The sequence below is a fragment of the Pseudoxanthomonas spadix genome (assembly GCF_003703395.1).
Lineage (GTDB): Bacteria > Pseudomonadota > Gammaproteobacteria > Xanthomonadales > Xanthomonadaceae > Pseudoxanthomonas_A > Pseudoxanthomonas_A spadix.
The window spans coordinates 56,038-113,363 of record NZ_RDQN01000002.1 but is presented as its reverse complement, the minus strand read 5'-3'; the positions used below and the strand labels follow the sequence as shown (position 1 = coordinate 113,363).

At 65.7% G+C, this 57,326-nt stretch carries 48 protein-coding genes and 2 pseudogenes (2 of these 50 only partly in view); 34 read left to right on the top strand and 16 right to left on the bottom strand.

Translation table 11 applies throughout. The annotated features are described in order from the left end of the window. The 8 genes from D9R12_RS03135 to D9R12_RS03105 form a co-directional block, all read left to right on the top strand. Positions 1 to 1,505: the 3' portion of a hypothetical protein gene (locus D9R12_RS03135; protein WP_122227932.1), read on the top strand. It extends 712 nt beyond the left edge of the window; the window shows 1,505 of its 2,217 coding nt (coding positions 713-2,217); the start codon falls outside the window, past its left edge; it ends in the stop codon at positions 1,503 to 1,505. Between the two features lie 277 nt (positions 1,506 to 1,782). Then, positions 1,783 to 3,162 carry a S8 family peptidase gene (locus tag D9R12_RS03130; RefSeq protein ID WP_014161636.1) on the top strand — a complete coding sequence of 460 codons (1,380 nt, stop codon included), beginning with the start codon at positions 1,783 to 1,785 and terminating at the stop codon, positions 3,160 to 3,162. 102 nt (positions 3,163 to 3,264) lie between these two features. Continuing rightward, on the top strand, positions 3,265 to 4,254 hold the full coding sequence (gene lipA, locus D9R12_RS03125; RefSeq protein WP_014161635.1) for a lipoyl synthase: 990 nt from the start codon (positions 3,265 to 3,267) through the stop codon (positions 4,252 to 4,254). 222 nt (positions 4,255 to 4,476) lie between these two features. Beyond that, on the top strand, positions 4,477 to 6,684 hold the full coding sequence (locus D9R12_RS03120) for a carboxy terminal-processing peptidase (protein ID WP_122227929.1): 2,208 nt from the start codon (positions 4,477 to 4,479) through the stop codon (positions 6,682 to 6,684). Between the two features lie 172 nt (positions 6,685 to 6,856). Then, the gene (gene yedA / locus D9R12_RS03115) at positions 6,857 to 7,756 is read left to right on the top strand and encodes a drug/metabolite exporter YedA (protein ID WP_122227926.1); all 900 of its coding nucleotides are present in this window, start codon (positions 6,857 to 6,859) and stop codon (positions 7,754 to 7,756) included. A gap of 14 nt (positions 7,757 to 7,770) precedes the next feature. Continuing rightward, complete coding sequence (locus D9R12_RS16110; protein ID WP_280518423.1) at positions 7,771 to 7,896, top strand: hypothetical protein; 126 nt, start codon at positions 7,771 to 7,773, stop codon at positions 7,894 to 7,896. Positions 7,897 to 7,920: 24 nt separating this feature from the next. Further along, positions 7,921 to 8,919, top strand: coding sequence for an XdhC family protein (locus D9R12_RS03110; RefSeq protein WP_122227923.1), 999 nt, complete (start codon positions 7,921 to 7,923; stop codon positions 8,917 to 8,919). Further along, complete coding sequence (locus D9R12_RS03105; RefSeq protein ID WP_244919621.1) at positions 8,916 to 9,530, top strand: nucleotidyltransferase family protein; 615 nt, start codon at positions 8,916 to 8,918, stop codon at positions 9,528 to 9,530. Before D9R12_RS03110 ends, D9R12_RS03105 begins: the two co-directional genes overlap by 4 nt. 4 nt (positions 9,531 to 9,534) lie before the next feature. On the opposite strand, the gene D9R12_RS03100 is transcribed toward D9R12_RS03105, so the two are convergent. From D9R12_RS03100 to D9R12_RS03080, 5 genes are all read right to left on the bottom strand, one after another. Beyond that, entirely contained in the window at positions 9,535 to 10,647 is a 1,113-nt protein-coding gene (locus tag D9R12_RS03100) for an alpha/beta hydrolase (protein ID WP_122227917.1), read from the bottom strand. Positions 10,648 to 10,788: 141 nt separating this feature from the next. After that, the gene (locus D9R12_RS03095) at positions 10,789 to 12,096 is read right to left on the bottom strand and encodes an ABC transporter permease (RefSeq protein ID WP_122227914.1); all 1,308 of its coding nucleotides are present in this window, start codon (positions 12,094 to 12,096) and stop codon (positions 10,789 to 10,791) included. 12 nt (positions 12,097 to 12,108) lie between these two features. Next, on the bottom strand, positions 12,109 to 13,269 hold the full coding sequence (locus tag D9R12_RS03090; protein WP_122227911.1) for an ABC transporter permease: 1,161 nt from the start codon (positions 13,267 to 13,269) through the stop codon (positions 12,109 to 12,111). A gap of 11 nt (positions 13,270 to 13,280) precedes the next feature. Next, entirely contained in the window at positions 13,281 to 13,970 is a 690-nt protein-coding gene (locus tag D9R12_RS03085; protein ID WP_122227908.1) for an ABC transporter ATP-binding protein, read from the bottom strand. 102 nt (positions 13,971 to 14,072) lie between these two features. Continuing rightward, positions 14,073 to 15,314 (bottom strand): efflux RND transporter periplasmic adaptor subunit, encoded by a 1,242-nt coding sequence (locus tag D9R12_RS03080; RefSeq protein ID WP_122227904.1) that lies wholly within the window; start codon positions 15,312 to 15,314, stop codon positions 14,073 to 14,075. A 357-nt stretch (positions 15,315 to 15,671) separates the two neighbouring features. Between D9R12_RS03080 and D9R12_RS03075 the strand changes: the two genes are divergently transcribed. The 3 genes from D9R12_RS03075 (at position 15,672) to D9R12_RS03065 (ending at position 19,316) form a co-directional block, all read left to right on the top strand. Then, positions 15,672 to 16,859: a sensor histidine kinase gene (locus D9R12_RS03075; RefSeq protein WP_122227902.1), complete on the top strand. Its 1,188-nt coding sequence runs from the start codon at positions 15,672 to 15,674 to the stop codon at positions 16,857 to 16,859. A 28-nt stretch (positions 16,860 to 16,887) separates the two neighbouring features. Further along, entirely contained in the window at positions 16,888 to 17,490 is a 603-nt protein-coding gene (locus D9R12_RS03070) for a response regulator transcription factor (protein WP_122228769.1), read from the top strand. A gap of 98 nt (positions 17,491 to 17,588) precedes the next feature. Continuing rightward, complete coding sequence (locus D9R12_RS03065) at positions 17,589 to 19,316, top strand: sensor domain-containing diguanylate cyclase (protein WP_122227899.1); 1,728 nt, start codon at positions 17,589 to 17,591, stop codon at positions 19,314 to 19,316. Here D9R12_RS03065 and D9R12_RS03060 read toward each other — a convergent pair. From D9R12_RS03060 to D9R12_RS03025, 7 genes are all read right to left on the bottom strand, one after another. Continuing rightward, entirely contained in the window at positions 19,304 to 20,677 is a 1,374-nt protein-coding gene (locus D9R12_RS03060; protein WP_122227896.1) for a leucyl aminopeptidase family protein, read from the bottom strand. The two genes, D9R12_RS03065 and D9R12_RS03060, sit on opposite strands and share 13 nt — an antisense overlap. Then, a complete protein-coding gene (locus D9R12_RS03055) occupies positions 20,674 to 21,393 on the bottom strand; it encodes an HAD family hydrolase (RefSeq protein WP_122227893.1) in 720 nt (239 codons plus the stop codon). The genes D9R12_RS03060 and D9R12_RS03055 overlap by 4 nt, the downstream gene beginning before the upstream one ends. A gap of 800 nt (positions 21,394 to 22,193) precedes the next feature. Continuing rightward, the gene (locus D9R12_RS03045; protein WP_122227887.1) at positions 22,194 to 23,294 is read right to left on the bottom strand and encodes an AI-2E family transporter; all 1,101 of its coding nucleotides are present in this window, start codon (positions 23,292 to 23,294) and stop codon (positions 22,194 to 22,196) included. Between the two features lie 12 nt (positions 23,295 to 23,306). Beyond that, positions 23,307 to 23,885 carry a hypothetical protein gene (locus D9R12_RS15865; RefSeq protein WP_210538923.1) on the bottom strand — a complete coding sequence of 193 codons (579 nt, stop codon included), beginning with the start codon at positions 23,883 to 23,885 and terminating at the stop codon, positions 23,307 to 23,309. Then, entirely contained in the window at positions 23,882 to 24,376 is a 495-nt protein-coding gene (locus D9R12_RS03035; RefSeq protein ID WP_122227884.1) for a phage holin family protein, read from the bottom strand. The genes D9R12_RS15865 and D9R12_RS03035 overlap by 4 nt, the downstream gene beginning before the upstream one ends. A 24-nt stretch (positions 24,377 to 24,400) precedes the next feature. Then, positions 24,401 to 24,766, bottom strand: a complete 366-nt coding sequence (locus D9R12_RS03030) for an ElaB/YgaM/YqjD family protein (protein WP_122227881.1) — start codon at positions 24,764 to 24,766, stop codon at positions 24,401 to 24,403. 102 nt (positions 24,767 to 24,868) lie between these two features. Continuing rightward, positions 24,869 to 26,347: a Do family serine endopeptidase gene (locus D9R12_RS03025; RefSeq protein WP_122228767.1), complete on the bottom strand. Its 1,479-nt coding sequence runs from the start codon at positions 26,345 to 26,347 to the stop codon at positions 24,869 to 24,871. Positions 26,348 to 26,865: 518 nt separating this feature from the next. On the opposite strand from D9R12_RS03025, the gene D9R12_RS03020 reads away from it, so the two are divergent. From D9R12_RS03020 to D9R12_RS03010, 3 genes are all read left to right on the top strand, one after another. Next, positions 26,866 to 29,019 carry an adenosylcobalamin-dependent ribonucleoside-diphosphate reductase gene (locus D9R12_RS03020; protein WP_014161610.1) on the top strand — a complete coding sequence of 718 codons (2,154 nt, stop codon included), beginning with the start codon at positions 26,866 to 26,868 and terminating at the stop codon, positions 29,017 to 29,019. Between the two features lie 64 nt (positions 29,020 to 29,083). Continuing rightward, entirely contained in the window at positions 29,084 to 29,953 is an 870-nt protein-coding gene (locus tag D9R12_RS03015) for a TSCPD domain-containing protein (protein ID WP_122227878.1), read from the top strand. Between the two features lie 83 nt (positions 29,954 to 30,036). After that, positions 30,037 to 31,107, top strand: coding sequence for a ParA family protein (locus D9R12_RS03010; protein WP_122227876.1), 1,071 nt, complete (start codon positions 30,037 to 30,039; stop codon positions 31,105 to 31,107). 287 nt (positions 31,108 to 31,394) lie between these two features. Here the strand turns inward: D9R12_RS03010 and D9R12_RS15675 are convergent, their stop codons facing one another. Beyond that, positions 31,395 to 32,174 carry an SDR family NAD(P)-dependent oxidoreductase gene (locus D9R12_RS15675; RefSeq protein WP_170159119.1) on the bottom strand — a complete coding sequence of 260 codons (780 nt, stop codon included), beginning with the start codon at positions 32,172 to 32,174 and terminating at the stop codon, positions 31,395 to 31,397. 909 nt (positions 32,175 to 33,083) lie between these two features. Here D9R12_RS15675 and D9R12_RS03000 point away from each other — a divergent pair. The 13 genes from D9R12_RS03000 (at position 33,084) to D9R12_RS02940 (ending at position 47,152) form a co-directional block, all read left to right on the top strand. After that, entirely contained in the window at positions 33,084 to 34,358 is a 1,275-nt protein-coding gene (locus D9R12_RS03000) for an aromatic ring-hydroxylating oxygenase subunit alpha (RefSeq protein WP_043290670.1), read from the top strand. 43 nt (positions 34,359 to 34,401) lie between these two features. After that, positions 34,402 to 34,917, top strand: a complete 516-nt coding sequence (locus tag D9R12_RS02995) for an aromatic-ring-hydroxylating dioxygenase subunit beta (RefSeq protein WP_014161605.1) — start codon at positions 34,402 to 34,404, stop codon at positions 34,915 to 34,917. A gap of 84 nt (positions 34,918 to 35,001) precedes the next feature. Next, on the top strand, positions 35,002 to 36,183 hold the full coding sequence (locus D9R12_RS02990) for a thiolase family protein (protein WP_014161604.1): 1,182 nt from the start codon (positions 35,002 to 35,004) through the stop codon (positions 36,181 to 36,183). A 24-nt stretch (positions 36,184 to 36,207) separates the two neighbouring features. Continuing rightward, a complete protein-coding gene (locus tag D9R12_RS02985; protein WP_122227870.1) occupies positions 36,208 to 36,576 on the top strand; it encodes a Zn-ribbon domain-containing OB-fold protein in 369 nt (122 codons plus the stop codon). Positions 36,577 to 36,645: 69 nt separating this feature from the next. Next, the gene (locus D9R12_RS02980; RefSeq protein WP_122227867.1) at positions 36,646 to 38,226 is read left to right on the top strand and encodes a class I adenylate-forming enzyme family protein; all 1,581 of its coding nucleotides are present in this window, start codon (positions 36,646 to 36,648) and stop codon (positions 38,224 to 38,226) included. 19 nt (positions 38,227 to 38,245) lie between these two features. Next, positions 38,246 to 38,644 carry a PaaI family thioesterase gene (locus D9R12_RS02975; protein ID WP_043290668.1) on the top strand — a complete coding sequence of 133 codons (399 nt, stop codon included), beginning with the start codon at positions 38,246 to 38,248 and terminating at the stop codon, positions 38,642 to 38,644. 123 nt (positions 38,645 to 38,767) lie between these two features. Further along, positions 38,768 to 39,949 (top strand): ABC transporter substrate-binding protein, encoded by a 1,182-nt coding sequence (locus D9R12_RS02970; protein ID WP_122227864.1) that lies wholly within the window; start codon positions 38,768 to 38,770, stop codon positions 39,947 to 39,949. Positions 39,950 to 40,511: 562 nt separating this feature from the next. Further along, positions 40,512 to 41,696 (top strand): ABC transporter substrate-binding protein, encoded by a 1,185-nt coding sequence (locus tag D9R12_RS02965; protein ID WP_052299810.1) that lies wholly within the window; start codon positions 40,512 to 40,514, stop codon positions 41,694 to 41,696. Positions 41,697 to 41,805: 109 nt separating this feature from the next. Further along, a complete protein-coding gene (locus D9R12_RS15990) occupies positions 41,806 to 43,032 on the top strand; it encodes a DcaP family trimeric outer membrane transporter (RefSeq protein ID WP_244671925.1) in 1,227 nt (408 codons plus the stop codon). Between the two features lie 137 nt (positions 43,033 to 43,169). Continuing rightward, positions 43,170 to 44,048 (top strand): branched-chain amino acid ABC transporter permease, encoded by an 879-nt coding sequence (locus D9R12_RS02955; RefSeq protein ID WP_122227860.1) that lies wholly within the window; start codon positions 43,170 to 43,172, stop codon positions 44,046 to 44,048. Further along, positions 44,048 to 45,061, top strand: coding sequence for a branched-chain amino acid ABC transporter permease (locus tag D9R12_RS02950; protein ID WP_210538921.1), 1,014 nt, complete (start codon positions 44,048 to 44,050; stop codon positions 45,059 to 45,061). The genes D9R12_RS02955 and D9R12_RS02950 overlap by 1 nt, the downstream gene beginning before the upstream one ends. Beyond that, complete coding sequence (locus D9R12_RS02945) at positions 45,058 to 45,819, top strand: ABC transporter ATP-binding protein (protein WP_043290666.1); 762 nt, start codon at positions 45,058 to 45,060, stop codon at positions 45,817 to 45,819. The genes D9R12_RS02950 and D9R12_RS02945 overlap by 4 nt, the downstream gene beginning before the upstream one ends. A 31-nt stretch (positions 45,820 to 45,850) precedes the next feature. Further along, a complete protein-coding gene (locus tag D9R12_RS02940) occupies positions 45,851 to 47,152 on the top strand; it encodes an ATP-binding cassette domain-containing protein (protein ID WP_122228765.1) in 1,302 nt (433 codons plus the stop codon). A 211-nt stretch (positions 47,153 to 47,363) separates the two neighbouring features. On the opposite strand, the gene D9R12_RS02935 is transcribed toward D9R12_RS02940, so the two are convergent. Together D9R12_RS02935 and D9R12_RS02930 are read right to left on the bottom strand one after the other, a co-directional pair. Further along, entirely contained in the window at positions 47,364 to 47,879 is a 516-nt protein-coding gene (locus D9R12_RS02935) for a catalase family protein (protein ID WP_122227854.1), read from the bottom strand. A 66-nt stretch (positions 47,880 to 47,945) separates the two neighbouring features. Then, positions 47,946 to 48,458 carry a catalase family protein gene (locus D9R12_RS02930; protein ID WP_147475042.1) on the bottom strand — a complete coding sequence of 171 codons (513 nt, stop codon included), beginning with the start codon at positions 48,456 to 48,458 and terminating at the stop codon, positions 47,946 to 47,948. Positions 48,459 to 48,595: 137 nt separating this feature from the next. On the opposite strand from D9R12_RS02930, the pseudogene xth reads away from it, so the two are divergent. The 7 genes and pseudogenes from xth to D9R12_RS02895 all read left to right on the top strand — a co-directional run. Further along, positions 48,596 to 49,384: pseudogene (gene xth / locus D9R12_RS02925) on the top strand (exodeoxyribonuclease III); the annotation flags it as partial. A 133-nt stretch (positions 49,385 to 49,517) separates the two neighbouring features. Further along, complete coding sequence (locus tag D9R12_RS02920) at positions 49,518 to 50,384, top strand: SDR family oxidoreductase (RefSeq protein ID WP_122227846.1); 867 nt, start codon at positions 49,518 to 49,520, stop codon at positions 50,382 to 50,384. Positions 50,385 to 50,411: 27 nt separating this feature from the next. Further along, positions 50,412 to 52,709 carry an FdhF/YdeP family oxidoreductase gene (locus D9R12_RS02915; RefSeq protein WP_122227843.1) on the top strand — a complete coding sequence of 766 codons (2,298 nt, stop codon included), beginning with the start codon at positions 50,412 to 50,414 and terminating at the stop codon, positions 52,707 to 52,709. Positions 52,710 to 52,806: 97 nt separating this feature from the next. Next, positions 52,807 to 53,097 (top strand): hypothetical protein, encoded by a 291-nt coding sequence (locus D9R12_RS02910; RefSeq protein WP_014161586.1) that lies wholly within the window; start codon positions 52,807 to 52,809, stop codon positions 53,095 to 53,097. 119 nt (positions 53,098 to 53,216) lie between these two features. Beyond that, positions 53,217 to 53,744 (top strand): annotated as a pseudogene (locus D9R12_RS02905) (2Fe-2S iron-sulfur cluster-binding protein); the annotation flags it as partial. Next, positions 53,741 to 54,727 carry an FAD binding domain-containing protein gene (locus D9R12_RS02900; protein WP_122227837.1) on the top strand — a complete coding sequence of 329 codons (987 nt, stop codon included), beginning with the start codon at positions 53,741 to 53,743 and terminating at the stop codon, positions 54,725 to 54,727. The pseudogene D9R12_RS02905 and the gene D9R12_RS02900, both read left to right, overlap by 4 nt. Further along, complete coding sequence (locus D9R12_RS02895; protein WP_122227834.1) at positions 54,724 to 57,018, top strand: xanthine dehydrogenase family protein molybdopterin-binding subunit; 2,295 nt, start codon at positions 54,724 to 54,726, stop codon at positions 57,016 to 57,018. Before D9R12_RS02900 ends, D9R12_RS02895 begins: the two co-directional genes overlap by 4 nt. 43 nt (positions 57,019 to 57,061) lie before the next feature. On the opposite strand, the gene D9R12_RS02890 is transcribed toward D9R12_RS02895, so the two are convergent. After that, positions 57,062 to 57,326, bottom strand: the 3' portion of a protein-coding gene (locus tag D9R12_RS02890; RefSeq protein ID WP_122227831.1) for an acyltransferase family protein. 851 nt of this gene lie beyond the right edge of the window; only the last 265 of its 1,116 coding nucleotides appear in the window; the start codon falls outside the window, past its right edge — the gene reads right to left on this strand; its stop codon occupies positions 57,062 to 57,064.

Sequence of the window (57,326 nt, the reverse complement as noted above, 5' to 3'; positions counted from 1 at the left end):
TGCGCATCGGCGTTACCGTTGACGGTGACACGCCCGCGCTGTCGGCACGCCAGGATGATTCTGGCGAGCTGCAGCTGCACCTGCAGCCCGGCCAGGGGCATGTGCAGGGCACGCTGGCGATGGAGCGCGCGGCACTGAAGTCCGGCGGCGCGCTGTCGTGGCGGATGCCGGTGACCATCACCGATCGCGGTGGCCAGCTCCACCGCAGCACGCTGGCCGCGCAGCTCGCGGTCGACCAGGATCTGCATCTGAAGGCGGACATGCCGGCCCAGGTCGGGGGGGTGCTGGCGCTGAGCGCCGACGTGCACGCAGACGGCACCGGGATCCCGTTGAAGAACATGCGCTCGCTGTTGCCCCGCACCTCAGGCCGGGTGGCTGGGCAGTGGCAGTTCTCGTCGCTGAAATGGGTCACGGCGCTGTTCGTGCATGTGCCCTGGCTGACCCTGGACGGGTCCGGCCGGGTGGAGGGCGACATCACCCTGGACCACGGCGTGCTGCAACCGGGCAGTCGCCTGGCTGTGCCGCGGGTGCAGGCCCGGGCCGATGTCCTGGGCCAGCGCGTGACCGGCAGCGGCAGGGCCCACGCCCAGCTGGAAGCGGACAAGGCCGGGCGCGCACGTTCGCGGGTGGACGTGGCCCTGAGCCAATACAGCGTGGCCGCACTGGACGATCTCAAGCGTCCCTACATCCGCGGCAACGACCTGCGCCTGTACACCAGGACCGACCCGGACCTGGCCAAGGCCCGGATGTCGCTGCAGGCCCAGGCCGAGTTCACCGACGCCCAGGTGCCGGACCTGCGCGCCTACAACCGCTTCCTGCCCAACGATCATCTGCGCTTCGACGGCGGCGCCGGCACGTTGTCCGGGCAACTTGCGCTGGACGCGGCAGGCAACGCGGGCAATGGCCGGGTGCGCATCGCCGGCCGCGGGGCGCAGGTGCATGCTGCGAGCCTGGCCCTGCGCAGCGATGTGGACATCGACCTGAAACTGCAGCGCGCCGACCTGCAGCGCCAGCGCTTTCACATCGGTGGCAGCAAGCTGGCGCTGAGCAATGTCAGTTTTGCCCAGCCCGGCAATGCCGGCAGCGGCTGGTGGGCCCGGGCAAGCCTGCCGCGCGCGCAGCTGGACGTGACCGACCAGCGCCTGGCGGTGGACGGCCGGGTCAGCACCCGGATGAAGGACGTGGGTTTTCTGCTGGACCTGTTTTCCCAGGACAGCGACTACCCGCAGTGGATGGTCAAGCTGGTGGACGTGGGCACCGTGCAGGCCTCGGCCCGGGTGCGCTGGCAGCGCAAGGACCTGGTAGTGGAAGACATCGACGCCAGCAACGACCGCTTCGACCTGGTCGGGCGCTTCCGGTTGCGTGGCGATGACAAGGCCCAAGGTGACCTGTATGCCCGTTGGGGTGTGCTGGGCGCGGCGGTGGAATTGCGCCAGGGCGAGCATCAGTTCCACCTGCTGGGCGCCAAGCGCTGGTACCAGGCCCAGCCGCCGTATCTGGAGTGAGGCCTGTCCGGCTTGCCAGCGCGGCTTTTTGCAGTGCAGCGTGCAAAGCCGAAAAAGCAGGCGCAAGATCGCCCTGCATCCCGACGTGGGGGAGGGAGCAGGGCCCGTAACTGGCGCAAGCCGTTACGGGCTTTTTAGTGTCTGGGGGTGGGAGCCCTGGCCTGTCGCGTGACGCGGTTGCGGACAGCGCTTGCGACGACGGTGACGGTGGAATAGGCTCGCCGAGTGTGATGTTCAGCCCATATTTATCCCGTCATCCTTCATGAGATCCCCCGTCATGCAGAAGATTTCCCTGGCCATCGCCGTGGCCATGTCCCTGGCAACCGCCGCCACTGCGCACGCGACGAGTTACGTGGTGACCGCAAAGAGCAAGACCTTCGACAGCAAGTTCGAGCACAGGCTCCAGGCGGCCGGCGCCACCATCACCGCGCGCCTGCCGCAGATCGGGGTGGCCATCGTCGAGGCCGACGCCGATTTCGGCAGCCGCGCCTCCAGGCTCAGCGGGGTGCGTTCGGCAGTGCCGGATGTGGTGATCCAGTTCGATCTGGAGGGTGGCCGCGAGGAACTCGACGCCGACTACGCCAATCCTCCCTATTCCGGCGATGACGACGCCTTCTTCGACCTGCAATGGGGCCATGCGGCCATCGACGCGGCCGGCGCCTGGAATGCCGGGTACCGAGGGGCCGGCGCCACCGTGGCGGTGCTGGACTCGGGCATCTATTGCCAGCACCTGGACATCACCCCCAACCTGCTGGCGCCACTGTCAGCCTCCTTCGTCCCCGGCGAGGCCTACTGCAACACCTCCGGCAGCAGCCATGGCACCCACACCTCGGGCACCGTGCTGGCCGCCGACAACGGCATCGGCACCATTGGCGTGGCCCCGGAAGCCAAGCTGATCGCGGTCAAGGTGCTCAGCGCGGCCAGCGGCAGCGGCAGCTTCGGCGGCATCATCCAGGGCATCGTCTACGCGGCCGACGCCGGCGCCGATGTCATCAACATGAGCCTGGGCGTGGGCGGTGGGCTGCCGGTGGGCGGCAAGGAGGTGGCCGAACTGATCAACGCCACCGCCCGCGCCACCCGCTATGCCTATGCCAAGGACGTCACCGTGGTGGCCTCGGCCGGCAACGACGGCCGCGACCTGGACCACGACAGCGGCAAGGTCTGCGATACCGACGGGGTCTGCACCACCGACAACCTGCGCGCGTTCCCGGCGCAGCTGCCGGGGGTGCTCGCGGTCAGTGCGCTTGGCCCGGTGGGCTGGCTGAAGGATCCGGCCAACCCGGATTTCGACATCCTTGCCAGCTACAGCAATTATGGGCAGTCGGCGATCGACTTCGCCGCGCCGGGCGGAAATTTCGACTACCCGGGCGAGGAGAACTGCACGCTGAAGGGCATCACCCGCCCGTGCTGGGTGTTCGACATGGTGATCAGCTCAACCTCCGGTATCGCCAGCTATGGCTGGTCGGCAGGTACCAGCATGGCCGCGCCGCACGTGTCCGGCGTGGCCGCGCTGATCATCGGCAAGCACGGCGGCTCCCTGGCCCCGAGCGAGGTGGAGCGCATCCTGCGTGCCTCCGCCGACGACCTGGGCAAGCCGGGCAACGACGATGCCTACGGCGCCGGTCGGGTGAACGCGGCGCGTGCCGTGCAGTACTGAGCGTCCCACCGCTGCAACCAAGGCCGCCTGTTCACCGGCGGCCTTTTTTGTCTTCCCTGGCCAGGCACGCAGCAGGTGCCGGGCAGGCGGTAGAATGGGACCATGCCTGATTCCCGCGCCATCCAGATCCAAGTCGTGAGCTCTGCGCCGCAGCCCGGTGCCAAGCAGCTGGGCAATGACAAGATTGCTCGTTCCCCGGTCCAGTTCGCCAAGGCGCCCGTGTTGCGCAAGCCGTCCTGGATCCGGGTGCGCATTCCGTCCGGCAACGCGGTGGCCAACCTCAAGGCCAAGCTGCGCGAGAACCGCCTGGTCACGGTATGCGAGGAAGCCAGCTGCCCGAACATCCACGAATGCTTCGGCCACGGCACGGCGACCTTCATGATCCTGGGCGAGGTGTGCACGCGGCGCTGCTCGTTCTGTGACGTGGCCCATGGCCGGCCCAAGCCGCCCGAGCCTGGCGAGCCGCTGAGCCTGGCCACCACCGTGGCCGAGATGGGCCTGAAATACGTGGTGGTGACCAGCGTGGACCGCGACGACCTGCGCGACGGCGGCGCCCAGCATTTCGCCGATTGCATCAGCGCCATCCGCAGCCATTCGCCCGGCACCCGGGTGGAAATCCTGACCCCGGACTTCCGCGGCAAGGGCCGCATGGACCGCGCGCTGGAGATCCTGGCGACCAGCCCGCCAGACGTGTTCAACCACAACATCGAGACCGTGCCGGACCTGTATCCAAACGTCCGTCCGGGCGCCGACTACCAGTGGTCGCTGACCCTGCTGCAGAAGTTCAAGGCCCAGCATCCGGCCCTGCCGACCAAGTCCGGGATCATGCTCGGCCTGGGCGAGACCCTGGAGCAGGTGCAGGGCACGCTGCGCGATCTGCGTGCGCATGATGTGGACATGGTCACCATCGGCCAGTACCTGCAGCCCACCGCGCACCACCATCCGGTGCTGCGCTACTGGACCCCGGAGGAATTTGCCGAGCTGGAGCGCTACGGCCTGGCCCTGGGCTTCAGCCATGTCGCCTCCGGCCCGATGGTGCGCTCGTCCTACCATGCCGATCGTCAGGCGCTCCAGGCCGGTGTTGCCGGCTGAGCACGCTTGGCGCGCATCGATCCGTTCACGCGCCGTCTGGCCGAAGGCCCGGCGGCGTCGTTGTATCCGGGTCCCGCGTTCACATTGCGATACCGGCGCGCCGCTAGGCTGAAATGCACATGACAGCCTGCGCAACTTTCGACACTGTGATGCGGTCCATGTGCCTCGCCAACACCCCCCTCCACACGCCTTAGGCGGCCCTGCCGGCCGCGAGCCCATCCAATGAAAGCCAAGCGCTCCTACCTCCTTTTGGCCCTGGCCTTGCTGGCCCCCGTCGCGCTGCTCGCGCGGCCCGACGGCGACAAGCCGGCCACGGCTGCGGACTCGAGCGTGGTGCCGAGGGGACCGACCACCGACCAGTCCACGACCTCCAAACTGGTCTACGGACTGCTGTCTGACAGCCGGTACGCCTACCGCCCACGCAAGCTGGACGACGCGCTTTCGCAGGACGTCTACAAGCACTACCTGGATGCGCTGGATCCGAGCAAGCAGTTCTTCACCGCCCAGGACATCGAAGGCTTCATGCCCCTGTCCACGCAGCTGGACGAGGCGATCAAGAGCGGCCAGCTGACTCCGGCGTACGACATTTTCTCGGTCTACCGCAAGCGCGTCGGCGAGCGCGTGGCCCATGCCCGCAGGCTGGTGAAGGGCAACCATTTCGACTTCACCACCGATGAGCGCTGGGAATACGATCGCGAGCAGGCGCCGTGGGCCAAGGACGGCGCCGAGCTCGATGACCTGTGGCGCAAGTCGGTGATGAACGACTGGCTGCGCCTGAAGATGGCCGGCAAGAAGCCCGAGGCGATCGTCCAGACCCTGGACAAGCGCTACGCCAATCTGGAGCGCAGCGTGGAGGAGCTGGACAGCGAGGACGTCTTCCAGACTTTCCTCAACGCCTACACCTCGGCGGTGGATCCACACACCGATTACTTCACCCCCAAGACCGCCGAGCAGTTCAACCAGCAGATGTCGCTGTCGCTGGAAGGCATCGGTGCGGTCCTGCAGCGTCAGGACGACACGGTGGTGATCCGCGAGATCGTGCCCGGCGGCCCGGCCGACCTGTCCGGAAAGCTGCAGCCCGGGGCGCGCATCGTGGGCGTGGCCCAGGGCGATGGCGCCTTCACCGACGTGATCGGCTGGCGTACCGACGATGTGGTCGACCTGATCCGCGGCAAGAAAGGCACGCGGGTGCGGCTTGAATTCATTCCGCCGGAAGCCGGCGTGGATGGCCCGCCCAGCACCGTGACCATCGTGCGCGACCAGGTGAAGCTGGCCGAGCAGGCCGCCAAGAGCGAGATCATGACCTTGCCGGCCAGCGGTCGCGAACCCGAGCGCAGGATTGGCGTGATCAAGCTGCCGACGTTCTACCAGGATTTTGAAGGCCGCCGCCGCAATCCCAACGACTACACCTCGGCCACACGCGACGTGCGTCGCCTGCTGGACGGATTCAAGACCCAGAACATCGATGGCGTGGTGATGGACCTGCGCGCCAATGGCGGCGGTTCGCTGGACGAGGCGGTCGACCTGACCGGCCTGTTCATCGACCAGGGCCCGGTGGTGCAGGTGCGCGAGTCCGGCGGCCGGGTCTCGGTCAGCGGTGACACCGCCCAGGGGGTGTCCTGGGATGGCCCCCTGGCGGTGCTGATCAACCGTGGGTCGGCCTCGGCCTCGGAGATCTTCGCCGGTGCCATCCAAGACTATGGCCGTGGCTTGGTGATTGGCGAGACCAGCTTCGGCAAGGGCACCGTGCAGAACCTGGTGGACCTGGACCGCTGGCCGGCCAACGAAGGCAGGCGGCGCTTCGGTCAGCTCAAGCTGACCATCGCCCAGTTCTTCCGTGTGGCCGGTGGCAGTACCCAGCACAAGGGCGTGGTGCCGGACATCGCCTACCCCGCCAGCATCGATGCCACCGAGTATGGCGAGGCCACCTATCCCAACGCGCTGCCGTGGACCAGGATCGCCGGGGTCCCGCACACCCAGTACGGCAACTTCGCCCCGCTGCTGCCCAGGCTGGAAGCGCTGCACGAGACGCGGGCCAGGACCGACAAGGAATTCCTGTGGTGGTTGGAGGATGTGGCCTACTTCCGCGCCGAGGCGGCCAAGAAGTACGTCTCGCTCAACGAGGCCGAGCGCCGCGCTGAACGTGACCGGCAGGAGACCCTGCGCAAGCAGCGCCAGGAGGAGCGCAAGCGCCTGGGCCTGCCGCTGGACCCGCTGGCCGCCGACCTGTCCGACGACGGACTGGGTGCCAGCGAGCGCGACATCATCAAGGACGTCGCGCGCGAGAAGCTGGCCGAAAAGCGTCCCGATCCGCTGCTGCGCGAATCGGCCGCGATCCTGGGCGATGCGATCACTGTCTTGAGCCAGGACAAGACGCTCTCGGCCCAGGTGCTGCCCGAGTCGACCACGCCCAGCAGCTGGGCCGACTGATGAGGGCTCGGCCCGGATGATCCGAACGGGCGCCCTGCAGGCGTCCGTCTTTTTTTGCATGGCGCAGACCGGCCACGGACGTGGAACGGTCAGAAGCTGCAGCGCCGGTTTCCATCCGCGCGCGGCGGTGCTCGCCTAGACTGTGCGGCCTTTTGTGCAGGTGTCTGGCTCCATGGCCTCGTCCACGCCCACTCCGTCTTCGCCCAAAGCCCTGGCGGTCCTGACCGCGTTGCTGGCGGTGTACGTGGTGTGGGGCTCGACCTATCTGGGTATCCGCATCGCCCTGGATCACGGCATGCCGCCGCTGCTGGTGATCTCGGGCCTGCGCTTCGTGGTGGCCGGCGCGGTGATGTTCGCGGTGCTGCGGCTGAAGGGCGTGGCCGCGCCCACGCGCGCGCAGTGGAAGACGCTGGCGGTGATGGGGGCGTTGCTGCTGGGGTTGGGCAACGGTCTGGTGGTGCTGGCCGAAACCACGGTGTCCTCCGGCCTGGCCGCGGTGGCGGTGGCCTCGATGCCGGTGTGGATGGGCCTGTTCGGCATGCTGCGCGGGCAGCGCGCCACGCACGGGGAATGGCTTGGCATCGTGCTGGGCTTTGCCGGCGTGGTCTGGCTCAATGCCGGCGGCACCCTGACCGGCAGCCCGATGGGACTGCTGTACCTGCTGCTGTCGCCGCTGGCCTGGGCATTCGGCTCGGTGTGGTCGCGTGGCCGCGACCTGCCTTCGCCGTTCATGGCCGCCGCGGCGCAGATGCTCTGCGGCGGCGTGCTGCTGGTGGTCGCCGGCATGCTGCATGGCGAGCGCATCAACGCCTGGCCGCGGTGGGAGGGCGTGCTGGCGGTGGCCTACCTCGCGATGTTCGGTTCGGTCGTCGCGTTCACCGCCTATGTATGGCTGCTGCAGCACGTGCGCCCGGCGCTGGCCGCCAGCTATGCCTACGTCAATCCGGTCATCGCCGTGGCGCTGGGCGCCTGGCTGGCACACGAGCGCTTCACGGTCCAAGACCTGGGTGCGATGGCGCTGATCCTGGCCGGCGTGGTGGTGATCAACCTGGCGCGGTTGCGGACCAGGTGAACAGGGTGGCCTCGATGCCGGGTCGACGCGGCACGGCGGCCACGGTCGGCGTGCTCGTGGCGTGGGACCCGTTGCCGGTGTGCCGGCGGTTGCTGGCGCTGCAGATCAGCGCCCGGCACCTGGGCGTCACGAGCTTCTGAAGCGGCGCCAGGCATCATCGGCCCATGCAAGACGATCTGGCCCCCACGCTGGCGCAGGCCGAGGTCCATCGCGGTGTCATGGACGCCAGCGCGGGCGCGGTCCACGCCCACGCCGCCCTGGCGCTGGTGGTCCAGACCGAGGGCTCGACCTACGTGCGCAGCGGCGCGATGGCGCTGTTCGACGGGCCCGATGCCCAGGTCGGCTGGCTCAGCGGCGGTTGCCTGGAGCCGGAGATCGAAGTGCGGGCCCTGGCCGCCGCGCGTGCCGGCCAGCTGGACTGGATGGAGGTGGACACCCGCGACGACGAGGATCTGCTGTCTGGTTCGGCCGTGGGCTGCCGGGGGCGACTGGTCCTGGCGCTGCTGCCGCTCGCGCGGCTGCCCGGCTGGGACCAGGCGGTGCGTGCGTGGCGAAGCGGTGTGGACCTGACCCTGACCTTGCAGCGCCTGGGCCAGGGCGCGCTGGCGCTGGCCCTGGGCGATCGGCAGTGGAAGCTGCCGGCCACCGCTGCGCCTGCCGGCCTGCCGCCCACCATCACCCTGCTGTTCAAGGCGCCGCCGAAGGTGGTGCTGTTCGGCGCCGGTCCCGAGCTGGCACACCTGTTGCCGCTGCTGCGCGATGGCGGCTGGATGACCACCCTGGTGGAGCGTCGCCCGCGCTGGTCGCCTTCGCCCCAACGCCCGTTGCCGGCCGACCACTGGCAGGCCACCGCGCCGGCCACCGCGGCGATGCTGCCGGCCCTGGCCGACGCCGATGCGGCGCTGGTCATGCACCACAATTTCGAACTGGACCGTGAGGCGCTGGAAGCGCTGGCGGCCACCGACATCCCCTTCATCGGCCTGCTCGGTCCGCATCGGCGGCGTGAGGACCTGTTCCGCCTGCTGCCGCCGGCGGCCGTCGATGCTCTGGGCAAGCGGCTGCATTCGCCAGTCGGCCTGGACCTGGGCGGCCGTGGCGAACAGGCCATCGCCCTGAGCATCGCCGCGCAATTGCAGGCCTGGCGCCACGGGCGCACGGGGTGAGCGGCCACGTGGCCGTGGTCCTGGCCGCCGGCGGCAGCCGTCGACTGGGCGGACGACCCAAGCAACTGATCGAGCGCGACGGCGAAACCCTGGTGCAGCGCGCGCTGCGCCTGGCGCGCCAGACCGCGCCTGCGCGCCTGCTGCTGGTGGTCGGCGCCCACGCAGACCAGATCGCCGCCGCTGGCCGCGCCGACGACGTGCAGGTGGTGCTCAATGGCCACTGGCGCCAGGGCCTGGGTTCCAGCGTGCGCGCCGCGAGCCAGGCGCTGGCCGTGGACGCCGCCGGAGCCAGCCGCTGCCTGCTGCTGGCCTGCGACCAGCCGGCGCTGCAGCGCGCGCACCTGGAGGCGTTGCTGCACGCCGCCGACGGCGCTGCTTCCGGGTGTGCGGGCAGCGTGCACGGCACGCGCCTGGGGGTGCCGGCGGTGGTGGCGATCGCGCAGCTGCTCACGGCCCGGCCGCAGGGCGATGCGGGCCTGCGCGAGCTGCTCAACGCCCTGCCGCCCGCGCAGGTCGGGCGGGTGCAGGCGCCCGAGCTGGCATTGGACCTGGATACCCCGGCGGACCTGGCCGATGCCGCGCGCCGCGGCTGGATCGACCCGCCAATCTGAGCCGCTAACGCGCGGCGGCGACCAGCGGCGCGTGCGGCTGCGGCGTCAGCGCGCGCGCGGCCGGGCAGGTGGCACCGGCTGTGGCGGTTTCGGCGAACCACTGCTCCACGCTCGGCCCCAGCCGCTCCAGCCGCATCGGCAGGCTCAGGTGGGTTTCGCCGGGCACTTCCAGGTAGGCATCGCGCGGTGCGGCCGCGGCCAGCATGCGGCCATGCGCGACCGGGATATGGCGATCGTTGCTGCCATGGACCAGCAGCACGCACGCCGGGGTGGTGCGCAGGGCTGCAGCCACGTCGACCTGGTCCAGGTTGAGCCCCAGCTGCGCGTCGGCCGCGGCGATCACCGCGTCCAGGTTCTGGCGGCCATAGGTGGCCTGCGCGATCAGGGTCGCGGCCGCGCTCTTCCAGGTGTCCGGCGGGCTTGAGAGCATGTGCGGGACCATGTCGCGGATGGCGCGGCCGGCGTTGTCGAAGGACTCCATCGCCACCACCCCGGCGACCTGCTGGCCCAGCTCGTGCGCGGCGAAGATCGCCGTGGCCGCGCCATAGGACACGCCGAACAGGTACAGCGGCCCGGCGATCTCGCCGCGGGCGCGCAGTTCGCCCACCACCTGCGCCACGTCCTGGCCTTCGCGCGTGCCGTAGCCGGACCGGCCGCTGCCCGAACGCCCGTGGTTGCGCAGGTCCAGGCTGATGGTGCGGTAGCCGGCCTGGGCCAGCCGCAGCGCCCAGGGCATCAGCGAATCGCCGTCCATCATCCAGCCGTGCAGCAGCACGACCGTGCCGCGCGGCGCCGCGGTCGCCGTGGGCCTGGTGAAGGTCACATCGAAGGCCACCTGCTGCAGCGCCGTGCCGTCCGGGTCGCCGGTGTAGCGGTAGTCCAGCTGGTAATCGCCCGGATCCAGCGCCTGCCAGAAGATCGGCACGCCGCCCTCGCCGGGCAGCCGGCCGCTGCGCGCGGGCAGGCGCGCCATCAACGATTCCACATGCGCGCTGTCCAGCAGCGGCGAGACGCCACCAGGCGCGACCAGTCGGGTGCTCAGCGATGTGGAGGTGGGGGGAATGCAGGCGACCAGCAGCAGGCAGCACACGCAGACCAGCAGGAACAGGCGGGACATCGGCGTTGGGACGAAATGATGCGGCCGCGCAGCCTAGCGCGGGCGCGCCTGGCGGTGCTATCGCACCAGCATGACAACGCGATGACAGCGCCGATGGGCGGAAGGACCCAAGGCGCCTTTCGCCCAGCGGCGGCGCAGGCCTTACACCTCGCGCAGGGCCACGGTGATCGGCAGGCGCGCGGCGCGCAGGGCCGGGAACAGGCCGCCGACCAGGCCGATCCCCAGCGCCCACTTCAGGCCGCTCCACAGCAGTTCCGGCGAGACCCTGAACTGGAACACCACCTGGCTGAAGTTGGCGCCCAGCGTGGACACGGCGTAGTTGTTGAACACCGCCCAGGCGATCAGCCCGCCCAGCACCCCGCCCAGCAGCGCCAGCAGCATGGTTTCCAGCATCACCGCCACCACCACCGGCAGGCCGCCAAAGCCGATCGCGCGCATGGTGGCGATCTCGCGGGCGCGGGTGGCCACCGCGGCGTACATGGTGTTGAGCGCGCCGAAGACCGCGCCCACCGCCATGATCGCGCCGATCACCGTGCCCAGGATCCGGATGATGGTGGCCAGCTGGCCGGACTGCTTGGCGTAGTAGGCGCGGGTGGTTTCCACGTCCAGCTTGAGCTGCGGGTTTTCGGCCATGGCGGCCTTGAACCGGGCGAAGCCGGCCGTGCCATCGGTGCGCACGGTCAGCGACTGGAAGGCGCGCCGGTTGTAGGTGCTGGCCAGGGTCTCCACGTCGGTCCACAGCTCCGACTCATGCGCATCCCCGGAGGCGAAGGTGCCCACCACTGTCCACTGCTGCTTGCCCAGATCCAGCGTATTGCCGAGCTTGAGCCCGCGGAACTGGCCCTGCGCGCCCTTGCCGACCACCACTTCGCGCAGGCCGGGCCTGAACGGGCGGCCTTGGACGATCTTCACCGACGGATGCACCGCCCAGCCGGCGTCGCCGATGCCGCGGAACTGCACATTGGTGTCGGTGCCGTCGGCCATCGAAGGCAGGTTGACCACCTGCGACAGCTCGGCCGAGATCAGCGGCTTGCCGTCCGCGCCCCTGGCCACGCCGGGCAGGGTGCTGACCAGCGGCACCTGGTTGCGGGTGATGACCGAGTTGGTCTCGGCCTGCGAGCCGCCGCGCAGCACCAGCGCGGTGCTGTCATCGCCGGTGCCGTTGAGGGCGGCCTTGAAGCCTTCGCCCATCGCCAGCATCGCCACCAGCACGCCGACCACCCCGGCGATGCCGACGATGATCACCGACGAGGCGCCCCAGCGCTGCGGCAGGCTGGCGATGCCGATGCGCGCGGCCGCCAGCGCCAGCCGGCCGCTGCGGGTCAGCACCAGCCACAGTGCCAGCACCACCGCCACGGCCAGCACGCCTTGCCAGGGCAGGGCGATCCACGCGCCCAGCGCCGCGATCAGCAGCACGGTGCTCAACAGGTTCCAGAGTCTGGTTTTCATCAGGGCCTCCCCTTAGCGTCCGGCCAGTGCATCGACGATCTTCAGGCGCCGCGCGCGCAGCGCCGGCAGCACGCCGACCACCACGCCGATCACCACCATCAGGCCCAGCCCGATCAGCCAGGTCTGCGCCGGCACGCCGCCGCCGGGCAACATGCCGCCGCTGGCCTTGCCCAGGATCGGCATGACCGCCGAGGCCAGGCCCATGCCGATCAGGCCGCCCAGCACGATCAGCAGCACCGATTCGATCATCACCAGCATCAGCACGGTCCGGTCCTGGAAGCCCAGCGTCTTGAGCGTGGCCAGTTCCGGGATGCGCTCGCGCACCGCCTGGGCCATGGTGTTGCCGGTAAGCAGCAGCAGGGTGAAGAACACCGCGCCCATGATCGCGGTGACGATCAGGCCGATATCGGCGAACTGCTTGACGAAGGCCTGCTGGAACGCCGATTCGGTCTGCGACTTGGTTTCGTGGTCGGAGTTGGCCGACAGCGCGTCGATCGCATTGGCCACGCGCGAGGCGTTGTCCGGGTTGGCCAGCTTGACGGTGAACCAGCTGACCTGGCTCTTGATGTAGTCGTTGGACTCATCGAAGTACTTCCAGTGCATCATCAGCTGGTTTTCCTCGTTGGCCGCCGCGGCGCGGTCCCTGGAGCGAAAGATCCCGGAGACCTGCAGCGGCCAGTCATTGCTGCCGCCGCGCGGGAAGATGGTGGCCTGCAGCGGAATGGTGTCGCCGACCTTCCAGCCGAATTTCCTGGCCAGGCTCTCACCGACGATCGCGCCGGTCTGGTTGTCGGCGAAGGCCTTGCGCTGGTTCGCCGGTAATTCGTAGTTGGTGTAGACGTCGAAGAAGTTCGGCGCGACCGAGAAGTTGGGGAAGAAGTCCTTTGGATCGCGATAGATGCCGCCGAACCACATCGCATAGGTCACATCGCGCACCCCGGCCACGTTGCGGATCTGCGACTGCAGGCTGACCGGCAGCGACTGGGTGATGGACAGGCGCGAGGCCACCACCAGCCGGTTGGCCCCATCGACGCTGCCACCGGAGCTGAACGCCACGCGGACCGAATCGAGCATGCCGAACAGCAGGAATGCCGCCACCACCGACAGCAGGGTCAGCGCGGTGCGGGTCTTGCTGCGAAACAGCTGCGCCCAGACGAGCGAGAAGTATTTCATGGCGTGCTCCCTTAGTGGGCCGCTGCTTCGGTGACCAGCTCGCCCTTGTCCAGGTGCACGGTGTGGGTGGCGTATTCGGCCGCCTTGGGATCGTGGGTGACCATGATGATGGTCTTGCCGTGCTCGCGGTTGAGCTGCTGCAGCAGGCCCAGGACGTCCTCGGCCGACTGCCGGTCCAGGTCGCCGGTGGGTTCGTCGCAGATCAGGAAAGTCGGGTCGGACACGATTGCCCGGGCGATTGCCACACGCTGCTGCTGGCCGCCGGAGAGTTCGCTGGGGCGATGGTCGCGACGCTCGGCCAGGCCCACCAGGGTCAGGGCGATCTGCGCGTTGCGCTTGCGGTTGGCCGCGTTGAGGTGGGTCAGCAGCAGCGGCAGCTCCACGTTCTTCTGCGCGGTGAGCATCGGCATCAGGTTGTAGAACTGGAACACGAAGCCGACGTGGTGGCTGCGCCAGGTCGCCAGCTGGGCGCCGCTCATGCGGTCGATGCGCTCGCCCTCGATCTCGATCTGCCCGGAGCTGGGCCAATCCAGGCCGCCGATCAGGTTGAGCAGGGTGGTCTTGCCCGAGCCGGAGGGGCCCATCAGCGCGACGAAATCGCCGCGGGCGATGTCCAGGTCGATGCCGTGCAGCACTTTGACCTGCTCCGGGCCGCGCTGGTAGGTCTTGGTGATGTTGCGCAGGGTGACGAGGGTGGACATGGGCGTGGTCTCTCTGGGCTGGTTTATAGCCCTCCCCTGCGCGCAGGGGAGGGTTGGGAGGGGTGCTCGTGCCTTGCTCTTCTCATGTCCGATCGCACTGGCTCACTTGGCCTCGCTGCCGGCTTCGATCACCCGGGTGCCTTCCTTCAGTTCCGGTGTCGGATCCAGCACCACCGTCTCGCCGGCGCTCAGGCCGCTCAGCACCTGGCGGTCCTGGGCCAGGGCGATGCCGGGCTGGATGGCGCGCTGGTGCACGGTGTTGTCGTCGCTGACGGCGAAGGCCACCGGCTTGCCGTCGCGCTCGGTGATGGCCGCGTTGGGCACGCGCACGCCCTTGGGCTGCTGCGCCTGGGTGGGTGGTTCCTTCTCCAGGAAGCTCACCCGCACGCCCATGTCCGGGACGATGCGCGGGTCCTTGAGCTTGAGCGCGATGCGCACCTTGACCGTGGCCTTGCCGCGGTCGGCGGCGGGGATGATGGCAATCACCTCGGCCGGGATCTTCCAGTCCGGGTAGGCGTTGAGGGTGGCCTGCACCGGCATCTTCGGCTGCACCCGGCCGATGTAGGCCTCGCCGACATCCACTTCCACTTCCAGCGAATCCATGTCGACGATGGTGCCAATGCCGGTGCGGGTGAAGCCGCCGCCGGCCGACAGCGGCGAGACGATCTCGCCGGGCTGGGCGGACTTGGCGGTGACGATCCCGGCGAACGGCGCGCGCACCACGGTGTAGTCCCTGCTGATGCCGGAGATCCTCAGCTGGTCGCGGGCGACCTGCACGTTGCGGCGCGCGGTTTCCAGCTGCGCGCGCAGCGCGTCGCGGTCGGCCACCTGCTGGTCGTACTGCGAGCGCGAGACCAACTGCTGGGCCACCAGCGTGTCCAGGCGCCCGGCCTCGGCTTCGGCCCGGGTCAGCTGGGCCTGCACGTTGTTGACCTGGCTCTGCGCCGAGGCCAGCTGCGACTGCGACAGGCTGCGCTCGGCATCGGCACTGATCGGATCCAGCCGCGCCAGCACCTGGCCCTGCTCGACCCGCTGGCCTTCCTCGATCATCACTTCCTCCACCCGGCCGGTGATCTGCGCCGACACCGTGGCGATGCGCCGGGCGACCACGTAGCCGGTTGCATCCAGCACCGAGGCGCTGGCGCCGGCACTGTCCATCGACACCACCGGCGCGGTGCGCACTTCCACTGGCCTGGCCCGGCCCAGGAGCAACCAGGCGCCGCCGGCCAGCGCCAGCAGCACGATCACGGCCAGCACGATCCACAGCCAGCGCCGCTGCGGCGCCGGCGGCGGGGCCTTGCGGTCGATACGCAGTTCCTTGAGCAGTTCGGCAGAGGCGTTCATGGATCCATCAGTGGCGTCGTCGGGCCGCAAGTGTGACCAACCCGGTGCTTGGCACCAAGCCGGCGGAAGTCCCCAGCAAAGTCGGGCCGCGCCTTCGGTGGGCCGCAGCATGGGCTGGCAGGGCGCGCGCAGCCAGTGACAGCTGTCACCTGCATGGCCTGATGACGGCCACTGCCGCAGTGCCTTTCCCACGTGCAGGCTGAGCGCACTCGCCGGTGATGGCAGAGACCTCCCCATGCAATCGACCTTTTCCCCGGCCGTGCCTGCGCGGACCTGCATGCGCCTGGCGCGCCGGGGTGCTGGCCCATCGCCTGATCCGAGGTGGCAAGATCATGGCGTGAACAAGGATCTGCCGACATGAGGTTGTCCCTGCCCGCATGGTTGCGCCCTGCGCCCGGTTCGGAGGCCGCCGAGCGCCTGCGACAGGGCAAGTCGCCCTGGACCGAGGCGGTGCACCTGGTGTGGTCGGTGTGGGTGTTCGTGGTGCCGGTGTTCACTCCGCAGGGCTACGACCGCACCTGGCTGCTGTGGACGCTGGCGTCCTATCCGCTGTTCGTGCTGCTGTACGCGCGGACCATGCTGGCGCCACGGCACCTGGCAAACCGCTACGCGCTGGGCATGATCGTGTTGGCCACCGCGCTGCTGCCGGTGTTTCCGTCCGGCATCAGCTACTTCGCGTTCGGCTGCCTGACCCTACGTACCGAAGGTCGCCACGCACTGCGGCGCTACCTGCTGTGGCTGCTGGCCTTGAACGCGGCGTTCCTGGGTTTCTCGCTGGCCCTGGGCTATCCGTGGCAGATGCTGGTCTGGCTGCCGGTCTCGACCCTGGGCACCGGCCTGGCCATCGCGGTGCAGCGGTTGAACCGGCACAAGGACGCCGCCCTGCGCCTGAGCCACGACGAAGTCCGGCGCCTGGCGGCGGTAGCCGAACGCGAACGCATCGGCCGCGACCTGCACGACCTGCTCGGCCATACGCTGTCGCTGGTGGCGTTGAAATCCGATCTGGCCCGGCGGCTGGTCGAGCGCGATCCGGCCGCCGCGCATCGCGAAATGGACGAGGTCAGCCGCGTCGCGCGCCAGGCGCTGGCGCAGGTGCGGCGCGCGGTCAGCGGGATCCGTTCGGCGCAGCTGGCCGCCGAGCTGGCAGCGGGCAAGCTGCTGCTGGAAACCGACGGTATCGCGCTGCATTACCGGGTCGATGACGTGCCGCTGCCGCCGGCGGTGGAAACCGCCTTCGCCCTGATCCTGCGCGAGGCCATCACCAACGTGCAGCGGCACGCGCGGGCCCGCCAGGTGCACGTGCAGGTCAGCGCCGACGCCGAGGCGCTGCAGCTGCGCATCGACGACGATGGGCGCGGCGGTGATCTGGTGCCTGGCAATGGCCTGGAGGGCATGCGCGCACGGCTGCAGGCGGTGGACGGCGTGCTGCAGCTGGACTCGGCGCGTGGTCGCGGCACCAGCGTGATCGCAAGCGCGCCGTGGCCGGCCTGCCTCGACCAGGCCGATGCACTTGCAGCGCTCGCGGCGCCGGCCGCACTGGAATGATCGCCATGACCACTGCACTGGGCTGCCCGTGATCCGGGTCCTGCTGGCCGAAGACCAGGCCATGGTCCGCGGCGCGCTGGCCGCGCTGCTGGGCCTGGAGGAGGACATCGACGTGCTCGGCGCGGCGGCCGATGGCGAAGCGGCCTGGCGCGAGCTGCAGTGGCTGCGGCCGGACGTGCTGGTCACCGACATCGAGATGCCCGGCCTGTCCGGGCTGGAACTGGCCCAGCGCGTGCAGCGCCAGCAACTGCCCACCCGGGTGGTGATCGTGACCACCTTCGCCCGGCCCGGGTTCCTGCGCCGGGCGCTGGAGGCCGGCGTGGCCGGCTACCTGCTCAAGGACGCGCCGCCCGAACACCTGGCCCAGGCGCTGCGCAGCGTGTACCGCGGCGGCCGCGCGATCGCCCCGGAACTGGCCCTGGAGGCCTGGTCCGAACCGGATCCACTCAACGAACGCGAGCGCCAGGTCCTGCGCCTGGCCGGCGATGGCGCCACCGCGGCGGACATCGCCAGGCAGCTGCACCTGTCGCACGGGACGGTCCGCAACTACCTGTCCGAGGCGATCAGAAAGCTGGGCGTGGGCAACCGGATCGAGGCCCACCGCCTGGCCAGGCAGAAGGGCTGGCTGTAGCCGCGCGGCGGAACCCCCAGGGTCGGGCCCTGCGTTGCTGCGGCGTGCCTGGTCCGGCAAGACGCTACCATGGCACACAGATTGCATTGATGTTACCCATGCTCACCACACGACGCATCGCCAACCAGATCGGCCCGCTGCTTGCGGCGCTGATCTTCGTCGCCATTGGCGTCGGCGTCCTGCAGGGCACCGACCGCTTCGCCACCGATGCGCGCTGGGTGTCGCACACCAACGAGGTGATTGCCAGGATCGACGAGATCGAGGCGCGCCTGCGCGATGCCGAATCGGCCCAGCGCGGCTACCTGCTGACCGGGCAGGTCGATTACCTGGCCTCCTATCATTCCGGCAAGACCCAGCTGCCGGAGCTGTTTGCCCAACTGGACAACCTGGTCCGGGACAACCCCGGCCAGAAGCAGCGCATCGTGCAGCTGCGAACGCTGATCGACCATCGCCTGCGCCAGACTGACAACACGGTCCGTATCTACCAGGTGCAAGGCCTGGCCGCCGCGCAGGCGGCGATCGGCACCGATGCGCGCATCACCTCCGATGCCATTCGTCGCCAGGCGCGGCTGATGGGCGATGCCGAGCGGGCGCTGCTGGTCCAGCGCGCCGCCTCCAGCGACCGCAGCGCGATCCTGCTCAAGGCGCTGGCGGTGGCCGGCATCCCGTTCGGCATCGCCGTGATCGCCATGGTCTACGTGCTGATGCTGCGCGAGATCCGCGGGCGCAGCGCCGCCGAGCGCCAGACCCTGGCCGCCAACGCGCGCCTGCAAGCCTCGGTGGCCGAGCTGGAGCACACCGGCGCGGACCTGCGCGAGCTGAGCCATTTCGCCAGCATGCTGCAGAGCTGCGTGCAGGCCGAGGAAGCGCTGACCCTGACCACCCAGCTGATGCAGCGCCTGCTGCCCGGCACCGGCGGCAGCGTGTACCGGATCCGCGCCTCGAACGACTACGCCGAGGCCATGGCGCACTGGGGCGTGGCGGCGGTGCGCAGCGCGCAGCTGCTGCCGCCGGACCAGTGCTGGGCGCTGCGCCGTGGCAAGCCGCAACTGGTGCACGGGCCGGGCGAGGCGGTGCGTTGCCGTCATCTCGAAAGCGACAGCGGGGCCACCGCGTGCATTCCGCTCAACGCGCAGGGTCACCAGCTGGGTTTTTTGTATGTGTCGGCGCCCGATGACGGGTTCCTGGCGCGCGTGCAGCTGATCGAGACCGCCGCCGAGCAGCTGGCCATGGCCCTGTCCAACCTGCAGCTGCAGGAGCGCCTGCGCATCCAGTCCATCCGCGAGCCGCTGACCGGGCTGTTCAACCGCCGCTATCTGGAAGAGTCGCTGGCGCGCGAACTGTCGCGCTGCGAACGCCGCGGCCTGCCGCTGGCGCTGATGATGCTGGATCTGGACCACTTCAAGCGCTTCAACGACACCCACGGCCATCCCGGCGGCGATGCGTTGCTGGCCGGCCTGGGCAAGCTGCTGCAGGGCCTGTCGCGCCCGGAAGACATCGCCTGCCGCTATGGCGGTGAGGAGTTCACCCTGATCCTGCCCGAAGCCACCGCCGAACTGGCCCTGCAACGGGCCGAACAGATCCGCGCCGCGGTCCAGGCCATGCGCGTCCAGCATCTTGGCAAGGACCTGCCGCCGGTCACCGTGTCGATCGGCGTGGCGGTGGCCCCGCATGACGGGACCGATCCGGAATCGCTGGTGGGCCACGCCGACCGCGCCCTGTACCGGGCCAAGGCGCGCGGCCGCAACCGGGTCGAAAGCGGCCACGCCGTGCACGCGCTGCCGGGCGCGCAGCGGCATGGCCGCGGCGCCGATCAGCCGGGATAGCGGCTGCGCAGCATCTGAAAGGCCGCGCGCAGCGCCATCGCCTCGCCACCGGCCGGACGGCCCGGGCGATCGCTGTCGTTCCAGGCGTACACGTCCAGGTGCGCCCACCGCGTGCCGGCCGGCACGAAGCGCTCTAGGTACAGCGCGGCGGTGATCGCCCCGGCCATGCGCGAGCCGGAGTTGGCCAGGTCGGCCACCGTGCTGGTCAGGTAGCGCAGGTACGGGCGCCAGAGCGGCAGCCGCCACAGCGGGTCGCGGGTGCGTTCGCCGGCCTCCAGCCAGGCATTGGCCAGCGCGTCGTCATTGGCAAACAGCACCGGCACCTCCGGCCCCAGCGCGATGCGCGCCGCGCCGGTGAGCGTGGCGAAATCCAGCAGCACCTCGGGTGCATCCTCGCCGGCGTAGGCCAGCGCATCGCCCAGGACCACCCGGCCTTCGGCGTCGGTGTTGTCGATCTCCACGCTCACCCCGCTGCGGGTGGCGATCACCTCGCCCGGGCGGAACGCATCCGGGCCGATCGCGTTTTCCACCGCCGGCACCAGCAGGGTCAGGCGCACCGGCAGCCTCTGGCGCATGACCAGCTCGGCCAGCGCGATCGCATGCGCCGCCCCGCCCATGTCCTTTTTCATGTTGCGCATGCCGTCGGCCGGCTTGAGGTCCAGCCCGCCGCTGTCGAAGCACACGCCCTTGCCCACCAGCGACACCTTCGGCGCATCCTGCGCGCCCCAGCGCAGCGCAATCAGGCGCGGCGCCCGGTGCGAAGCGCGGCCCACGGCGTGGATGGCGGGGAAGTTGTGTTCAAGCAGCGCATCGCCTGCAAACACCTCGACCTGCGCGCCGTGGTCGTCGCCGATCTGCCGGACCACCGCTTCCAGCTCGGCCGGGCCCAGGTGTTCGGCCGGCGTGTTGACCAGGTCGCGCACGCGCAGGCAGGCGTCCAGCAGTGCCGAAGCCTGGGCATCTGCCGCCTCCAGCAGCAGCCGGGCCGGCGCACGCGAGGGCGTCTTGTAGCGGTCGAAGCGGTATGCGCCCAGGCCCCAGCCCAGCTGCAGTGCGGCGCGCGCCTCGGCCGACAACCCGCCTTCGGCGCGCCAGCTGGTGCCGGCGGGCAGGCCGGTCGGCGCGTGGCCGTAGCTGAGCGGATCGGCCGCATCGCCGATGCCGATCAGCGCCCCGGCGATCCCCTCATCGCCGGGCAGCAGCACCAGCGAACCGGGCGTGGCCGCAAAGCCCTGCGCCTGCAGCCACGCACGCACCGGCGCCGGCTGCTGCGCGCTCCAGTCGGCGAACTGTTCGCGCTGCAGCACGTGCAAGGGCCGGGTGCTGGCATCGGCGGTGTCGAGAAAGGCGGGCAGGTTCATGCGGCAGCGGTGTCCTTGGTGTCCAGGTGCGTGTCCAGCCAGTCGGCCAGGGCCGTGAGGTCGGCAAATTCCAGGTCCGGCCGGGTCTGGTCCAGCGGCCAGGTCAGGCCCTGGCGATTGAGCCAGCAGGCGCGCAGGCCCGCGCCCATCGCACCGGCCGCATCCATCAGCGGATGGTCGCCCACGTGCAGCACCTGCGCCGGTGGCAGTGCCAGGCGCGCGCAGGCGGCGTGGAAGATGCTGGCCTGCGGCTTGGCCGCGCCGTGTTCGCGCGCACCGAGCTGGAACACGAAGTGCGCATCCAGCCCGCAGCGCGCCAGATCGGCATTGCCGTTGGTCAGCGCTGCCACCGGCACGCGCGCGGCGATCCGGGTCAGCGCGTCGAGCGCGTCGGGATAGCATTCGACCTTGTTGCGTTCGGCATGGAAGATCTCCAGCGCCGGATCGAGCAGCGCCAGGTCTGCGCCGCTCTCACGCAGGGCGTGTTCCAGGGTCAGCCTGCGCAACGCGGAGAGGTCATGGACCAGGTGCGGGTTGGCGGCGAAGGCCTGCTCGCGCAGGGTGCGCATGACGGCGATCGGAAACCGCGCCGCGGTGGCCGGGCTGTGCTGTTCCAGCCAGGCATGGATCTTCTGTTCGATCCGGGCGCCGATCGGCGCGAACGGCCACAGGGTGTCATCCAGGTCCAGGGTGACGGCGCGGATGTCGAAATTCATCCGGGTATTTTAGCGCGCCTGCCCGAACCGGGCTTCCGCCGTTGCCGTTGCCGTTGCCGTTGCCGTTGCTGTTGGCTTGGCTGTTGGTGTTGCCTTGGCTGTGGCTGTGGCTGTGGCTCTGGCTCTGGCTCTGGCTGTGGCTGTGGCTGTGGCTCTGGCTCTGGCTCTGGCTCTGGCTTTGCTTTCGCTTTCCTGTCTGAGCCGTAAAGCGAGCCGAGCATCGCAGGAAGTCCGGGCCGAAGAGGCGCCCTTGTCTGAGCGTAGCGAGTTTGGGCGCCGTGCCCGGACTTCCGAGAAGCGCAGGGGACCGCCGCGCAGCGGCGGATCGCGTCCGGCGAGTAGCGGTTTTGCTTCCTTTTGCCAAGACAAAAGGAAGTCGCGCTGCAAGCGCGAAAGCCTTGCTTTTGATTCAAGATTTTCTTGGCTGGACCAATGGATCACAGGCAGGATCAAGAGCTTTCACGTCGCTTCGCGACGCGAGCTACTTTTGTCGCGGCAAAAGTAGCCAAAACCGCTTCTCGCCGGACGCACGCCGATGCTGCGCATCGGTCCCCTGCGCTCCTCGCCTGCTCGGGCACGGCGCGGGAACTCGCTGCGCTCAGACACCCGCGCCTCTTCGGCCCGATCAGGCTCCGGTGCTCGGCGTGCTTTACGGCTCGGTCAGAGGGGCAAAGGCAAAAAGCCACTGCAACCGCAACAGCGCAAGCAACCGCAATTGCAACAGCGTAAGCGACAGCGACAGCACAAGCACAAGCACAGCAACAGCAACAGCACAAGCGAAGCGAGTGCACAGCGATGGATCACTCCATCAACCGCGCCCAGCCCTCCATCCCCTGCACCTGCGCCAGGATCAGCTTGATGCACACCAGCATCGGCACTGCCAGCAGCAACCCGATGATCCCCCACAGCGAGCCGAACACCATCAGCGCCAGGATCAGGATCAGTGGCGAGAGCCGCATCTGCCGGCCCAGGATGATCGGGGTCACCACCTGGCCTTCGAGGGTGTGCAGGCCCAGGTAGAGCGCCGCCGGCAGCAGTGGCTTGAATCCGTCGTCGAAAGCGGTCAGGCCGACCACCAGCATCATCACCATGCCGATCAGCGGGCCCACGTACGGGGCGAAGTTCAGCAGCGCCACCACCGTGCCCCACAGCAGCGCGTCGGCCAGCGGGAAGGCCAGCAGGAACAGCGCCCCGGCGAACAGCAGCCCCACCAGCACGTTGATGCTGCTGATGGTCAGCACGTAGCGCGAAACCGAGCGCTCGATTGATTGCAGGATGCCGACGGTGAGCTTCTGCTGCTGCCGGCGCGGCAGCAGGGCGATGGCGTGCCGCTGCAGCGTGGCCCCATAGACCATGAAGAAGAACGTCAGCAGCACCACCGCCAGCACCGAGGCGACCATGCGCGGGGTGGTGGTCAGCGCGCGGAACGGATCGTCGGCCGTGCGCATGGCCTGCGGCCGGCGCCCGGTATCGCCGGCGGCGGCGCGGGCGAAGTTCTCCGCGGCCTCGTTGGCGTCATGGACCGGCTTGGTCAGCGCACGCAGCTTGGGCGCCAGCTGGCGCAGCTCGCGCGGCGCGGCCTTGGCCCAGGCCGCGGCCGGTGGCACCAGCTGGTAGGTCAGCGTGGCAGCGGCCGCCAATCCAAGGACCAGGACCAGCGCCGCGCCCAGGAAGCGCGGCAGGTGGAATTTCTGCAGGCCACGGATCAGCGGATTGCCCACCAGCGCCAGGAAACCGGCCAGCAGCACCGGCAGGATCACCGCCTGCGCCGCCCACAGGGTGTAGCCGCAGGCCAGCAAGGCCAGGATCACCAGCGACAACGGTCCGCGCGGACGCGGCGCGATCGGCGCGACCGCAGCGGCGTCCGGTGCGGCGGACAGGTCAGGAACCGGCTGGCTCATGGAAACAGCGTCTCAGCGTTCGGAAACGTCGGTTGCTGCCTCGGCCGGGCGTGGCGGATGCGCCGCCCAGGGTTCGGTTTCGCCGCGCGCTTCCGAAGCGCGCGGATAGGATGACCCGTGTGGGCCGTGGCCGCCATCGCCGGCGGTGGCCATCCCGGCCGCCCGCGCGGTGGCGGCATGGCGCGCGGCCTGTGCGGCGTCGTGATCTTCGGTCGTGCCGGCAGCCTCGCGCGCCGCAGCCGCGGCTTGGTGGGTGGCCCCGGCAGCGGCCTGGGCGCTGTCAGCGGCCTGGTCGGCTTTATCCGCGGCCTGATCGGCCTGCCATGCGGCCACGGCCGCCTGCAGCGAGGTGAACATGCCCGACACCGTGCTGACCACACGCAGCCACTTGGTCGCGCCGATGGCATGGGTCGGCCGGGTCCGACCGACCACCAAGCCCAGTCCCAAGCCGATGGCGACGATGCGCCACGGGGTCCAGCCCTGCTTCCAGTGGCGGACCAGTGCGCCGGCGTGTTCGACGGTCTGCTGGCGACGGCCTTCGACCAGCATTTCGGCCCGACCCACCCGATGCTGGAGTTGCTGGAACTTCATCGGTCCGCACCCTCGGCCAATGGCGCCGGCGTCGGTGCCGTTGGCATGTCCGGTTCGGCGGCCTCTTCCTCTTCGCCAAACCCCATCGCCTTGAGCTGGCGGCGAGTGGCTTCCATCCGGGTGAACTCGAAATAGTGCAGCGTGCGCCATACGCCGAGCGCAGTGATGGCCAGGCTCAGGCCGGCAGCGACGGACAGCGAGGACAGCCAGGACAGGCCGACCACCCGTTGCAGCAGCGCGATCAGCGCGCCCATCAGCAGTAGCCAACTGGAAACCCCAAACACGGCCGCCACCGACAGCCACACCATCGCCCGAGCCAGGGCCCCGCGGGCCAGCGCGAAGTCGGCCACCATGAGCATGCGCAGGGCACGCGCAGTGGCAACGGCCGAAGCAAACCCGTCCTTGCCGCTCTTGCCAACCCGGCGCAGGCTTTCTTCCAGCGATGGCGGCGGCTCCGGCGTGGGCCGGTCGGTGTTGGCGTCGTCGCGCACGCGTTGCCCCGCGCAGACTGCGGCTTATTCGCCGCTGCTGCGGCCCAGCTTGGCGATCACCCAGCCGGCTGCCAGGGCGATGCCGAAGGAGGCCAGCGGGCGCTCGCGGATCAGCTCGGCGGCGCTGTCGATCAGGTCGCGGCCCTTGTCCATCAGCGCATCCATCTGCTCACGGGCGGCCTCGCTACCGAGCTCGGCGGCACTCCTGCCGGCCTGGACGCTCTCGGACAGCTCCGATTTGACCTGGGCCCTGCCGGCCTTGAGCTCTTCGCCGGCCACGCCTGCGGCGCCGCGTACGGCCTCGGTGGCGGCGGTCGCAGCCGATTTCAGGTGGTCACCCGCCTCACCCAGGGTGCTCTTCAGGTTGTCTGCAGCAGTTGGCATGGTCATGGGGTATCTCCTGGGAAATGGATCGATTGGACTGGGCGACCTTATCCCAGGTGGGCATGAACGCCCTGTTAGTTTGCGCGGGCCGATCAGGGCCGAGTCACCTCAGCGCATCAGCAACCGGATCTCGCCGACGCCCTCTCGCCAGATGACCAGCACCAGCTGCGCCGGGCGCTTGCCGAAACTGGAGCGGAAGCCGGCCAGATCGGAGAAGTTGCCGTTGCTGCCGGCAAACACGATGTCGCCCGGGCGCAGCCCGGCGGCCCAGGCGCGGCTGCCGTACCTGACCTCGCCGACCTGCACGCCGCCGGCGGCGCCGTTGGCACGCAGGGTCTGGCGGGTGGCCTCGTCCAGCTCCTCGAAGGTCGCCCCGTCCAGGCGCGGGTCCAGCCCGCCGCCATCCACCTGGCGCAACTGTTCCTTCAGGGTGGCGGTGAGCTTGAGCGGCTTGCCGGCCCGACGCACATCCAGCGTCACCTTGCTGCCCACGCCCTGCAGGCCTTCGAAGTTGTGCAGCGCCGCGCCGCCGTCGATGCGCTGGCCGTTGGCCTGCAGGATCACATCGCCCGGTTGCAGGCCGGCGGCCGCGCCGGCCGAGCCCGGGTACACGCCGGTGACCAGCGCCCCGCGCGGGGCGTCCAGGCCCAGGCCCTCGGCCAGGCGCTCGGTCACGTCCTGGGTGGCCACCCCCAGGGTGCCGCGCCTGACAACACCCTTGTTGGTGTACAGCTGCTCGGCGATGTTGCGCGCCAGGTCGATCGGGATGGCGAAGCCCAGGCCAATGTTGCCCGCCATCGAGCCGGACGGATTGAAACTGGCCGTGTTGATGCCCACCAGCTGGCCCTGCAGGTTGACCAGCGCGCCGCCGGAATTGCCCGGGTTGATCGAGGCATCGGTCTGGATGAAGTTCTGGAAGCTGGCGACCGGGATGCCGGTACGGCCCACCGCCGAGACGATGCCCGAGGTCACGGTCTGCCCCAGCCCGTACGGGTTGCCCACGGCCACCACGAAATCGCCGACCTGCAGCTGCTTGCTGTCGCCCAGCGGGATCTGGGTCAGGTCCTTGGCCGGGATCCGGATCAGGGCCACGTCGGTGTCCGGGTCCGAACCCAGGAATTCGGCTTCGAGCGTGCGCCCGTCGGCCAGGCTGACCGACACCCCGTCGGCGTTCTCGACCACGTGGTGGTTGGTCAGCACCAGGCCGCGCTGGGCGTCGATGATCACCCCCGACCCGAGCGCGCGTTCGACCCGCTCCTGGGGGATGTCCGGGATCCCGAAGAGGCGCCGGAACATCGGGTCGTTGGCAAACGGCCCCAGCGGACTGGCCACGCGCACGGTCCGGCGGCTGTAGACGCTGACCACCGCCGGGGTGACGCGCTTGAGCATTGGCGCCAGCGACGGCACCGGTTGACCGGCCGCAGCCGGCACCGCCGCGCCCGCGGTCGCCGACAGGACTGCGCTGGTGGGCGGCACGTCTTCGCGTGCCTGGGCCGGCTGGTCCAGCCCCTGGAACAGGCCAAGGGCGACAAATCCGCCAAAGGCGGCGGCAGCGGTCAGGGCAAGCAGGGTCGGCAAGGGGCGCATGGCGGGCATCGGGCGATGGGCAAGATCAAGAGAGTAAGTGACCGGCAACCGGTGCGGCACCGCGCCAAACACGCGCGACCGTCGGCGGAACAAAGCTGAACGAGTGTGCTCAAACGTGCCTAAACCCGTGGTGAAACCGGCACCTAGAGCCCCATCTGCGCTCCATCCGCGGGGTCCGGCCGGGTTCCACGCAGAACCGGAAATCCGCTGTTGACAGCGCCCGGGGCCAAGGCTAACTTCGTCCACCTGGCCCCAAGATCTAGCGACGGGGCTGCGTGACGGCCCCAAGCCATAGGGTTTGGCTTGGGAACACAGGCGCCCCAGGGGAACCGGCGCATGCAGCAGGTCGTGATTGCCGGGCCGGTCCCGGGCACACAATCGGCATCACCTTCGCAGCCCCTCACATCCGGCCCGGCGCGCGGCGACCACGCACGCGCCGCCGGCCCGGCAAAACCCACTTTCGCTCCCGTGCCCTTGCGGCGCGGCGGCATCATTTTCACTAGGGAGAGCTTCAACCCATGAGCACGGTGCGCCTTGAGGCGGTCAAGAAAGAAGAACCGGCACGTGTCATTCCGATGCAGCCGGCGTCCCAGGACATCTGGGACAAGAAGTACCGCCTGAAGAGCAAGGCGGGCGTGGCCATCGACGCCGACATCGACGGCACCTACCAGCGCGTGGCCCGGGCCTTGGCCGATGCCGAGCCCACGGCCGAAAAGCGCAGCTACTGGTACGAGCGCTTCCTGTGGGCGCTGCGCCGCGGCGCGATCCCGGCCGGCCGCATCACCTCCAACGCCGGTGCGCTGGAACACAAGCCGGCCACCAGCACGATCAACTGCACCGTCTCGGGCACCATCACCGACTCGATGGACGGCATCCTGGAAAAGGTCCACGAAGCCGGCCTGACCCTCAAGGCCGGCTGCGGCATCGGCTATGAATTCAGCACCCTGCGGCCCAAGGGCGCCTTCGTCGCCGGTGCCGGCGCATACACCTCCGGCCCGATGTCCTTCATGGATATCTTCGACAAGATGTGCTTCACCGTGTCCTCGGCCGGTGGCCGCCGCGGCGCGCAGATGGGCACCTTCGATGTGTCGCACCCGGACGTGAAGGACTTCATCCGCGCCAAGCGCGAGGACGGCCGCCTGCGCCAGTTCAACCTGTCGCTGCTGATCACCGACGGTTTCATGCAAGCGGTCGACAGCGATGCCGAGTGGCCGCTGGTATTCCCGCTGAGCAGGAAGGAGGAAGCCGAGTTCGACCTGACCGACCCGGCCAAGGTCGTCTGGCGCGAATGGCCCAATGCCGACCAGTACATCAGCCGCGACGACGGCCTGGTCGCCTGCAAGGTGTACGGGCAGATCCGCGCCCGCCACCTGTGGGACATGATCATGGTCTCCACCTACGACTTCGCCGAGCCGGGCTTCATCCTGATCGACCGGGTCAACGAGATGAACAACAACTGGTGGTGCGAGAACATCCGTGCGACGAATCCTTGCGGCGAGCAGCCCTTGCCGCCGTACGGCGCCTGCCTGCTGGGCTCGGTCAACCTGACCACCTTCGTGCGCGATCCGTTCACCGACCAGGCGCGTTTTGACTGGGAGGAATACAAGGAAGTGGTGCGCGTGTTCACCCGCATGCTCGACAACGTGGTCGAGATCAACGGCCTGCCGCTGGAACAGCAGCGCAACGAGATCCTGCGCAAGCGTCGCCACGGCATGGGCTTCCTCGGCCTGGGCTCGGCCATGACCATGCTGCGCATGAAGTACGGCAGCGCGCCGTCGTGCGCATTCACCGAAGCGGTCGCCCGCGACATGGCCGTGGCCGGCTGGGAAACCGGCCTGGCCCTGGCCCGGGAAAAGGGCGCCGCCCCGATCATGGAAGAGCGCTTCGAGGTGACCGCGGCCATGCTGCGCCAGCGCCCGGAGATGGAAAAGGACGGCTGGCGCATCGGTCAGCAGATCGAAGGCAAGGTGCTGCACGCCAGGTACAGCCGCTACATGCAGCGCATCGCCACCGTGGCTCCGGACCTGGTCGAGGAACTGGCCGAGGTCGGTGCGCGCTTCACCCACCACAGCTCCATCGCCCCGACCGGCACCATCTCGCTGAGCCTGGCCAACAACGCCTCCAACGGCATCGAGCCCAGCTTTGCCCACCACTACAGCCGCAACGTGATCCGCGAAGGCAAGAAGTCCAAGGAAAAGGTCGACGTGTTCTCCTTCGAGCTGCTGGCCTACCGTGAGCTGGTCAACGCCCGCGCCATGCCGTTTGCCGAGGACCCCGACGCCGCACTGCCCGAATACTTCATCGCCGCCGACGACATCCATCCCAAGGAACACGTGGATGTCCAGGCCGCCGCGCAGAAATGGGTCGACAGCTCCATCTCCAAGACCGCCAATGTCCCCACCGACTACCCGTACGAGCAGTTCAAGGACATCTACCGCTACGCCCACCAGCAGGGTCTGAAGGGCTGCACCACCTTCCGCTTCAACCCGGCCGCCTTCCAGGGCGTGCTGGTCAAGGAAGCCGACCTTGAGAACACCACCTATCGCTTCGAGCTGGAGGACGGCTCCTTCGTCGAAGCCAGGGGCAACGAGCAGATCGAATACGACGGCGAGATGCACACCGCCGCCAACCTGTTCGATGCCTTGAAGGAAGGGTATTACGGCAAGTTCTGACAACCCGCGCCGCCGGCCCCTTTCAGTTTCTTCGCATCATCCAAAGCATTCAGGACACCAGGCCATGGCCATCAAGATCGACCAGAAAATCAAGGGCTACGCAGTGCTAAGCCCAGAAGACAAGGCGCGGGATGCCGCGCCCCAGGTGCCTGCCGAGTCGGTCAGCCGCACCGCCGCCGAGGCCGAGCTGCCGAAGGCCGAAGTCATCCAGATGCACGAGCGCATCGAGCGCCCGGACGTGCTGATCGGCAGCACCTACAAGATCAAGTCGCCCATGGTGGAGCACGCCTTCTACGTGACCATCAACGACATCGTGCTCAACGCCGGCACCGAGCACGAGCACCGCCGCCCGTTCGAGATCTTCATCAACTCCAAGTCCATGGAGCACTTCCAGTGGATCGTGGCCCTGACCCGCATCATGTCGGCCGTGTTCCGCAAGGGCGGTGATGTGACCTTCGTGGTCGATGAGATGAAGGCCGTGTTCGACCCGCGCGGCGGCTACTTCAAGGCCGGCGGCGTGTACATGCCCTCGCTGGTGGCCGAGCTGGGCGCCATCGTCGAGGAACACATGAAGTCCATCGGCCTGCTGCACGACCCGGAAATGAGCGACCACACCCGCGCCATGCTGGCCGAAAAGCGCAAGCAGTACGAAGACCGCTCAAAAAAAAACCCTGAAGTAACAGCAGTCCCCGGCAATGCCGCGGCTGCCCCCTCCCTTTCGCGCAGCGAAGGGGAGGGCCGGGGAGGGGTCGCTTCTGCGCCCCCGCCCATCCCCAACAGCACGGCCGACCACGAAGAGGACATCGCCGTCACCGGCGAAGGCGCGAGCTTCCCGCCCAGCGCCACCATGTGCCACAAGTGCAACACCAAGGCCCAGGTGATCATGGACGGGTGTGCGACGTGTCTGAATTGTGGGTATTCGAAGTGTGGGTGAGTACTACCGATAGGATTGGGGCTTCGGGTGTGATGTAGTGATGAGGTCTTTCGTGGTAATCATGAAATTTTTTGGGATGGGTCATGTCGTTAGTTAAAAGCTATGCGGTTTGGAATAACAAGGGCGGCGTAGGAAAAAGTACCATTACCTTTCATGTCGCCTCTCGTTATGCCGAAATTAATCCGGAAAAGAAGGTCTTGGTAATTGATCTTTGTCCGCAGTCGAATGCAAGCATGATGCTTCTCGGCGGTGGAACGAACGGCGAGGACGCAGTCCTTGGTTTGTGCACTCATGCGACGCCGAAGACCGTTGTTGGCTATCTGAGCACAGTGATCTCGGGCGGGTCAGGTGCGGCCTTGCCGAATCCATTCGACTATCTGGTTGATGTGAATTCCCACAATCCAAACATGCCGGAGAACCTGTTTCTGCTTTGCGGCGATGGAAATCTTGAGCCAATGTCACCTGCAATCACTCAGGCGGCCGGCGCTCCGGCACTAACTCCAACCATGCGTCCATGGCTGTGGGTTCACCAAATCTTTCGGAGGTTTATTGAAAGCGTTGTTGCTCAAGATGGTAGCGAGTGGCTTGTCTTGATTGATACAAACCCCAGCTTTGCGATTTATACAGAACTGGCGATGTCGGCTGCAGATAGGTTGGTTACTCCAGTAAACGCGGATGATTCTTCTCGTGTTGCTGCTAATGCAATGTTTATCCTGCTACATGGGCAAGTGCCGCCCCATCCAATTTACGGCTCTTGGACCTTTGCGGCCCAGGCTCATAATCATGGTTTATCAGTTCCAAAGATCCATGTCATTGTCGGGAATCGGCTGACGCAAAATATGGGTCCGGCAACTGCGTTTGAGGCTTTGTCAGATGCAAGTGCGGCTACGTTGTTCAATGCATATCGGGCGCACCCTACATATTTTACAGGTCGAGCCGCTGCTGCGCAGACGGTTGATGAATTTAAGAGGACGTATTCCGTGCCGCTACGAGATTTCAATACCGCTGGGATAGTAGCTGCTCATAAAGGCGTCCCGCTTTCCAGACTCGAAGGTGGGCATCACCAGGTTCACGGGTCTCGCGTGCAGATCAACAACGTTCGAGTGGACGAGTGCTTGGTTGCAGTTGATGCTTTAGTCGCAACCTTAACGTAGTTGAAGGAGTTGTCGAAATAGGTTCAGAGTCTGAGGTATCCCCACGTTTTCATGCCGGCGCGACCATCTGATCGAGCACATGTTCCGGGAGTTCTCGCAGCCGCAGTGGTCGCTCCCAAGCCGGTTCCATGGGGCGACGTCGGCCAGTGCTTCGCGGCGCGCGCAGGTCGGAGTACAGCTTGCGTCGCTGTTCGGGTGGACAGATCCACAGCCCGAACCGGGTGCCTCGCAGCCCGGCCAGCCACCCGCCAAGGCTGGCCGGGGCCCTGAAACGCCAAACAGCGCGCTCAGTGCAGGCTCAAGCCTCCGGAGACGCTGATCGTTTGGCCGGTGACGAAGCTGGCGTCCTCGGAGGCAAGCCAGACCGCGGTGCCTGCCAGATCCTGGGGATGTTCGAGCCTTGGGATGGCCGACACCTTTGCCAGCTCCTCGCTCATCTGCTTGAAGTCGTGCTCCTGAACCGTTTCGCTTTGGGTCAGACCAGGAGAGATTGCATTCACTGTCACGCCGAATCGGCCCACTTCAAAGGCAAGGGCCCTGGTAAGACCCACGACGGCGGCTTTGGAGGTCACATACTGCAGGCCGTTGCCGCGCCCCATGTATACGGTGTCAGAGGAGATATTGATGATGCGGCCCCAGTTCTGCGAACGCATGTCCGGGAAGACCTCACGGGCGCACATCCACATTCCCTTGACGTTGACGGACATGACCTTGTCCCAGTCCGCTTCGTCCAGCTCGTAGAACGGGCGCGCCGCCCGCTCCAGCCCGATGTGCCGCAGCATGATGCCGGCGTTATTGACCAGAATATCGACCTTGCCGAAGCGCTCCCGCGCCTTGCCCACCAGCTCTTTTATCTGGCCGGCATTGGAGACATCGCACACGATCGGCATCACCTGGCGATCTTCGGTTGCAATTTCTTCAGCCGCCTGCCTCAGCACGTCCTCGGACGTACCACAGATGACCACGTTGGCGCCTTCCTGATAAAGGCGCTGTGCAATGGCCTTGCCGATCCCTCGGCCGCCTCCGGTGACAAGGGCGACATGCTCCTTCAATCTCTCACAGCTCATTTTCGATGCTCCTTTCAGTGATATATCTGGAGTCAGATTAAGCCGTACGTGGTTCTTCAGGATGTGAAGCGGATGCCCCACGACCGGGTGATTTCCGCGAGTGCCGCATGTCAAGCCGGTTGTCGCATGATTGATGCGGCTTTTTGAGCTTCGGTCGCTCGTCGCGACGACTGCTTTTCTCTGTCGGGATTCAACGCCACCGCGTGATGCGACGTCGGTTACGGGTTCGAACGCTCCAACGTGTCGGGCTGGCCCGACCTGCTTGCTGGGTACAGCGCCTGGGCGAGCCTGGAGGGGAGCCACATCCCGCCGGCCTGGCGCTGTTGCGGGCTTAATATGGCCGATGTCGCTGTGGTGGTGCTGGATGCCGTGCGACCAATGCAGGGCGGCGGCACGACCGCTGGCGTGCTCCCTGCAGGCCGGGCGTGGCATCGATCAGCCGCGGTTCATGCTCCCGCGGTCACCCGCCGGCTGCTGCGCCGTCCGGCCTTTGCGGGAGGCGCTTGCGTGGTGGACCGGCGGAGTGGACCCGCGACTGGCGCGCATCCCCATCGAGCGCGCGTTGGGTCCACATCCCCCCGGCAGGCGATCCCCCCGGCGGGCGGTACGGCTCTGCCGGGGCTGGCCACCTGCAGTTCGATCCCGGCCGCCCGGATCGGGCCAGGGGCCGATATCACCAGGCCTGGGCTGATCGTGCGTGCCGACGCGGCAGCTGGTCCGCCAGCCAGGCCCGAAGCGCTCGGAACATAGCCGGCATGCGGCGCTGGCTGCTCGATCGGGCCATTCAGCGGGCGCCGGGCAACGGGGTCTGCCGACCCTGCGGTTGCTCTTGACTCACCCCGGATTTCGTGATTGACTAATTTGACCAAGCGGTTGCTTGGTAAATTTAGATTACATCTGGAGAACGTCATGTCATTACCAATTCCCGCGATCAATGTTGACGAGGTGCCCAACTATCGTGATCTGATCCGCAGGGATCGCGTGCACGGTTCCCTCTACACCAGCGCGGCGGTTTACCGCGACGAGCTGGAGCGGATTTTTTACGGCGGTTGGGTGTACGTTGGCCACGAATCGGAAATTCCCGAAAAGGGCAGTTTCGTGCGGCGCAATATCGGCGAAGAGCCGGTCTTGCTGGTGCGTGGCAAGAGTGGCGAGCTGATGGTGCTGAAGAACCGCTGTGCCCATCGTGGCAACCTGGTGTGCAGTGAGCAGACGGGCAAGGCGAAGAACTTCATGTGCCCCTACCACGGCTGGATATACGGCCTGGACGGCAGCCTGCTCGATGTGCCGTACCCGAAAGGCTTTACCAAGGACCGCGAGAGCTTCGGCCTGCAGGCCCTGCCATTGGTCGAGAGCTACCGGGGTTTTGTCTTCGCAAGCTTCAATCCCGATGCCGGCACCCTGGCTGATCACCTCGGCAACGCGACAGACGCCCTTGACCGCGCCGTCGAGATGTCGCCCTCCGGCGACCTGCGGCTGACTGCGGGCTGGGTGAAGCACAAGTTTGCCGCCAACTGGAAAATGTTGCCCGAGAACGATACCGACGGCTACCACGTCAACTACGTGCACGCCTCCTTCGCCAAGGTCATTCGTTCGCAGTATGACGAAGCCACGATGATCGCCGAGGACGACGTCAAGTCCCAAACCATCGACTGGGGCAATGGTCACACCGAGCTTAATTTTGCGCCGAGCTACACCAGCGAGTGCCAATGGCTGGGTCTTCCCAACGCCTCCCGCTTCCCAGACTACGTAAAGCAGCTGGAGGATGCCTATGGGCATGAGCGCGCACACGAAATCCTGCGCGCAGGTCCGCCGCATGCGGTGATCTTTCCGAACCTGTTCCTGGGTGAAATGAATATCGTAATTTTTCAGCCCGCCGGCCCCAACGAATGCGTGCAATGGCACACGCCTCTGTTGCTCGGTGATGTCTCTGACGCGCTCAATGACCGCATTTTGCGTCAGTCAGAAGCGGCGATGGGGCCTTCGGCGTTCTTGCTGGCCGATGACGGGGTTATCGCTGAGCGGCAGCAGATGGCGCTGGCCGATGGTCGGGCCTGGCTGGATTTGAGCCGCGGTGAAGAGCGCGAACAAGCACGTGAGGACGGCTCGATCATCGGACACATTACCGACGAAACGACCAATCGGGGCTTTTGGCGTCACTACCAGAGCGTCATGAGTCGTTAAGGGCGATGAATCGTCCGAACAGAGAGTCCAAGAAGGAGCCGAAATGCAATTAGTGTCAAATGATGAGCAGCGTCAGATTGAGGCCTTCCTCTATCGCGAGGCGCGGTTGGCCGATGAATCACGCTATGAGGCATGGGAAGCCCTGGTCGATGACGACATGTACTACTGGGTGCCCACGGGCGACAATAAAGAGGGAGGTGGTTTTCAGGTCTCTGTGACCGCTGACAACCGTCAGCGCCTGGCGACTCGCATCGCTCAGCTCAAGACAGGAATGCGTCACTCCCAGCTGCCAGTTTCCCCCATGCGTCGGGTGCTGTCGAATATCGAGATTGAGGCGGTCGAAGATCCCGTCAAATCAGGCGCTCGTGAGTACCGGGTGGGTGCCAACTTCGTACTCTATGAGCTTCGTGCCCAGTCCACTCACAAAATGGAGGTCTGGCCCGGAAGGGTAGAGTACGGCCTGCGGGCGGGCGACGCCGGCGACTTCAAGATGTTCTCCAAGAAGGTCATGTTGGTTCACGCGTCCGAGCCGCTTTCCACGTTGGGCTTCATAATTTAAAATAAAGTCGTAGTGGGGTCGACCTGAGCCGCTAGCGCTCTGGTCGGCCGGAGTTTTGTGCTGAAAGCAGCTTGGGGGGAGGTAATGGGGAAACAAGGGAGTGCCAAGTCGGCGATCGTCGGGCTGGGGCTCAGTGAGCTCTCTCGCGAATCGATCGGTAGTTCCCGGAAACTGGCTGCCGACGCGGTTCGCGATGCCATGGCTGACGCTGGGCTGCGTCCTTGCGATGTTGATGGCCTGTTGATCAACCGGAGTCCGTTGGCCGATCCGGACAGCATGCCCTTGACCTTGCAGGACGACCTTCAGCTGGCGAACCTGCGCCTTCTTTCGGGTATCGAAGGGCAGGGCTCTTCTGCGGTGCAGATGATTCAATATGCTACCGGTGCCATTGAAGCCGGGATGGCTGCTACCGTGGTGTGTGTGTTTGCCGACACGCCCGTCCAGTCACAGGGAGGGGGGCAGGCCTTTGCAGCGCCGCTGGCAATCAGCGGCATTCCGGGGTGGGAGGCGCGGTGCGGTCTCTATGGGGCGCCTGGTGCTTATGCTCTGGCTGCCGATGAGTACCTTTCCCATTACGGCCTGGACCGAGACTGCCTGGGTGCGGTGGCTGTGGCCGATCGGGCATGGGCGATGCGCAACCCCCAGGCGTTCTTGCGCAAGCCTCTGGATCTTCTGCAGTATCGGGCATCTCCCTGGGTGGTGGAGCCATTTCGGGTTCTGGATTGCGCCTATCCGGTCAATGGTGCCGTCGCAGTGGTGGTTACTTCGGCTCGACGTGCCCCGGACCTCACCGAGCGGCCCGCCTACGTTCACGGTATGGGCCAGGGGCACGCGGGCAGCGCGGCGCAGGCCGAGGCGCAGGGTGGCTTGCCGCCCTTGGGTGCCAGGCTTGCTGGTCAGATTGCCTACCACATGGCTGGAGTAGAGCCTGGGGATATTGCGGCCTGCCAGTTCTACGAGGCTTTCTCGATCACGACGCTGCTTGGCTTGGAAGCGTACGGCTTCTGTGAGCCAGGTACTGCGGGGGCCTTCGTCAAGGCGGGCGAGACTTCACCCGGCGGTCGATTGCCCTGTAATACAGGTGGCGGGCATCTGTCAGGCTACTACCTGCAGGGGATGACGCCATTGGCTGAAGCCCTGATCCAGATTCGACGCCAGGGCGGGGAACGCCAACTCGATAATGTGGCTTTGCAACTGGTGACGGGCAACGGCGGTTGCCTCGACTATCACGCCGCTTTGCTGCTCGGGTCGGAGCCGCGCCTGTGAAGCTGGCCCGCCGGAGATAATGTTATGAGCGTTGAAAGCTTGCTGGTCAAGGATCATCCCTTCTATCAGGGATTGCACCGGGGCAGGTTGCTGTATCTGCGCTGTGACACTTGCGCTCGGGCCTTGTCGTACGGCGCGGGTCTGTGCCCGCACTGTCCGGAGTCCACCATCGGCTGGGAGCCCAGTGCCGGCCGCGGAGAGGTGCGGGCACGGGCGACCTACCATCGTAGTTACCGCGAGGACCTGCCCGCGCCCTACAACGTAGTGATTGTGCAGCTGGACGAGGGCCCCAGGTTGCTAGGTCGTTTGTCGGTGGAGGCCGACTCGATCATGGCAGGGGCGCGGGTACGGGCGCAGATCGATAATGAGGAACTGTTGTTCGTCGCCGAATAATAAACAGCCAGCGACGACGCTGGCGGAGGCGGGCCCCTTTAAGGCCCGTGACATCATGGGAGGGTAGCAATGTTGCCTCGCGACTTGCTTGTACGTTGTGCGCAGAATTTTCCGAACAAGGTCGCCTATCATTGCGGCGACCGTTCGGCGACCTGGTCGCAAATGAACCGGCGCGCCGATCAGCTTACCGCCGCGCTGCAGCAACTGGGTGTCGGTCAGGGCGATACGGTTGCCATTCTGACCCACGAGACCATCGAGGTCTACGAGCATTTCTTCGCCTGCATGAAGATGGGTGCAGTGCGAGTTGGCCTCAACTGGCGCTACGCTGCGGAGGAGATGCGCCACGTTCTCAAGGACAGCAACGCAAGGGCGGTGATCGTCCAAGCCAGCTGCAGGGAGATGATCGAGCCGTTGTTGCCGGACCTTGCCAGGGCAAACGTTCTGGTGATCGGCTTTGGCGGCGATCACGGGCTGGAGCTGGATTACGAAGCCGTGATCGAGCGAGGTGTCAGTGATGTGCCGCAGTATCCGGCTATCGCTGCCGCTGACGCCCTGCTCGTAAGCTATACCTCCGGCACCAGCGGTCTCCCAAAGGGCGTGGTGCTTACCCATCATGGATTACATGACGCCATCATACAGGACGTGGTATCCACCGGATTTACCACGGATGATGTCTTCTACGTTCCCGGTGCTTCCGCCTGGATCGTGGTTGTATTGAACCTGTGGGGGCTGGCCAACGGCATGACCCATGTGCTGCCCGATGGTGACTTCAATCTTGCGGAGTTCTTGCAGGATATTCCGCGCTATCGTGTCACAAACGTATTCATGGTCCCCACCATGATGCGTTGGGTCGCCCGGGAATATGCCACCGGTAATTACGATTTCTCGTCGGTAAGGTTGATTTTGTTTGGTTCCTCGCCAGCCAGCCCAGCGTTGATCCGCGAGGCCAGCGAGACCTTCGATTGTGACCTCATGCAGTCCTACACATTGACCGAGGCTGGCGGTGTCTGGATCACGATCATGACTCCGAAGGACTACCGCCAGGCGCTGGCGGATCATCCTGAGCGGCTGAAGTCCGTCGGTCGTTGTCGGGTGCATTTTGAGCTAAGCATCCGCAGCGATGATGGGATGGAACTGGCGGCTAACGAGCCGGGTGAGCTGTGGGTGCGTGGCCCGGTCATGAAGGAGTATCTCAACCTGCCAGAGAAGACCGCGGAGGTGTTTCCGGGTGATGGTTGGCTGCGGACAAACGACATCGCACGAAGGGACGAAGACGGCTATATCTACCTGCTTGACCGACAGAGCTTTTTGATCATCACTGGTGCAGTGAATGTTTTTCCATCCAGTGTCGAAGCGGTATTGAGTCTGCATGAAGATATCGAGGAAGTTGCCGTGGTTGGCGTGCCACATCCCGAATGGGGCGAGGCTGTGGTGGCGGTGGTCAGGGCGCGCGAGGGCGCGGATTTGACGCAAGCGGATGTGCTAAAGGTGTGCGCGGGACGGCTGGGAAAGCCGGAAATTCCCAAGCTCGTGCTGTTCGTCGACGAACCTTTGCCCAAGACCCTCTCCTCGAAGCTGCGCAAGAAGGATATTCGCAGTTGGGTTCTGGATAACCCGAGCCTTGTCCCTTGGACGATGGAAGAGGCCTGAGCCTGATTGCGGAACAGTCATGAGACACCCATTACTGGTGGATATGGATTCGGGGGTCGTCGTCCCCTGTAATGGAGATCTTGGCCTGGAGCTCCTGGAAGCGGAGAACGGTATTGCTCGGTTCATTTGGTTACCCCGCGAGCGTGCACTCAACGGTAATGGCGTCGTGCAGGGCGGCTATATTGCAGCAGCCTGTGACGCAGCCATGAGCTATGCCCTCGCGTCCCGCCTGGAGAACGCTGAAGGCTTTACTTCGGTGAGTCTGTCTGTGACATACCACCGCCCGCTCCATCTGGAGACCGCGGAGGCGCGCGCGGAAGTGGTGCGGGTCGGTCGACGGACGGCCTATCTGGAAGCATCCCTGAAGGTGGAGGGGAGGCTTTTGGCCAGCGCAGTCAGCACATTGTTGATTTTCTAGCGTTGAGGAGACAAGGAAACGAAGCGCCTGGTTCAGGGACGAACGTCAAAAATCGGTGATGTACGCCTCGAGCTACATGCGAGCGTTCTCCTAAAGACGATTGACCTTAAAAAGGCAATAATAATGAACCTACTGGAATCTCTAACGAAACTGGCCAAACGGGCTGGCAGTGCCTCTATAGTCGTAGTCGCGGCCTTGGGTTTCATCGCGATGCCCGCCATTGCCAAGGATCCCATCCGCATAGGGGCGGTGACGTCGGCCACCGGCCCCGGATCCTTCCTCGGGGACCCTGGGTCGAAGGCCCTGAAACTGATGATCGAACAGGTCAACCAGCAAGGTGGTGTCCTTGGACGCCAGCTGGAGCTGGTGCTCTATGATGACGCCAGCAACCCGGAGCGAGCCCGGAGCATGATGCAGCGGCTGCTTACCCAGGATCGGGTGAGCGTGGTGATCGGCAGTAGCCTCACCGCCAATTCCATGGTGATGGAAACCCTGGCGGCCCGCCACGGCGTACCACAGGTCGCCCTGGCTGGGGGAGGCGTGCTCACGAATCCGGTAAAAAAATGGTTGTTCACCATCCCCGAAAGCGACGTGATTGCCGCCCAGGTGTCTTATGAGGGCATGAAGAAAAGTGGAATCAGCAAGATTGCCTTGCTTTCCAGTGCTGCAGGTGTTGGTCGTGCATCACGAGAGACTTACATAGAGCAGGCAAAAAAATACAACATCGAAGTTGTCATGGACGAAACCTATGCAGCGGGCGACTCGGACATGAGTGCACAGCTCACCCGCATTCGCGGCAATCGGGACGTCCAGGCCATTATCAATCTCGATGCCGGTAATCAGCCGGCGATCGTGGCTCGAAATTACGCTGCCCTGGGGATTAAATTGCCACTCTATACCCTGCATTCCCAGGCTGCTGCCGAGTTCCCGGAACTGGCTGGACGGGCCTCCGAGGGTATTCGGGTTCCCGGACCGGCCATGGTTGTTGCCGAGCAACTGCCGCAGGGATCGAAGGTTCGCGACATGGGAATGACGTTTCGGAGCCTCTATCAGAAGCGTTATGGCCGGGTACCGAACATGCACGCAGGCTATGGCCACGATGCCGTAACGGTTGTGGTAGACGCGATTCGCCGGGCGGGCAGCACTGATCCCGCCGCAATTCGTGATGCGATTGAGCAGACCCGCGATCTGGTGGGTGTGACCAGTACCTTCACCTACGGTCCCAATAGCCACGGCGGCATTTTCAAGAATCGAGGGATGCGTCTGCTTGAGATTCGGGACGGCGGCTTCGTTCTCGTAGACTGAATGGAAGCAGCGGTCACGTTGGCATTAGAGAAATCCCAGCAGAAAATCCCTAGTCATGCCAGCATGCGCCGGTCGCGCTGCCCTGTTACCCGGGCATGGTGCATAAAGTAACCATGCCTGCAACGAGACGATGGCAAGCAGTCGGCGGACATGCCAAAGTTGGTCCAAGAAGTCAAGATTTGATAACCGCAATTACCGCAAAGCATGCAAATCCGACGCTTTGGGAAGGTCCCGGCAATTAAGCTATTTCTCGGTGGTCCCGAGAACATCGCGGAGGTTTTCCCAGGCTGGCAGTGGGCTTGGTTATGGCGCGCGACGGGCTCGGGCTTACGCAGGCGAAGTTGCTAGAGATATGAGATGGATGCTTTGCGAGCCACAAGTCCAGCGATTGGTGCCCATGTCGGAGGGCGCGACCAAGATCTACCACGGGCTGCTCCACAGGAGGCCACTTTGTAACGTAAATGAGTCGTTTGATCGCGGGGAGGATAAGGCACCGATGTGGCGGTGCTGACATGCACGCAAGCTGTCTACTTGAAGACAATGACCTTAAGGGAGGATAGGAATGAAACTGCTACTTCAATCTTTGATGGACCTGGCCAAAGGGGCCAGATATGTGACATTAGCTATCGTCGCGGTTTTGGGTTTCACCGCGATACCGGCCACGGCCAAGGATGCGATCCGAATAGGGGCGGTCACGTCGGTTACCGGGCCCGCCTCCTATCTCGGCGAGCCCGAGAAGAATGCGCTCGAGTTCATGGTAGGAGAAGTCAACAAGAAAGGTGGTGTGCTCGGGCGCCCGCTGGAGTTGGTGCTTTACGACGACGCCAGCAACGCTGAGCGAGCCAGGACAATGATGCAGCGGCTCCTTACCCAGGACCGTGTGAGTGCGGTGATGGGCAGCAGCATCACTGCCAGTTCCTTGGCGATGGAGGCGCTGGCTGCCCGTCACGGCGTGCCCCAGATCACGATGGCGGGAGCGCGCATCCTCACCGATCCGGTAAAAAAATGGCTTTTCTCCGTCACCGAGAGCGACGTGATGTCCGCCAGGGTGATCTACAAGCATATGAATGAGAAAGGCATTGCAAAGCTTGCGCTGCTTTCCAGCACCACAGGTTATGGGCGCGCCGCGCGAGAAATATTCATCGAGGAGGCGCAAAAATTCAAGATCAAGATCGTCATGGACGAAACCTATGCTGTCGGGGACTCTGACATGACCGCGCAGCTGACCCGCATTCGCGGTAACAAGGAGGTGCAGGCCATCATCAACCTGGATGCAGGAAATCAACCGGCCATTGTGGCCCGCAATCGCGTTGCTTTGGGGATCAAGGTGCCGCTATACATGAGCCATTCGATGGCAGCTCCCGAATTTCCAAGCCTGGCGGGACGCTCCGCCGAGGGTATACGTATGAATGCGCCGACCATGCTCGTAGCGGAACAGATGCCGCAGGGTTCGAAGGAGCGTGAGCTGGGCATGGCATTCCGAAAGCTCTACCAAGATCGTTATGGCCGGGTGCCTAATACCTTTGCCGGCTATGGCCACGATGCGTTGGTTCTGCTGGCGGACGCCATCCGTCGTGCGGGAAGTACCGATCCTGCCGCGATCCGCGATGCCCTGGAGAAGACCCGCGGCCTGGTAGGCGTGACCAGCACCCTTACGTTTGCTCCCAATAACCACGGAGGTGTGTTTGAGCAAAGCAGTCTACGAATGGTTGAGATCCGCAACGGTGGTTTCGTCCTCATTGACTGACTGGCAGCGGTCTCGGTTAGGCGGCGGAGGGCCGCAAGTAAAGCAGGGGATAAGTAAGTGGCTAAGCGGTATATGAATCACTTAACCAATAGATAGGGAGGGGAAATTTATGTTTATGTCTAGAATTTTTGCAGCTGGCGTTTCAGCAGCGAGTTGTGCGGGAGTGCTCGCTTCGGCCCCGCTGATGGCGCAGGAGAACGGCTTCAAGATGGGAAACACGACCATCACGATGGACGGTTTCATCAAGCTTGATACGATTGCGGTCCGAACAAGCGATGGCAATTTCCCGGCAGAAGAGCTGCGGGACTTTTATGTCCCTAGCGCTACGCCGATAGGGGATCGGGACTCTGAGGAGAGCCTGACCATGCATGCAAAAGAGTCGCGCTTTTCATTCCGGACAGATACCGACGTAGGCACGGGAACGCCGTTAAAGGGACTGATAGAGATGGATTTTGGCCCGGGTCGGGCGGTGTTGAACGGGACCAGCACCACCAACAACCAGGGGGTAAACATGCGTCATGCTTACTTCCAGTACGGCTCATGGGGTTTTGGGCAGACCTGGAGCACAGGGCTATTTGGACCGGCCATTTTGGAGTCGCTGAATTTCTTTGCTCTTAGCGAGGGTATGTTCACGCCGCGTCAGCCGCAAATCCGTTATACGAGCGGGCCATTTGCCATCTCCCTGGAGCGCCCTACAACGACCGCTCAGGTCAGCGGCTCTGATACATCGCTGGCCAGCCTGAAGAGCGAATACACTAATGGGGTGGTCCCCGATCTCGTGGCCCGTTATTCGTTCAACGCGGGTAAAGCCCAACTCGCGGTCACGGGGATTTTGCGGCGGCTCGAGGTGGATGGAAGGGTGGCGAATTTTGGTGCAACGGCCACGCCGACTCTGAGCGGGGAGACCGCAACAGGTTACGGCATTGGTGTGGCCGGTAATGTGCCGCTAGGCGACGCTACCAGCCTGAAATTCATGGCCCTGGCTGGTAGCGGGGTAGGTCGTTACACCGGACTGGCGTTTGCGCCAGATGTGGAGGTCGCGGACGACGGCTCCAAAATCGACGCTGTGAAGCATGTGTCGCTCAATGCGGGCATCGCACACCGTTTCAGTCCCCAGTGGAGAACGAATTTAGGTTTTGGCATGGAAAACGCAGATCTTGACGGTGAAAGGCTCTCTGAGAAGTCCTGGAGCGCCTTGGTCAATCTTCTGTACTCACCGACGAAGGCTGTCACGGTCGGCGCTGAGGTCAAGCATGGTGCGCGGGAGCTCGTCGATGGCGCAGAAGGAAATCAGACGCGGCTTCAGTTCTCTGCCAGGTATGACTTCGGGGGCTGATCTTTGTATGTGGGACCGGCTTCGGCGATCGTTGCCGGGGCCGGTCCAAACTTGGTGCTACGGAGCGGTGATCGGGTCTAGTCGCTGTGACGGCTGGAGATTCCAGCGGCAGCGAAATCACGCAGGAAGTTATATCTATGTCTGAGTTCTTTCAGTATTTGATTACTGGCTTGACCATCGGTTCCATGTACGGCCTGATTGGCCTGGGCATCGTGCTTGTCCACAACGCGAGTCATGTGGTGAACTTTGCCCAAGGGGATTTGCAGATGCTCGGTGGCATGTCGGCCGTCGCCTGTCTGGGCGCTGGCCTGCCGCTGCCGCTGGCATTGTCACTCGGGGTCCTCGCCGGCGGGCTGGTGGGATTGCTGATGTTCAAGTTCACCATTGAGCCGGCCCGCAAAGCCGGACCGCTGGGGCTGGTGATCATCACGCTGGGTGTCGGCTTGGTGTTACGCGGCGCTGCTGAGTTGGTGTGGGGCAAGGGCTTTTATTCGTTGCCATCGTTTAGCGGTGACGAGGTCATACGGCTAGGAGGCGTCACGGTCGTGCCGCAGAGCCTATGGGTGATCGGATCGACCGCAGTGGTGGTCGTGCTGTTGGCGTATTTTTTTAGCCGCAGCCTGACGGGGAAGGCGATCGTTGCGACTTCGCTGGATCGCGACGCGGCCACCCTGATGGGCATCAACACTGGACGAATGCAACTGTTCACTTTTGGCCTGGCCGGGCTGTTGGGAGCTGTGGCGGGGGTGCTGATCGCGCCAATCGCGTTCACCCATTCAGCTGCGGGCCTGGTATTGGGTTTGAAGGGGTTCGTGGCAGCTGTGCTGGGCGGGCTGGGCAGTTTTCGCGGTGCCTTGCTCGGCGGTCTGGTCCTGGGCGTGGCTGAGTCCATGATGGCGGGTTACGGCTCCTCGGATTATAAGGACGCAATAGCCTATTTATTGATTATATTGATTCTGATCTTTATGCCCCGCGGTCTTTTTGGTGGCATTGCTCGGGCTGGGGAGCGTGTTTGATGACGCAGGTAAAGGTAAAACGAAATGTCGCCTCCACTGGCGGGAAAAATGAAAACCAACGCAGTACTGCTGGGATATTTCTACGGCGGCCGGTCGTCAATGTTGCGGTCCTGGCTATTTTTCTGGCTCTCCTGCCACTGGCGCTAGAGTCGGGGTTTCACTATCACGTGGCAGTGATGATTTGCATCAATGCCACTATCGCGATAAGCCTGAATTTGCTTATGGGTTACGCCGGACAAATCAGTCTGGGCCATGCAGGGTTCGTCGCACTGGGCGCATACGGGACAGCCATCCTGTCGTCGCGTTATGGCTGGCCGGTCCCTTTGGCACTGCTGGGTAGCGCGGCCGGCGCCGCGTTCATCGCTTTTATAGTGGGACGGCCAATCCTGCGTCTGAAGGGCTATTATCTTGCACTCGCGACGTTGGCGCTCAGTATGATTATCTATCTGGTGATCAGCAACGAAGTTTGGCTCACCGGTGGGCCTGAAGGCATGGCAGTTCCTGGATTGGAGCTGTTTGCCGTCACCCTGACCGACCCCGCACATTGGTACTGGCTGGTTGCCATTCTGCTGCTTCTGGTTTTCTGGCTGTCGACCAACTTGATCAATTCCCCGTTGGGGCGAGCGTTGCGTGCCTTGGAGGGCCCGGATGCGGTCGCTGGCTCGGTGGGAATAAATGTCCCCTGGAGTAAACTTCTTGTGTTTACCCTGTCGGCCTTGGTGGCTGCATTAATGGGCGGGTTTCTTGCACTGTATGCAGGGTTCATTTCGCCATCGCTTGCTGACTTCATGCATTCCATTGAACTCGTGCTGATGGTGTTGGTCGGCGGTCTGGGTTCTGTGGTGGGCGCGATCATCGGCGCCGCTCTCATTACTCTTCTGCCGCAGGTGCTGACTGTCGTTGAGGAATACGAGACGCTGGTTTTTGGCCTCATCCTCATCGGTGTGATGATGTTCATGCCGCGAGGCTTGCAGCCTTCGTTGGTGAATATCTGGCGGAGGATCAAGCGTTGAACGCGCTGGAAGTTGTTTCTCTGAGCAAGGAGTTTGGAGGCGTGCGTGCCATTGACGGTTTGTCTTTTGGGATCACGCAAGGTTCCATACACTCCATTATTGGCCCCAATGGTGCGGGAAAAACGACCCTTTTGAATCTGATTACCGGAATCTATCAGCCGACACACGGCGAGGTCCGCTTCTTTGGAGACAACCTGATAGGTAAGCCGGTCCAGGCCCGGGTTAGTGCGGGTCTGGGGCGCACCTTCCAGACCCCGCAGGTCTGCATGAACATGAGCGCGGTGGAGAACGTCATGTTGGGCCGGCATCTCAAGTTGGAAAGTCGGCTGTTGCCGTCGGTGTTGCGGTTGCCGCGCATCCGCGACGGCGAGCGGGAGGCGCGCGACAGGGCCGCCGAGCTGATGGAATACGTGGGCCTGCAGGGCTATATAAACGACCACCCCGGCTCGATGCCGTATGGCGCGCTCAAACGTCTGGAGGTTGCTCGAGCGCTGGCCTGCGAACCGAAGCTGCTCTTGCTCGATGAGCCGGCCGCCGGTCTGGGGGCATCGGAGAAGGCGGATTTAACCAGCCTGATCGAGAAGCTGTGCGGAGACGGTCTGACCATAATATTGGTTGAACACGACATGAAGCTGGTGATGAGAATCTCTCAGCATATCTTGGTGATCAACTATGGCAAGAAGCTCGCCGAGGGGAAGCCGGCTGAGGTGCGGTGCAATCCGGATGTCGTGGCAGCCTATCTGGGCAGCGCCATATAACCAGCAAGCCGAATGGGTTGGGCAAGCGATGATGATTAAGGCATTGGAAAAGATTCAGGCGGAACATCGCGGTATGTGGCAGATCCTTAATGTCCTGGAGGAATCTGCACGCGCAGCGCGTGAAAGTGGCGTGCTACAACGAGGCCTGGTGGAGCTGGAATTGGATTACTTGGAGAGCTATATCGACCAGGTGCACCACCCGAAGGAGGACAGATACCTGTTTACGGCGCTGCTCGCGCGCACTGATGACGCGCGCACCCTGATCGCTGATCTCCAGCAGCAGCACCAGCAAGAGGCGCAGCGGCTGGGTCGCCTGCGGGCCGCGCTGTCTGATGGGAACCTGGATCTGGGCACGTACGCCAAGTTGGCTGATGATTACATTGGTTTTCAGCGCGCGCATATGCGCCAGGAGGAGGACCAATTGTTTCGGTTGGCACGCGAGCATCTGACAGGGTCGGACTGGCAGGCCATCGACGATGCCTTCGCCAATAACAAGGATCCCTTGTTTGGCGAACAGGCGCACGAGAAGTACGCCCTTTTGCGTTCGCATATTACGGCCCAGGCCCAACCACCGCTGGGTTTGGGAGGTACTTCGGTCACACGCATCAAAGCCGATGCGCAACCTCTGTTGGAGTTGCGGGGTGTGAGTGCCCACTATGGGCGTATCGCCGCCTTGCGGAATGTGTCCATTCAGGTCGGCAAGGGCCAACTGGTGGCCCTCGTAGGCAGCAATGGAGCCGGGAAGACGACCTTGCTGCGGACCATCTCCGGATTGCAGGCGCCCAGTGGCGGGGAGATGATTTTTGAAGGCCGCGACCTGTGTCGAATCAAGCCGGCGCAACGGGTCGCCGACGGCATCGCGCACGTTCCGGAGGGTCGTCAAGTGTTTGCGCCGTTGAGCGTTGAGGACAATCTTGTGCTGGGCGCATATAGCCGGACCGAAAAAGGGTCCGCCGTTCGCCGTGAAATTGACCACATCTACGACATATTTCCGGTGCTGCGGGACAAGCGTAAAGTGCCGGCCGGGACATTGTCTGGCGGACAGCAACAGATGCTGGCCATCGGTCGTGCCATGATGGCCAAACCCAGATTGATGCTGCTGGACGAACCGAGCATGGGGCTCTCACCGCTTCTGGTCTCGGAGGTCTTTGAAGTCATCAAGCGCCTCCAGCAGGAGGGGATCACCATCCTGATCGTGGAACAGAACGCGGCCGCGGTGCTGGCTCTGGCGGACATCGGGTACGTACTGGAGTCCGGGGAAATCACCCACTCCGGGGAAGGCTGGGCACTGCGCGACAATGAAGAAGTTAAGCGGGCATACCTTGGCATCTAGCTGGGTTTGCCTTCAAGAATACCTGGCATAAACAATGCTTCTGCGCGCGCCATTCTTCAGAAGATGGCGCGATGCAAAACCCGAGGCGCTCCTCGAACGCGCGGATGCCGAAGCTGCGCAGTTGCAGGGGTTCGTGCGGAGTCGCGCGTTACCGGCGGGTGGGGCAATGCGCGGTGCAAGCACAATCCATCCCTGGACGTGCAGCGGTTGATCACGCCGGGCAGCGTCGCTCCTGCATCGGGATGCCGTTGCGCGAGCCGCAGAAGGCCTGTGAGGAGGCATAGGCCAGCTTGCGCACGCGCATCAGCTCGCCCAGGGGGCGGTGCGCCTGCAGGCCATGCCACGGGCTGAAGCCGGTGCCATCGTCGATGGCGCGGGCCTTCTCCTCGCTCCAGCCTGCCTGGGGTGCAGCGCTTACCCGGGCAACGGGAACGAACGGGCTGGCGGCTTGGCCCCATTCCACTGTGGGATCGTCGATCGGCATGTCCTGCAGGTTGGTGCACAGCTGTGCACGCAGTTCCCACACCGCTTCGTGCTGCTGGAAGTAGGCAGCCACCGCCTCGCGCAGTGCGTTGTCCTGTTTCAGCTCGATCGGTGCATCGCGCAGGGCCAGCAGCGCCGGCGACACCGGTGCCAGCTGCAACTTGGCCACGTAGTGGCCATAGCGCAGCGGCAGCTGGGTGTAGAGGGTTTCGCCCAGGATGTGGTGCGCCGGCTCGCCGCCCATCGCCTTGAGCGTGGCGCTTTGGCCGCCGACGGCTTCAAGGGCGCGCTCGGTGCCGCGCAGGAACGCCTAGCCCAGCTCCTTGGCGCGCTCGGCCCGGTCGGTGGTCATGGCCAGCAGCTTGAGACTGCGCAGGAATGCCTTGCCATCGCGCGCGTTGAACCGCGGGCCGTAGACCATGATGAAGTCCTGACCGCGCTGAGCTTCAGAATCTTCCAGGCGCTCGCCCGGCACCTCAAACACACGCAGCGCCACGCCGCGTGGAGTGGAGACCCGATCAGGCAGCAGGTCCCCTGGCGTGGTGGACAGGCGCAGCACCGCCTCGAAGCGGCCGGGCCGGGCAAACAACCCCTGGCGCAGCGGCTCGGGCAGGTCGGGCAAGACTTCCAGGTGCGCCTGCAGCAGGCCATGACGCTTGGCGTGCACGCTGCGCAGCGCGTGGTGACTGTCGCGCCAGGTCTGCTCGGAGATGGACAGCAGCGCCTCGGTCAGTTCCTGTGCGACCTGCGCCTCGTGCGGGCCGGGCACGGCCATGGCCTGCAGATATGGCTGGTAGCGCAGGTCGGGCGGGTGGTCGGTCATGGTGAGCCTGCCTGGAAACGGAAGGGCCACGATGCGCACCGGTGGATCAATGCACGGTGAGGTCCTGCCGGCCACAGCCTTCACGCTGCGCGCAGAACCGCCCGCCCAACTTGGTGGGGGACTGCGAGGAGCACGTCATGCCGGCCAGGCTGTTGAAGATCGCCACCTACAACGTGAACGGGATCGGCGCGCGCCTGCCGCACCTGCTGGCATGGCTGCAGCGCGAGCAGCCTGACATCGTCGGCCTGCAGGAACTCAAATGCAGCCAGGAGGCCTTTCCTCAGGCAGCCATCGCCCAGGCCGGCTACGGCGCGATCTGGCAGGGCCAGCGTGCCTGGAACGGGGTGGCCCTGCTGGCGCGCGGACAGGATCCGGTGGAGAGCCGGCGTGGGTTGCCCGGGGACCCGAGCGATGGGCAAAGCCGCTACATCGAAGCGGCGATCCACGGCATCGTGGTCGGCTGCCTGTATGCGCCCAACGGCAATCCGCAGCCGGGGCCGAAGTTCGACTACAAGCTGCGGTGGATGGCGCGACTGGCGCGCCATGCCAGGACTCTGGTGGAGCTGCCGCATCCAGTGGCGCTGATCGGCGATTACAACGTGGTGCCCACCGACGCGGACATCTACGATCCCAAGGGCTGGCGCCGCGACGCGCTGCTGCAGCCGCAGAGTCGACAGGCTTTCGCCGAGCTGCTGGCCCAGGGCTGGACCGACGCGCTGCGGCAGGTCCATGGCGATGCCCGCATCTACACGTTCTGGGACTATTTCCGCCAGCACTGGCAGCGCGACCGCGGCCTGCGCATCGACCACCTGCTGCTCAATCCGGTGCTGGCCGCGGCCCTGCGCGATGCAGGCGTGGACCGCTGGGTGCGCGACCTGGAAAAAGCCAGTGACCACGCCCCCACCTGGGTGCAGGTCCAAGCGCCGTCCAGAACCGGCAAGTAGGCGCCCGCCGGGACTGCGGAACGTTCATGCCGCGTACACGGGGGCAGCGCGTGCAGTTCACCTGCTCCTGTCCGCAGCCCCGGCACGCTCTTGCCTTTCTCCCTGGAGTCATTGCATGCCGATTCCCGACTACCCGCGTCCTCCATTCAAGCCGCAGCAGCAGCCCTTCCCCGGCAAGAGTGCCAGGACCGATCCGGTGCCCGATATCGGCAAGGACAGCTACGTCGGCCACGGGCTCCTGGAAGGCAAGCGCGCGCTCATCACCGGGGGCGACAGCGGCATCGGTGCGGCAGTGGCCATTGCCTTTGCCCGGGAAGGCGCCAGCGTGGCCATCGCGCACCTGCCCGAGGAGCAGGACGATGCAGTCGACATCCTTGCGCAGATCAAGGCCGCCGGCGTCCAGGGCCATTCGTTTCCCTGCGACCTGCGTGACCCGGCGCAGATCCAAACCCTGGCCGCCGGCGTGCTGGAAGCGTTCGGCGGGCTGGATGTGCTGGTCAACAACGCGGCCTATCAGCGCTATTTCCAGTCCTTCGACGAGATCACCCTGGACGAGTGGACCCGGACCTTTGCCACCAACGTCCATGCCCCGTTCTACCTGATCAAGCAACTGGTGCCGCACTTGCAGCCAGGGGCCTCGATCATCAACACCGCCTCGGTCAATGCCAAGGATCCAACGCCCAGCATCCTGCCGTACTCCACCACCAAGGGTGCGGTGGCCAACATGACCCTGGGTTTGGCCTCGCTGCTGGCCGAGCGCGGCATTCGCGTCAACGCGGTACTGCCCGGACCGATCTGGACCCCGTTCATTCCTGCCGGCATGGCCGAGGAAAAAGTGAAGACCTTCGGTTCGCAGACGCCGTTCGGGCGTCCGGGCCAGCCGGCCGAGCTGGCCTCGGCCTACGTGATGCTGGCCGCCGACACGGCCAGCTACACCTCTGGTGCACTGATCACCATCGCCGGCGCGCAGGCGGTGCTGTGAATCGATTGAATCAAGGGAGCGCATCGGATGGATAACGGCAAGCACGGCCCGCAGCCGCAAGGGCCGGTGGGCGGGTGGGGTTCGCTGCGGGGCATGGCCCTGGTTGCGCTGCACGATCATGCCTCGCCAGGGGCGCTGCAGACGCTGTCCGAACAGAACATACCCGGTGGCTACATGTGCGGCTCCTGCGCCTGGGGCAAGCCGGCCAAGCCGCACGTGTTCGAGTTCTGCGAAAACGGCGCCAAGTCGACCCTGTGGGAGCTCACCCGCGATCGCTGCACGCCAGCATTCTTCGAGCAGCACACCCTGGCCGAACTGCGCCAGTGGCAGGACTACGACCTGGAGATCCAGGGGCGGCTGACCGAACCGCTGCGCTACGACCCGGCCAGCGACCGCTACCTGCGCTGCAGCTGGGATGAGGCCTTCACCGGCATTGCCGCTGAACTCAAACAGCTCGACCCAAAGTCGGTGGTGTTCTATGCCTCGGGCAAGGCCAGCCTGGAAACCTCGTATCTGTATGGCCTGTTCGCGCGCATGTATGGGCACAACAACCTGCCCGACAGCTCCAACATGTGCCACGAGACCACCTCGGTGGGGCTGAAGAAGGTGATCGGCTCGCCAGTGGGCACCTGCACGCTGGAGGACTTCGAGCACTGCGATGCGATCTTCTACTTCGGCCAGAACCCGGGCACCAACAGCCCGCGCTTCCTGCACCCGCTGCAGGAGGCGGTCAAGCGTGGCTGCAAGATCGTGGTGTTCAATCCGGTCCGCGAGCAGGGGCTGGTGCGCTTCATCGATCCGCAGAACCCGGCGCAGATGCTGACCGGCCATACCACCGAACTGGCGCACCAATACCTGCAGGTGCGCCCGGGCGGGGACATCGCCGCCTTGATGGGCCTGTGCAAGCACGTGCTGGCGGTGGACGATGCACGCCGCGCCGAGGGCTCGGCCGGGGTGCTGGACCGCGATTTCATTGACCAGCATACCCACGATTTCGAGGCCTTTGCCGCCCGTGCGCGGGCCGCCGACTGGAGCACGATCGAGCAGGCCAGCGGCCTGGCCCGGGCCGAGCTGGAAGCGGCCGCCGAGGTCTATCTGGCGGCCGAGCGGGTGATCGGCTTGTACGGCATGGGCCTGACCCAGCATGTGCATGGTTCGCAGAGCGTGGCCATGCTGGTCAACCTGCTGCTGATGCGCGGCAACATCGGCCGGCCCGGCGCCGGCGTGTCGCCGGTGCGCGGACATTCCAACGTGCAGGGCCAGCGCACAGTCGGCATCACCGAAAAGCCCGAGCTGGTGCCGCTGGACCGGCTCAGGCAGCTGTTCGACTTCGAGCCACCGCGCGAGCAGGGGATGACCACGGTCGAGGTGTGCAAGGGCGTGTGCGAAGGCACGGTCCGCGCCTTCGTCAGCCTGGGCGGCAACTTCGTGCGCGCCATCCCCGATCGCGATGTGATGGAACCGGCCTGGGCCGGGCAGGCACTGACGGTCTACATCGCCACCAAGCTCAACCGCAGCCACCTGGTGCATGGCCGCGCCTCCTACCTGCTGCCCTGCCTGGCGCGCCCGGAACAGGATCTGCAGGCCGGCGCGGCGCAGTCGGTCTCGATGGAGGACAGCTTCAGCCATATCTACGGATCGATCGGGCGGCGCAAGCCAGCCAGTGAGCATCTGCGCTCGGAGCTGGCGATCGTTGCGGGCCTGGCCAAGGCCACCCTGCCGCCGCACCCCAAGTGGCAATGGGATGCCTGGGTCGGCGACTACGGCCGGGTGCGCGACCTGATCGAACAGACCTGGCCGGAGATGTTCGGCGACTACAACGGGCGCATGTTCCAGCCGGGCGGGTTCTATCGCGGCAATCCGGCGCATGAGCGGGTCTGGAAGACAGACAGCGGCAAGGCGCAGTTCACCACCCCGACGGTGCTCTCGGCGCTGGGCGTGGGCGATGCGCCGGGCCGCTTCCACCTGATCACCATGCGCTCCAACGACCAGTTCAACACCACCATCTACGGGTTCAGTGATCGCCTGCGCGGGCTGGAGGGCGCGCGCACCATCTTGTTGATCAACCCTGCCGACATGCAGCGCCAGGGCCTGCGCGAAGGCCAGCTGGTGGATCTGCTCGGTGATGCCGACGATGGTGCCACGCGGGTGGTGGCCGGGCTGACGGTCACCCCGTTCAATCTGCCCGATGGCTGTGTGGGCGGCTATTACCCGGAGATGAATGCGCTGGTGCCGCTGTGGTACCACGACCAGGCCTCCAAGACGCCGGCCTCCAAGGGCGTGCCGGTGCGGATCCGCGCGCATGCCGATGCGCAGCCGGCCTGAAGCGTGAGCCGGGCGCCGAGGTCCGCCCTGTGCATCCCATCGGCCCACTCAGCGGCTTCACGTGGGCATGAGTGGGCCCTGTGCACGCTGATGCTTCATGAATTTCTGCGTCCGCGAGCACTCCATGGAGATGAAGTCGTATCTGTTTCGCACCTGTGGTGTATCGGCGCCAGGTGAGGGCAGCGCGCTGTTCAACAACGTCGTGGCCGCGCTCAATGAGCTGGCCGGAGGCGGCCACAAGCTGGAGATGTTCCAGCTGGCCGCCACGGTGGCCGACGATCGCGATGGGCCGATGGTGATCATGCCAATGAAGGCGCCCTCCGGCTGGTACCACCATGTACAGCCGGTGCTGCAGCGCCATGGCCTGGACTGCCGCGAGTACTGGTAAACCCGGGTGCCCGCCAAGTGGCCGGCCCGGGCGCATGTGATCGAGCCGTGCACGCAAGAGCGACGCATCGGCAACATTCGCCTTGCGATAAAAGAACCCACGCAAGCGGACGGGCTTGCCCCATGCCAGCGGAGAACACCATGGACTTCATCATCAACGGCGTGCCGGTCCAGGCCGAATTCGACCCACGCACCTCGCTGCTGGACCTGCTGCGCGAACACCTGCACCTGACCGGCACCAAGAAGGGCTGCGACCAGGGCGCCTGTGGCGCCTGCACGGTGCTGGTCGATGGCATGCGCATCAATAGCTGCCTGGCCCTGGCGGTGCAGTACCAGGGCCGGTCGATCACCACGGTGGAGGGCCTGGCCGATGCGGACGCGCTGCATCCCTTGCAGCAGGCATTCATCGCCCATGATGGGTTCCAGTGCGGCTATTGCACTCCGGGCCAGTTGTGTTCGGCGGTGGCGATGAGCGACGAGCTGGCCCGCGGCGAGCCCAGCCATGTCACCGCCGACCTGTGCAGTGCGTCGATCGCCCCCAGCGATGAGGAACTGCGCGAGCGCATGAGCGGCAATCTCTGTCGCTGCGGTGCCTACAACGGGATCGTCGACGCGATCCGCCACACCCTGGAGGCCCAATCGGCATGAACCCCTTCAGCTATACCTTGGCCGCCGATCCACAGGCGGCCATCCGTGGTGCGGCCCAAGCCGGTAGCCGTTACCTGGGCGGCGGCACCAATCTGGTCGACCTGATGCGCGAAGGCGTGGAGCGGGCCGACGCCTTGGTCGATGTGACCGCGCTGTCGGCCGACATCCGCCTGGGCGCTGACGGCAGCCTATCGCTGGGCGCGGCGGCCAAGAACACCGCCGTGGCCGTGGATCCGACGGTGCGCCGGCATGCGCCGTTGCTGTCACGCGCGATCCTGGCCGGTGCCTCGGCGCAGATCCGCAACATGGCCACCGTCGGCGGCAACCTGCTGCAGCGCACGCGCTGCACGTACTTCTACGACCAGGCCGCGCGCTGCAACAAGCGCACCCCGGGCGCGGGCTGCGATGCGCGCGAAGGCTTCAACCGCATGCACGCCATCCTCGGCGCATCGCCGGCCTGCGTGGCCACGCACCCCTCGGACATGTGTGTGGCCCTGGCCGCCCTGGACGCGGTGGTGCACTGCGACGGCCCGAACGGCGCGCGCGCGATCCCGCTGGTGGACTTCCATCGCCTGCCCGGGCAGGCGCCGCAACAGGACACGGTGTTGACCGCCGGTGAGTTGATCACCGCCGTCACCGTGCCGGCACTGGCCGAGGGCATGCGTTCGAGCTACCGCAAGGTGCGTGATCGTGCCAGCTATGCCTTCGCGCTGGTGTCGGTGGCCGCGGCGGTGCAGCTTGATGAGGCCGGCCGCGTCGCCGACCTGCGCCTGGCCTGGGGCGGGGTGGCGCACAAGCCCTGGCGCGCGTCAAAGGCCGAGGCCGCCCTGCGCGGGCAGCGGCCGGATGCGGCCGCGATCGCGCATGCCCTGGACCTGGAACTGGCCCAGGCGCAGCCGCTGCGCGACAACGCCTTCAAGATCGACCTGGTCCGTCGGACCACCACGGCCGTGCTGGCCGAACTGGCTGGAGCCACCTCATGACCATGCAGGAATTGATGAAGACCGTGATCCGGCACGTCCCAGCCAGGATGCTGCCCGCCACCCACCCGCAACAGCTGGATGGCAGGCGCACCCACATTGGAGCGGCCACACCGCGCCTGGACGGGCCATTGAAGGTGCAGGGCAAGGCGCGCTTTGCCGCCGAGGTGGCCCTTGAGGGGATGCTCTACGCCTCCATCGTCCACAGCACCATCGCACGCGGCCGGATCACGGCGTTGGACACCAGCGCCGCCGAGGCCGCACCGGGTGTGGTCCAGGTGATGACCTATCGCAATGCCCCGCGCATGAAGACACCCGGTGCATTTGGCGAGGGCGATGAAGTGGCCGGCAGCGCCCTGCCGGTGATGCAGGACGAGCGCATCCACTGGAATGGAGAAGCGGTGGCCGTGGTCCTGGCCCAGACCCAGGAGCAGGCCGACTTTGCCGCCGGGCTGGTCCAGGTGGAATACGCGCTTGCGGCCGATGCCGTCACCGATTTCCAGCAGGCCAAGCAACACGCGCACCGTCCGGACACGGTGCTGGGCGAATCCACGGTCGTGGACAAGGGCGATGCGCACGCTGCGCTGGCCAAGGCACCGTTCAAGGTCGACCAGCGCTACAGCACCCCGCGCCACAACCACAACGCGATCGAACTGCATGCGGTCACGGTGCATTGGGATCAGGGCACGCTGGTCGTGCACGACGCCACCCAGATGCTCAACGGCACGGCCAAGACCCTGGCCAAGGTGTTCGACCTCAAGCCCGAACAGGTGCGCGTGCTGTCGCCGTTCGTCGGCGGCGGCTTTGGCGGCAAGGGCCTGTGGACCCACCAGATGCTGGCCGCCGCCGCCGCACGGCTGGTGGGCCGGCCGGTGCGCCTGACGCTCACGCGCGAAGGGGTGTTCCGGCTGATCGGCGGACGCACCCTGACCGAACAGCGCGTGGCACTGGGGGCCAACGCCGACGGCACGCTGACCGCGCTGATCCACACCGGCGTGGTCGCCATGACCGCGCACAACAACGTGCCGGAGCAGTTCACCTTTCCGGCGCGGCATCTGTACGCAGCCGAGAACGTTCACCTGGAGCAGCAGGTCGCCGAGATGGACATGCTGGCCAACACCTTCATGCGTGCCCCGGGCGAATCGGTGGGCACCTTTGCCCTGGAAAGTGCGCTGGACGAACTGGCCGAACAGCTGCAGCTCGATCCGATCGAACTGCGTCGGCGGATCGAGCCGGACAAGGACCCCACCAGCGGCAGCGCGTTTTCTTCGCGCCACCTGCTCAAGGCCTACGCCGATGGAGCCAGGGCGTTCGGCTGGGACCAGCGTTCGCCCACCCCGCGTGCGCGTCGCGACGGCGAGTGGCTGATCGGCATGGGCGTGGCCACCGCGACCTACCCCTACTACCGCATGCCCGGCAGCGCCGCGCGCGTGCGCATCGACGCCGACGGCAGTGCAACGGTCTCCACCGCCGGCCACGAGATGGGCATGGGCACGGCGACCGTGCAGGCCCAGCACGCAGCGGACCGGCTCGGTCTGGCGCTGGAGCAGGTGGCATTCGAATACGGCGACACCTCGTTGCCTGCCGGCGCGATGGCGGGCGGTTCCTCGCAGACCGCCGGCACCCTGGCCGCGGTCGAGGCAGCCAGCCAGGCGCTGGTCAAGGCGCTGTTGAAGCTGGCGCCCAAGGATTCGCCGCTGCATGGTCTCAAGCCCGATCAGGTGGAACTGCGCGATGGCGGACTGGCCGGGATCGACCGCGACGACGCCTACGAGAGCTTCGTCGACCTGCTGCGCGGTGCCGGCCAGGCGCACGTGGAAGCGGAAGCCAGCGCACCGCCGCCGATGGAGATGATGAAGTACTCCATGCATTCCTACGGCGCGCAGTTCTGCGAGGTGCGGGTGAGCGAGGTCACTGGCGAGGTGCGCGTGAGCCGCTTCTTGGGCGCGTTCGACACCGGCCGGATCCTCAATCCGCAGACCGCAGCCAGCCAGTTCCGCGGCGGCATCGTCATGGGCCTGGGCCTGGCGCTGACCGAGGACACCTGGTTCGACCCGCGCACCGGGCGGATCATGAATCCCACCATGGCCGAGTACCACGTGCCGGTGCAGCTGGACGTGCCGCGCATCGAGATCATGTGGACGGATGCGCCCGATCCGCATTCGCCGCTGGGCGCACATGGGGTGGGCGAGATCGGCATCACCGGCACCGCCGCGGCCGTGGCCAACGCCATCTACAACGCTACCGGCAAGCGCATCCGCGACCTGCCGATCACCCTGGACAAGCTGCTTTAGGCCGGACAGCGGCGCGGCGCTGGTCTTGCGATGCTGCGTCCAGTCAGTTGAAGTGTTCTTTCGCGTGAATGCGGCGCGTCCAGGCGTGGTGTGCGCAGAACGCGCGCCCGATCTGCGTCCTGACCCACTTCAGGACCGGCTTTTCGTAGACCAGGTGATAGCAGATGCCTGCGGCGATCGACAGCACCAGTCCGGCCAGGATGCTGACGTGGTAGGTGGCCAGCGGGCCTGCATGCCCGACCACCCGTGCGATCACCGACAGCAGCGGGAAATGCACCAGGTAAATGGCGTAGGACGCATTGCCCAGC

What these genes read in the sequence shown, in the direction of transcription:
- D9R12_RS02915 (WP_122227843.1), top strand. Translation starts at nt 50,412, where the DNA reads ATGGATAACGGCAAGCACGGCCCGCAGCCGCAAGGGCCGGTGGGCGGG.
- D9R12_RS03080 (WP_122227904.1), bottom strand. Translation starts at nt 15,314, where the DNA reads ATGAACGCCTCTGCCGAACTGCTCAAGGAACTGCGTATCGACCGCAAG.
- D9R12_RS03030 (WP_122227881.1), bottom strand. Translation starts at nt 24,766, where the DNA reads ATGACCATGCCAACTGCTGCAGACAACCTGAAGAGCACCCTGGGTGAG.
- D9R12_RS03120 (WP_122227929.1), top strand. Translation starts at nt 4,477, where the DNA reads ATGAAAGCCAAGCGCTCCTACCTCCTTTTGGCCCTGGCCTTGCTGGCC.
- D9R12_RS02975 (WP_043290668.1), top strand. Translation starts at nt 38,246, where the DNA reads ATGAGACACCCATTACTGGTGGATATGGATTCGGGGGTCGTCGTCCCC.
- D9R12_RS02900 (WP_122227837.1), top strand. Translation starts at nt 53,741, where the DNA reads ATGAACCCCTTCAGCTATACCTTGGCCGCCGATCCACAGGCGGCCATC.
- D9R12_RS03055 (WP_122227893.1), bottom strand. Translation starts at nt 21,393, where the DNA reads ATGAATTTCGACATCCGCGCCGTCACCCTGGACCTGGATGACACCCTG.
- D9R12_RS03130 (WP_014161636.1), top strand. Translation starts at nt 1,783, where the DNA reads ATGCAGAAGATTTCCCTGGCCATCGCCGTGGCCATGTCCCTGGCAACC.
- D9R12_RS15675 (WP_170159119.1), bottom strand. Translation starts at nt 32,174, where the DNA reads ATGAGCTGTGAGAGATTGAAGGAGCATGTCGCCCTTGTCACCGGAGGC.
- D9R12_RS02910 (WP_014161586.1), top strand. Translation starts at nt 52,807, where the DNA reads ATGAATTTCTGCGTCCGCGAGCACTCCATGGAGATGAAGTCGTATCTG.
- D9R12_RS03090 (WP_122227911.1), bottom strand. Translation starts at nt 13,269, where the DNA reads ATGAAATACTTCTCGCTCGTCTGGGCGCAGCTGTTTCGCAGCAAGACC.
- D9R12_RS15990 (WP_244671925.1), top strand. Translation starts at nt 41,806, where the DNA reads ATGTTTATGTCTAGAATTTTTGCAGCTGGCGTTTCAGCAGCGAGTTGT.
- D9R12_RS03085 (WP_122227908.1), bottom strand. Translation starts at nt 13,970, where the DNA reads ATGTCCACCCTCGTCACCCTGCGCAACATCACCAAGACCTACCAGCGC.
- D9R12_RS03010 (WP_122227876.1), top strand. Translation starts at nt 30,037, where the DNA reads ATGTCGTTAGTTAAAAGCTATGCGGTTTGGAATAACAAGGGCGGCGTA.
- D9R12_RS15865 (WP_210538923.1), bottom strand. Translation starts at nt 23,885, where the DNA reads ATGAAGTTCCAGCAACTCCAGCATCGGGTGGGTCGGGCCGAAATGCTG.
- D9R12_RS16110 (WP_280518423.1), top strand. Translation starts at nt 7,771, where the DNA reads ATGCCGGGTCGACGCGGCACGGCGGCCACGGTCGGCGTGCTCGTGGCG.
- D9R12_RS02995 (WP_014161605.1), top strand. Translation starts at nt 34,402, where the DNA reads ATGCAATTAGTGTCAAATGATGAGCAGCGTCAGATTGAGGCCTTCCTC.
- D9R12_RS03025 (WP_122228767.1), bottom strand. Translation starts at nt 26,347, where the DNA reads ATGCGCCCCTTGCCGACCCTGCTTGCCCTGACCGCTGCCGCCGCCTTT.
- D9R12_RS03020 (WP_014161610.1), top strand. Translation starts at nt 26,866, where the DNA reads ATGAGCACGGTGCGCCTTGAGGCGGTCAAGAAAGAAGAACCGGCACGT.
- D9R12_RS02935 (WP_122227854.1), bottom strand. Translation starts at nt 47,879, where the DNA reads ATGGGCGGCGAGCCGGCGCACCACATCCTGGGCGAAACCCTCTACACC.
- lipA (WP_014161635.1), top strand. Translation starts at nt 3,265, where the DNA reads ATGCCTGATTCCCGCGCCATCCAGATCCAAGTCGTGAGCTCTGCGCCG.
- D9R12_RS02985 (WP_122227870.1), top strand. Translation starts at nt 36,208, where the DNA reads ATGAGCGTTGAAAGCTTGCTGGTCAAGGATCATCCCTTCTATCAGGGA.
- D9R12_RS03060 (WP_122227896.1), bottom strand. Translation starts at nt 20,677, where the DNA reads ATGAACCTGCCCGCCTTTCTCGACACCGCCGATGCCAGCACCCGGCCC.
- D9R12_RS03100 (WP_122227917.1), bottom strand. Translation starts at nt 10,647, where the DNA reads ATGTCCCGCCTGTTCCTGCTGGTCTGCGTGTGCTGCCTGCTGCTGGTC.
- D9R12_RS03000 (WP_043290670.1), top strand. Translation starts at nt 33,084, where the DNA reads ATGTCATTACCAATTCCCGCGATCAATGTTGACGAGGTGCCCAACTAT.
- D9R12_RS02990 (WP_014161604.1), top strand. Translation starts at nt 35,002, where the DNA reads ATGGGGAAACAAGGGAGTGCCAAGTCGGCGATCGTCGGGCTGGGGCTC.
- D9R12_RS03110 (WP_122227923.1), top strand. Translation starts at nt 7,921, where the DNA reads ATGCAAGACGATCTGGCCCCCACGCTGGCGCAGGCCGAGGTCCATCGC.
- D9R12_RS02920 (WP_122227846.1), top strand. Translation starts at nt 49,518, where the DNA reads ATGCCGATTCCCGACTACCCGCGTCCTCCATTCAAGCCGCAGCAGCAG.
- D9R12_RS02930 (WP_147475042.1), bottom strand. Translation starts at nt 48,458, where the DNA reads ATGACCGACCACCCGCCCGACCTGCGCTACCAGCCATATCTGCAGGCC.
- D9R12_RS03065 (WP_122227899.1), top strand. Translation starts at nt 17,589, where the DNA reads ATGCTCACCACACGACGCATCGCCAACCAGATCGGCCCGCTGCTTGCG.
- D9R12_RS02965 (WP_052299810.1), top strand. Translation starts at nt 40,512, where the DNA reads ATGAAACTGCTACTTCAATCTTTGATGGACCTGGCCAAAGGGGCCAGA.
- D9R12_RS03095 (WP_122227914.1), bottom strand. Translation starts at nt 12,096, where the DNA reads ATGAAAACCAGACTCTGGAACCTGTTGAGCACCGTGCTGCTGATCGCG.
- D9R12_RS03015 (WP_122227878.1), top strand. Translation starts at nt 29,084, where the DNA reads ATGGCCATCAAGATCGACCAGAAAATCAAGGGCTACGCAGTGCTAAGC.
- D9R12_RS03075 (WP_122227902.1), top strand. Translation starts at nt 15,672, where the DNA reads ATGAGGTTGTCCCTGCCCGCATGGTTGCGCCCTGCGCCCGGTTCGGAG.
- D9R12_RS02940 (WP_122228765.1), top strand. Translation starts at nt 45,851, where the DNA reads ATGATTAAGGCATTGGAAAAGATTCAGGCGGAACATCGCGGTATGTGG.
- D9R12_RS02955 (WP_122227860.1), top strand. Translation starts at nt 43,170, where the DNA reads ATGTCTGAGTTCTTTCAGTATTTGATTACTGGCTTGACCATCGGTTCC.
- D9R12_RS02970 (WP_122227864.1), top strand. Translation starts at nt 38,768, where the DNA reads ATGAACCTACTGGAATCTCTAACGAAACTGGCCAAACGGGCTGGCAGT.
- D9R12_RS03045 (WP_122227887.1), bottom strand. Translation starts at nt 23,294, where the DNA reads ATGAGCCAGCCGGTTCCTGACCTGTCCGCCGCACCGGACGCCGCTGCG.
- D9R12_RS02950 (WP_210538921.1), top strand. Translation starts at nt 44,048, where the DNA reads ATGACGCAGGTAAAGGTAAAACGAAATGTCGCCTCCACTGGCGGGAAA.
- D9R12_RS02980 (WP_122227867.1), top strand. Translation starts at nt 36,646, where the DNA reads ATGTTGCCTCGCGACTTGCTTGTACGTTGTGCGCAGAATTTTCCGAAC.
- D9R12_RS02895 (WP_122227834.1), top strand. Translation starts at nt 54,724, where the DNA reads ATGACCATGCAGGAATTGATGAAGACCGTGATCCGGCACGTCCCAGCC.
- yedA (WP_122227926.1), top strand. Translation starts at nt 6,857, where the DNA reads ATGGCCTCGTCCACGCCCACTCCGTCTTCGCCCAAAGCCCTGGCGGTC.